A 45,344-nucleotide genomic window follows, 5' to 3' on the forward strand; every position below is an offset into this window, starting at 1 on the left:
ACGAGCGTCTCGGGCCGGATGATCGTGAGGACCTGCAAGATCGATGGAAACCAGCGATACAGCTGAATGAAGAACCAACGATCATCGTTGCTGAGCCGGACGCGACCATGCAGCTTACGCCTTAAGGCAATCAATTGATGTCGGAGCGCCGCGTTCTCCGCTTCAAGCCGCAACTTCGACTTGAATGGCGAAGCCAAGACCGCCAAAATAAAACAGAGTAGCCCGATCATTCTTCCAGCTTAGGCGATTCCGTCACCTCATCAACTCGGATAAGGTTTTCGGTACACACACCGGCATGCCGATGATTCAGCTAAATTGGCCATTTGCTGTGCATGGGGAATTTGCGCGACGCAGATCGGGTCGACACAGTCCTAGACTTCTTCGCTGGCGCGGCTGCGTGCGGCGAAGCTATGACCGCGCTCCCCTAACACGATCCACCCATCTCTTCTGCGTCGCGGACCGATCAGCGTCGCTTGCGTCCTTTGATGTTCAGATCGGAGGTCGGTGTGGAAAGTCGTGGCATCGACCATGTAATCGAAGGTGCAACTCGCTGCCGCGAGCGTCGCACGAACCGGGTAACCGCACCAGTTTCGCACCAGAAACGGCCTGAACGAACCGCATCGAGCGCGATCGAGCTCGAACGAAACTGCAGCAAAAGCAACGAACCCGATCGATAGTCTGCCGCTCATAACGGTCTGGTTGCAGGTTCGAGTCCTGCCGGGCCCACCAGTGATTTCAGCAGCTATCGGTTCGCAACAGACCTGAGTCGGATTCGCAAGATCTGACTCCGTGCCCCTCCCGAGCGTCGTCAGACCTCAAGGAAGAGGCGCCAATGCTGTAGGTGTGCTTGCACGTTAAGAACGAGTCGATTGCGTCTTAAGAGCGCGTCGAGTTGTGGTGCGGCGAACTCCAGATCTCATGGTAGCAATCTGAAATTTTGTGTTTTCCAAGCGTTCGCCTTTGGCAGATTGTTCTGGACCTTTTTCCACAGGAACAGCGAGATGTGCACTCCGCCACTGAAAAGGCGTGTCGCCGGCGAAGCGCTTGAACACCGTCGTGAAGTGGGCCTGGCTCTGAAAGCCGACCGCAAAAGCCACGTCCACGAGTGATATATCGCCCTGCTTGAGCAATACCTCGGCGCGTTCGATCCGACGCTTCAGCAAGTACTCGTGAGGGCGCATGCCTGTTGCGGCACGGAACTGTGCGGCGAAATGCATCCGGCTCAGACCGGCGACCGTCGCAAGATCCTGTAGCGAGATTTTCTCCTCCAAACACTCGTCAACGTACTCGACGACGCGCTTGAGGCGCCATTTCTGCAGCGACCTCACGCTGCGGCTCCTGCGGCCCTCGGTAGACAGCGTCCCCGTTCGCCGAAGATCGGCCCGACCGGTAAACTGCCGCGCCAGGATGGCGAGGCGCAGGGCGTCGGCGCAGAGGGCAGCGTGCGAAGCGCGCCCGGTTTCCGTTACCGCGAGCGCGTCAAACAGGCGTCGGATCACGGGGTCGTCGAGTCTTTCGACGACAGGCGCCGCCTCAGCATTCAGGCATTTACGTGCGCGGCGCTTGGCGGCAAGCCTCAGGCAGCGAGTGCCCTTCGCAGCCTGCTCCCCGTCCTGACCTCCGGTCTTAACGGCGAGGGCAAGGTCGAGATGCACAAGGGACAACACAATGCCGTTTTGCGCAAAGCGGTCCGTGAATTTCGAGCGCTGCAGCTTGCGAAGGATCCTGCCATTCTCGGATTCGATAAGCACGATTTCCAGGGTGTCGAGGCAGGGGGCGTCGAAGACCGCCCCCGTGTCGGGTGCGGACGTCAGAACTGTTGCTGTACGACTCGGCCGAATATCCACGCTCGAAGCTCCAGCGCACCTGGCGTTCAAAGACCCCAATGCCAGCACGAACCTTCATTCGCGGCATGCCATCCTGAAAAGCCAATGGAACGTTAGCGCGCTGCGAGCACCCGGTATTGGACAAGGTGATGGCGATTTGTCCAATCTGATCGCTCGGAAGCCCGACTCGCCGGCTCTACTCTCGGCAAGCGCCCATCGCAGCTTGCTGTCGTCATCACTCTGGAATCCGGCTGCGATCTTGACTCGATCGAGCACATGTCCCGGCTTTAGGAAAGGTCGGGACGGATCGCGCTCCATCGCCCTCCAGTAGCCGCGCCCGACAAAAGAGCGTTCAGGGCTTGCGAGATCGTATCAGCCCGCCTCTCGCCGGACGCGCCGTCGCAACGATCCTGGCTTCCGATGGCTCCGTTCTTATGCAGCCAGATCACAGGTCTCGGCTACAGCTCAAGCGTCGACCGAGAGCCGTCCCGTTCGGAAGAGGTTTCGCTCTGGCGATCATGGCCAAGCTCCAGAGGCGCACTGGCGCTGTCGAGAAACTCAACCGTGGTGAACCACAAATCGGAATCTCCGACGTTTTCGAGATCGTGGATCTTGTATTCGCCCTTTCCGTAGACGAAGTGACGCGTTTCGCCTGCAGAATAAATGGCTTCGACGATCGTCCCATCCTCGGCGTGCGATTGCGCCCGCCCCGGCGTCACGGCAGTCCAAAAGTAATCCAGCACGTGGCGATGGAATCCAATGCGCTCGCCTGGAGCAAGCCGGATTTCCCAGACGCGCACGCGGTCCGTTTCCGACAACAGCCGAGTGCCGACCCGTCCATTGAACTGATTGGCGTCGAACTCCTTGCGAATGGAGTCGGGCCAAGCGGCCCGGCCCTGTTCGGCCACATTAGCGTTCATTCGGGTTTCTCCTTGAGTTGGGTTCTCCGAGAAGCATCATTCGACCGCCAGGCCGGTCTGCGCGCGAACATGTTGCGCGCCGAACGATGCGCGGACCGAGGCAGCCGCCGCACTGCGATCCAGCACCGATACCGCCCAGGACACGGCGAAGGCCAGCGGAACCGAGACGAGGGCCGGATTGTCGTAAGGAAACGGCGCGGGCCCGAGCTTAAAGGTGGCGGTCCATACGCCCGGGCTGAGAGCGACCAGCCCGACGGATGCCAACAAGCCGGCGAGCGATCCGCTCACTGCTCCCCGCGTCGTGAGGTCGGGCCAGACGATCGAGAGCAGTATGACCGGGAAGTTCGCGCTCGCAGCGATCGCGAACACCAGTCCGACCATGAATGCGATGTTCTGGTTCTCGAACAGGACGCCCAGGCCCATCGAAAGCACGCTGATCGCGACCGCAGCGGCCTTCGAGACAAGGACCTCCTCCTGTTCGCTCGCACGACCTCTGCGGATCACGCGCGCGTAAAGATCGTGACTGGCCGCCGAAGCGCCCGCGAGCGTCAGCCCCGACACGACGGCGAGAATGGTCGCGAATGCCACCGCGGAGATGAACCCGAGCAGCAGCGACCCGCCGACGGCATCCGCCAGATGCAGGGCCACCATGTTGACGCCCCCGAGCAGCCCGCCCGACTCATCCCGAAACTGGGGATTCGCCGAAACGATCGCGATGGCGCCGAAGCCGAGCACGAACAGCAGACTGTAGAAGATGGAGATGAATCCCGTCGCAACCAGCACCGACGTGCGAGCCTCGCGGCCGTCGCTGACGGTGAAGAAGCGCATGAGGATGTGCGGCAGCCCGGCCGTGCCGAAGATCAGGGCCAATCCGAGAGAGATCGCCGACACCGGATCCTTGACGAGACCGCCGGGCGCCATGATCGCGTCGGCCTTCGGATGCAAGGCGACGGCTTCCCGGAAGAGAGCCTCCAGACTGAAGCCGAAATGTCCGAGAATCAGAACCGACATCAATACCGAGCCCGACATCAAAAGCACGGCCTTGATGATCTGCACCCATGTCGTCGCCAGCATGCCTCCGACAGTCACGTAGACCATCATCAGTACGCCCACGATGCCGACCGCGTAGATGTAAGGAAGTCCGAACAAGAGCTGGATGAGCTTTCCAGCCCCGACCAACTGCGCGATCAGATAGAAGACCACGATAACCAGGGTGTTGACGCCGGCAACCGCCCTCACCGGCACCTCAGACAGCCGATACGCCGCGACGTCGGCGAACGTATAGCGGCCGAGGTTGCGCAGCGGCTCAGCAATCAGGAACAGGATCATCGGGAAGCCGACGAGAAAGCCGATCGCGTAGATCATGCCGTCGTAGCCCGACGTGTAGACCAGCGCCGTGACACCCAGGAACGTCGCGGCCGAGGTGTAATCGCCGGCGATTGCGAGCCCGTTCTGGACGCCCTTGAGACCGGCGCCGGCGGCATAGAAATCCTTTGCCGTGTTCGTGCCCCGTCTCGCCGCCCATAATGTGATGGCGAGACTGACCGCGACGAAACCGAGGAACATGACAATCGCCGTCGCGTTCAGCGATTGCCGAGCGCCGACCGCGGAAGTCAGCGCGTCCGCCGCCGCAGGATCGGAAGCAAGTGCGACTGCGGTTGCGGTAAAGGCTGCGTAGCCCGAGCGCGCAATCATCGAAAATCCTCCAACAGGAGCTGACTGAGCCGATCGAAACGGGAATTCGCCCGCCGGACATAGAGGGCCGTGAGCAGGAATCCGAAGCCGATCAAACCGACGCCGATCAGCACGCCCCAGGTCATCACGGTGCCGTTCCACAGCGGATGCCCGAGTAAGCGGGGCCAGAATGCGACGGTCAGGATGTAGGCGAAGTACGCGACCGCCATGACGATCGACATACCGACGCCGAGGCGCGTGCGCTCGCTCGCGAGCTGTCTGAAAGCGGGATTGTTCTGAATGGCTTGCAGGTCCATTGGTTGGTCCCCTCCTCCTTTTTGAATTCGGTCACGCAGCGATTCCCGTCGTGACGGCGGTCTCCGCCATCACCGCCTCGGGGCTGCGGTGGCGTTCCGCCATCGCCCGTTCTTCGGCAGTGGCAATCTGCGCCTGCATGTAGGCGCCGAGATCGCGGGCGCGGCGCACGACCGCGGCTCCGAACGGAAGCCGGGTCGACTCGAATTTCGCGAGCGCGGCGGCCAGATCGCGCGGATGGGCCCGCAATACGTCGACCAGAGCGGCCGCATCTCCCGCAGCTTTCGTCACTCCCATTCCGACATGCGGTCTGGCTACGAAAGCGGCGTCGCCCAGGATCACCGTTCGGGGACCGAGGACCATTCGCGACGTCTCGAGATCCAGGATGGCCTGTATGAACGGCTGATGCGTGAGGCGGACGACCTCGGCGAACTGCGGCGCAAGCAGTCGCTCCGCGTCCCGACGCATCGCGGCGATCACGTCGGGGCGTATCCGGATCGGCGGAATCGACAGGTCGTGCCGGACGCCGTCGATATCAGTCAGGAGATCGGCCAACCCATGGCCGGAGTCGGCCGGACGGTACCAAACGAAATTGAAGCGCCGTTCGCCGACATCCATCTCTTCGTTGACGCCGGCAACGGGATAGCCGAGCATCTGCTCCCCGGGAGGAAGGCTGAAGGCAAACCAGTCGCACAACTCCGCACGGGTCCGCCGGGATAGCTTTCGTTCCTCGACGAGACCGCGCCACGCGACGTAGCCGGCGTATCTGGGACGGACATCCGCAGCCAGCTGCGCCCTGACGCACGAAAAAATGCCGTCCGCGCCGATCAGCAGATCTCCCGAAGCCTGGGAGCCGTCGGAGAAGCGCGCCACCACGCGGTCGTCGATCTCCGCGATGTCCACAAGGTTCTTGCCGTGATGGTAGTTCTCCGCCGGAAAGGCTGCCCTCAGAAGCCCATAGAGGTGCCCCCACGAGGTGAGGACCTGACGCAACTTGAGCTCGCCCTCGACGTGGCCGCGGCCATCGAGCACGCGCCGCCCCGGGACGGCGACCCCGACTGCGGCCGCTTCCGTGTCGATGCCAGCTCTCCCCAATACCTCGAACAACTCGCGATGAGTGACGATTCCCGCGCCTCGGCCTGCCAGTTCGGCGCCGATACGTTCGTACACGTCGACCTTCCAACCTTCCCTGCGCAGCAGCAATGCCGCGAACAGTCCGGCCATGGATCCGCCGATCACCAGTGCCTTCGGCCGCGTTTTGCCCGTCCAGCCATCGTTCGTCATGAGCAGCCTCCCTTGCGGTGCGGTCGGACGGGAGTTGTCGGGCCGCTATTTATCGTTTGATTAATTATCCAGGCGGCATTGACTTGAGTCAATGACTATTTATCGATCGATAAACAAAAAGTGACGAACCGGCTGGCGGGATCGGACAGGACGGGAAATCGGTGTATGAAGTTGCAGAACCGCACTCAAGCCCACGAATCAGGTGTGAAGAAGCCGAACAGAGCGCGTCCGAGAACGCCTATCCGAGAGCAGCAGAGGCTGGACCCGTCCGAGCGGGAGGCCATTATCACGCGAGAAGCGGTCTCGTTCTTCGCCGAGCACGGATTCGAAGGACAGACCCGCGAACTCGCGAGGCGCCTGCGTATCACCCAGCCCCTGCTCTATCGCTATTTTCCGAGCAAGGAAGCCCTCATCGAGCGGGTCTATCAGGAGGTTTTCGTCGAGCGCTGGAAGCCGTCGTGGGAGAAAATCATCACCGATCGTTCGGTCCCCCTTAAGACCAGGCTGATCCAGTTCTATCGCGAGTACGCCGAGGTCATTCTCACCTATGAGTGGATCCGCCTGTTCATGTTCGCGGGCCTGAAGGACCTAGGATTGAACGCCCGCTATCTCAGAATGCTGCGCGAACGCGCGTTCGAAAAGGTGATCGAGGAGATCAGGCTCGAATACGGACGGCCCTCCACCCGCGAACTCCCGGTTACCGTTCTCGAAATCGAGATGGTGTGGGGGCTTCATGCGGCGATCTTCTATCTCGGAGTACGCCAGTTCATCTATTCGATGCCGCTCGAAACGGACGTCAATTCGATCATTGATGCGAAGGTGGCGACGTTCCTCGGCGGCGTCCGCTCCGTTCTGCCGGCGAAGGAAAAGGGCTAGAGCATTTTCGGTTCTGATTGAATCAGAACCGAAGCTCTAGATTCTTGTTTTGACGCGTTTTCTTCACGCGAACCGGTGTCCACTTCGCTCGAAAACGCTCTAGCCGATCACGGCCCTATCGCTCTTTTTATGCGCGCCGACGTAATGGGAAGATCGTGGAACCGGACGCCTGTCGCATCCCTGATTGCGTTGGCAAGGGCTGCTCCCGTCGGCCCTTGCGCAGCCTCGGCGACGCCATAGAAGGCGTCGCCCGGCCGATCCACCAGATGGACTTCGACCGACTCGGGGACGCGATCGAACCGCATAATCGGATAGGCCGACCAGTCCACCGACGTGACGCGGGTGCGGTCGAACGTCACCCGCTCGAACAGCGTCCAGCTCATCGCCTGCAGGATGCCGCCCTCGATTTGATTGCGGACGCCATCCGGGTTCACGATCTGCCCCGTGTCCACCGCCGCCACGATGCGACGGACACGAATGACACCGTTTAGCCGGGAAAGCTCGATCTCGACGGCCACCGCGCACCAGGCCTCAAGATTCTTGTAGCGCGCAAAGCCGAACCCGAACCCGGTGCCTTCCGAGGACTTAGCCCGTGCGGTCCACCCAAAACGCGAGGCCGCTTTCTCGATGACATCGCGCGCGCGTGGATCTTCAATGTGCCGAAGCCGAAACGCCACGGGATCCTGACGTGAACGAACCGCCAATTCGTCGAGGACGCTTTCGATCGAGAGGACGTTTAGATAACCACCCAAGGAGCGCATCGAAGAGCCGCGCAAGGGCATGTCGGGCAGGAAGTGGCTGATCACCTTGCAGTTCGCGATCGCGTAGAGCGGGATTGCGTTCCTGTCACCGCCACCTTCGGGCTGCGCAAGGGCTACGGGTGGCGCGGGCGGGAAAGCGTCCGACTTCAGTCGGGCCGCGATCAGCGTGCCCGGCGGCCCGGGTCGCATCATGTGCGACTGGCTCCACACTTCGTGGTGCCAATCAGCAATTGCGCCGTCCGCGCCGACCGTCGCCTTCAGCTTGACCACCATGCGGGGCCCGAACGGATCCCACGCGTGCTCCTGTTCACGCATCAGTTGGACCCTGACCGGCCGACCGGGTGCTGCCAGAGCCAGCATCGCCGCGTCGGCCGCGACGTCGTCGGCACCGTTGTGGCCATAGCAGCCGGCGCCCTCCGCATGGATGCAGCGCACGTTCTCGGTAGGCATCCGCAGCATGCCGGCGATCGCGTTGCGAAGGAAAAACACGCCCTGGGTATGGGTCCAAATCGTGAGCTTTCCGTCCTCGAACTGCGCAAGCGCGCAGGACGGCCCGATCGATCCATGCGTAAGATAAGGTCTGCTGAAGGTCCCCTCGACCAGGATTCCCGGCCCGCCGGGATTTCCCGTGTCGTGAATCGTGGTGTCGCGCGAAGGCAATTTCATCAGCGCGGCCGGCAAATCCGCCTCGTCCGGCAGCTCCTGCCGTTCGATCCAATTCGTCGTGGCCGCGAGAGTTCGCATTCCCTGCACTGCGGTCCACTCGCGGTCCGCGATGACGCCGAGGAAATTGCCGTCCCGCACGACCTTGACGATGCCGCTCATTCGCTCGACCCGCGCGACATCGCAGTCCCGCAACGTGGCGCCGTAACTCGGCGGGCGAACAACGCGACCGTGCAGCATCCCTTCGGGACGCAGATCCTGGACGTAGGCTGCTCCACCCGTCACTTTGGCCGGAATATCGACCCTTGGCACGGGTCGGTCCATCACGGTGAAGTCTGCCGGCGAGGTCAAGCGCGAGGTCGGCTTAGCGTCGACCGACAGCAGTTGATCGCTCACCAATTCGCCGTAACCAACCCGCACGCCGTCAGCACCAAACACCTCGCCGTCGCGTACCTGCAGCGAGCTGGCGGCTACGCCGAGTCTGCGGGCCGCTTCGTCCCGGAGCAGTTCGCGCGCTTGCGCCGCCGCATTCCGTATCGCGGTGCCGGAGTCCTGCATCGAGTGGCTGGCGGCCGTGTAGCCTTCATCGGGTGTCCGAGCGGTGTCAGCCGTGACCAGCGAAAGCCGATCGAGCGGTAACTTGAGCTCCTCTGCCGCGACCTGAAGAAGCGCGGTCTTGATGCCCTGTCCGAGTTCGGCCTTTCCGGTGAGGATCGTCGCGGCGCCCGACGCGTTGATGCGAATCCAGGCGTCAATTCTCGGGTTCTCGTCGAGGCTTCCCGGCAGACCGTGCTTCGAGGGTCCTCCACCCGTACCGGTTTCGGTCTGTGCATACGCGCCGGAAATCCGGAAGGCGACGATGAGCGCACCGGCGCCGGCCAAGACGCTGCGCCGAGAGACAGCATGCGTCATCGTCCCGTCCTCGCGTCGGCCGTCTTCGGCCGCATCTCTTCTGCGGCGCGCCGGATCGCACCCAAGATTCGCATGTGCGTGCCGCATCGACAAAGATGAGGCTGCAGCTCGGCTCTGATCGTCGCATCGGTGGCGTGCGGATCGCGATTCAGCAACGCCTGAGCACGCATCATCATGCCGGGAATACAGTAGCCGCATTGCGCGGCCTGCTCGGCGATGAAGGCACGCTGCATCGGGCCAGGCGCGTCCCGGCTCCCGATTCCTTCCAGCGTGGTGACCGTCCGTCCCTCCAACACCATCACCGGCGTTACACAGGAGAAGACGGCCTTGCCATCGACGATGACCGTGCAGGCGCCGCATTGCCCGAGCCCGCAACCGTATTTCGCGCCGTTCAGACCGAGTTCGTCCCTGAGAACGTAGAGCAGCGGAGTGTCAGGGCTCGCCTCGATGGATCGGCGCTCGCCGTTGACGATCAAAGTTGTCATGTTGCTTTACCGAGCCTCCTTGAGTCCTCGTTCGGTCCGGCTCATGGGCCGCCTCTTGTTTCCGCGACCGCTTTCGCCAGCGCGTCCCACGGCCGCTTTCCGGCAAACCGGGTACGCAAATAGTTGGCAAGATCGGAGATCTGCCGGTCGTCAAGGACGTCGCCGAAGCCGGGCATGATAGGACGTGCAGAAGCGCCGGCAGCCGCGGGTATTCCCCGCAGCACCAGATTGAGCAGGTTGGTGGGCACCTCGTCCGTAACCGCAGTGGAGAGATCGAGTCTCGAGCCGCCTAGAGGCAAGGGGCGGTCGGCATCGTGGCACGACGCGCAGACGGCGGCATAGATCGCACCGCCCGGCTCCGATGGGATGGGGGGTGTTGCCGCCTGAGCCCCGGCGGCCTGCGGCAAGCGTCCCGGACCAGAAGGAGCCTTCTCCACATCATTCCGCCCCTCGCCTTTGCCGAGAGAGGCAAGATAATGGGCCATTGCCTCTACGTCTGCGGGGTCGACCTGGGAGAGGTTGTTGGCCACATTCGCCATCGGCCCCTGAGCGGTCCCATGCAGAGGGTGCCAGCCACGCGCGAGATAGTCCGCGAGGGCGGCTTCGTCCCACGCGACCGGCGATCGCGAGCTTCGACCGAGCGCATATGCGCGCCAACCTTCGGCTTCGCCTCCTGCGAAACCGGCCGATGTCTTTTCCGCGCCGAGGAGATTTCGAGGGGAATGACAGGCGCCGCAGTGGCCGAGTCCGTCGACCAGATACTTTCCCCTGTTCCACCTCTCATCCTTCGATGGGTCCGCGACGAAACGCGCCCGACGAAGGAAGAGAAGCTTCCAGCCGGCCAGCGTCAGACGAACGTTGAGAGGAAACGGAAGCTCGTTGGGCGGCGCCGATGATTTGACCGGATCGATCGACATGAAGAAGGCGTACAACGCCTTCGCGTCGTCGTCCGATACGCGCGTGAAATGGTCGTACGGAAAAGCCGGGTAGAGGTGGCGACCTTCACGATCCACGCCGGACCGCAAAGCACGAATGAAGGCCTGCTCCGACCAGCGCCCGATGCCCGTCTCCGGATCGGGTGTGATATTGGTGGAGTAGATCGTTCCGAAGGGCGTCGGCATCGCAAGCCCTCCGGCGTATGGGAGTCCGCCGGGTGCGGTATGACATGTGGCACAGTCTCCAAGGAGAGCAAGACTGGCTCCACGGCGCACCGCTGCACGATCCGGCGCGCCTAGCGACCGCGCGTCGACGGGCGGAATTGGCGATTCCAAAGCACAAAAAAGTGACGCCGCCCCGCCGATCACTCCAATGGCAAGCAGTGCAAGCAGAACGGACCTGAGATTCATCGCCCTCCCCTCCGAGATGCGATCGCGATATCAGGCCGGTACTCGCGCCATCTTTTCAGTTTCATGCGGGACTTGCACAATGTCCCGATCGCGGCTCGACGAGCCAATCCAAAGCGTGCGCACGGAATCCAATACGCTCGCGCGTCCGCAGCGTAAGGATCGAACGAACACTCTTCCGCCTGAAAAGCGAGCGCGCGGACAGGGCGGCTATCGCCAAGACCATTGCGGCCACGTACCGACTCAGCCATCGGCACATAGGAGCCATCCATCTTTGACGATCCCTTGTTATTTATCGGTTGATAATTAACTGCCGATCGTGATCGAGGTCAAGTGTCAGCCGCCCGGAACCGAGACTGCGTGCCGACGAAACGAGGATTTGCCGCCATGTCGACGTCAACGATTGCGACGGACCAACAGGTCCCCGAACTCACCCGCGCGCGCACGTTCGCCATGGCGGTTTGTGCCGGGATCGCGGTCGCAAACATCTACTACAACCAGCCTCTGCTCGGCCTGATCGAGGCGAACTACCCGAATTCCTCGACAATCGGTCTCATACCCACAGCCACACAATTCGGTTACGCGGTTGGTCTCCTCTTGCTGGTTCCCTTGGGTGACCTTGTCGAGAGACGGCGTCTCATCGCCGTACAATTCGTCGTCCTTGCGGCGGCTCTCGCATTCGCCGCCGTCGCGCCGTCCTCGCTCGCGTTGATCGCGGCGTCGCTCGTGCTGGGCGTGGCGGCCACCGTGGCCCAACAGATCGTTCCCTTCGCTGCGACGCTTGCTGATGACCGCACAAGGGGCGCCGCGGTCGGAACGGTGGTGAGCGGAATCCTCGGCGGCATTCTCCTCAGCCGCACGATAGCCGGGTTCGTCGGATCGCATTTTGGATGGCGCGAGATGTTCTGGCTCGGCGTCCCGTTGGCGCTCGGCGCCGCCGCACTGGTCCGTTTGATCCTGCCGCGTCACCATGCGACGCAAAGCATCGGATACCCTGCCGCGCTGCGTTCGCTCATTCACCTGCTCGTCGAGGAACCGGCGCTTCGACTGGCGGCGGCAACGCAAGCGATGCTCTTCGCCTCATTCATCGCCTTCTGGACCGTGCTGTCCCTGCACCTTCAGGAACCCGCCTTCGGACTCGGACCGGAAATCGCCGGCCTGTTCGGCGTCATCGGCGCGTCGGGTATCCTCGCTGCGCCTCTCGCAGGTCGGGTGGCCGACAAGCGGGGCCCTCATTTGGTCGTTGCGATCGCGGCGGCCGTATCACTTTCCTCCTGGGTTGTCTTCGCCGGCTGGGACGTCATCGCGGGATTGATCGTAGGGGTCATCTTGCTCGACGTGGGCGTGAACGCGGCGCTCGTTTCAAATCAGCACCTGATCTTCGCGCTCCGTCCGGAAGCACGGAGCAGGCTGAACACCGTGTTCATGACGGCAATGTTCATCGGCGGTTCGCTCGGATCACTCGGGGCAAGTTGGGCATACGCGCATCTGTCCTGGCTCGGCGTCTGCGGCTACGGGGCAGCGCTTGCGACAGCGGGGCTGCTCCTGCAGCTACCGACGCTTTCGTTCCGACCCGGCAAGGCATCGCGTCACTGACGTGACGGACCCATTCGAAGCTGCAAATCGGGAGTGGCGGATGAGTTGGCATGCCGATCATGACTTCACGGTTACGCTCAGCGGCGGGTCGATTGCCGGGCTTTGCAACGCCATTGCGCTTCGAAGGCTCGGCGCGACCATAAGGGTTCATGAACGCGTGCCCGGCCCGATGATGGCCCGAGGAGCCGGGATCGTTGTCCAACGCGAACTGACCCGATTTTTCGCGGAAAATGGCGTACGCCCACTCCCCTTCACGTCCTGCCGCGGGAGGCGATATCTCGATCACAACGGCGGAGACGGCGTCCTGCAGGAGATGCCGCAGGAATTCACCTCCTGGGAAGCCATCCACGCAGCGCTGCGGGCCGCCGTTCCGGATGAATGCTATCGCGCGGGCTCCGAGGTGATGACCGTGATCCAGACCGGCTCCAAGGTCTCGGCGACCCTCGGCGACGGCACCGTGGTCGAAAGCGATCTGTTCGTAGCCGCCGACGGTTCGGGCTCCGCAACGAGGCGAGCAATGCTTCCCGACGTCGAGGCGGGATATGCCGGCTACGTTGCCTGGAGGGGCACGCTGGATGAACGCGACGTGCCTCCCGATCTTCTGTCCTTCTTCGACGACCGCTTCACCTTCTCCGAGGCCCGCAGCGGCGGCCACATGCTAGCGTATTTCATCCCTGGAAGAGACGGCGCCGTCACGGCCGGATCGCGGCGCCTCAACTGGGTTTGGTATGTGCATGTCACCCTCGCCGACCTCGCGAACGTGCTGACCGACAGGAACGGCGTACGGCATCGATCCTCGCTTCCGCGAGGTACGACGCCGCAGAGCACCGTTGCCGCGCTGAAGGCGCGTGCCTTGCGCGAGCTTCATCCGAAGATGGCCGCACTAATCTCGGAAACGCGCGATCCTTTCCTCCAGACGATCCTCGACGTGACGGTGCCGAAGACTCTGTTCGGTCGAATCCTGCTGGCCGGCGATGCAGCGTTCGTCGTGCGGCCCCATACCGCAGGAGGGACCGCCAAGGCAGCCTACGAGGCCTCGGTTCTCGCACGCGCTCTGAAGTCGGCGCGCGCGAACGTCGACGTCGCGCTCCAATCCACCGAGCGGCTGCAGCTCGAATACGGGAGCGCTCTCTACCAATACGGTCTTGCGCTGGGAAATCGCTGGTCGCGCGAAAGAAGCACCGACTAGCCCGATCGACCAGGATCCGAAACTCGAAGGAATGTGAAATATGGCGGATCTCTTTCATCCGACGACCCTGGGCGATCTCGATCTCGCCAACAGGATAGTCATGGCCCCGATGACGCGCTCGCGCGCCGACGAGCGGGGCGTCATCAATCCCTCGGCGTCGAAATACTACGCCGCGCGCGCGAGCGCCGGCCTCATCATTACCGAAGGCGTCAACGTGGGACCGATGTCCCTCGCGTTCGACCGGACGCCCGGTCTGTGGACCGACGAACAGACCGAGGGATGGAAAGCGGTTGTCGGTCGTATCCACAAAGAAGGGGGGCGCGTTGTCGCGCAGCTCTGGCACGCCGGACGCGCGAGTGCGCGTGGCCTGCTGTCCGACAAGCAACCGCCGTCTCCGTCGGGCGTGAACGACGATCTGGATCGGCTGCAGGTGTGGGCGCTCCTCGCCAACGGCGCATATGTGCGGATCACCGCTACGCCGTCGCGCGCGATAACTCTCGGAGAGATTCAAGGCGTCGTGAACGAATTCAGGCTCGCAGCCGACAACGCTGTTCGCGCAGGATTCGACGGCGTCGAGATCCACGGCGCCAACGGCTATCTCATCCACCAGTTTTTGTCCCCCACCATCAATCTGCGGACCGACGACTACGGCGGGAGCGTCGAAGGACGATCCAGATTACTTCAGGAAATCGTGTCGGCGATTTCCGATGTCATGCCGCGTTCGCGGATAGGACTGCGGCTATCGCCCTTCGCCGATTACAACAGCACGCGGGACCCGAAACCGGAGGATACCTATGGGCCACTTGCGCGATGGCTGGGGACTGCCGGGCTTGCATACCTGCACCTTGCCGACACCAACGCCTGGACCGGAGCGCCCGACTACGAAAAGATGCTTCCGATATTCCGCGCGCACTATCGCGGCCCGCTCATCGTCAACGCGGGCATCACCCCCGAACGCGCCGCCCGGATCGTCAACTCCGGCGAGGCCGATGCAGTTGCTTTCGGTCGCCTCTTTCTCGCCAATCCGGACCTTCCGGCGCGGATTCGAGCCGGCGGCCCCTACAACTCACCGCAACCATTCGGGATATATGGCGGTTCGGATTCCGGATATCTCGACTATCCGAGCCTCAAGCCGGCTCCGAAAGAAGCCGCCACGGGAGACTAGTTGAGCCCAGAATCGCGCGCATCGACTTGGCGCCCGAAGCGTTCGACAAGGAAATCGATGAAGAGCCTGACCTTGACCGACAAGTGTCGCGTCGGCGGATAGATCGCATAGAGCGTAAGCGGCGGCGCCCAGAAGTCTTTCAGGATCACCTTCAACCAACCCTTCTTCAGCGCCTCACCGGCGATGAACTCGGGTATCAACGCCACGCCCCTACCCTTGACGGCGACGTCGCGCAGCACCTCGGCGTTGTTTACGCACAGGGACCAGGCGGGTTGGATCCAGTGCTCTCCGTCGGCACCAGTCAGCTTCCACTGATTGCCGGTGAGCAGGAAGCCGTACGTCAGGGAGACGTGATCGCGAAGGTCCCGCGGATGCGACGGCATGCCGTGCTTCTCGAGATAGTCCGGCGACGCGCAGACCACCCTCGGCACAGGCGTGACCTTCCGCGCGATCAGGCTGGAGGATTCGAGCTCGGCGATGCGAAGGGTCACATCGAAACCGTCCTGGACGGGATCGACCAGGTCGTCGCTCAGCACGAGCTGGAGCTGCATGTCCGGATATTTGAGCATGAAATCGGCGAGCGCTGGACCGAGCTTTATGGTGCCGAAGGACATCGGGGCATTGATGCGCAGAAGTCCCCGTGGAGCCGATTGCAAATGCGTGACGGCCTGGTCGGCGGCATCGATCTCGGAAAGGATGACGAGCGCGCGTTCGAAATAGAGCTGACCGTTCTCGTTCGGGCTCGCATGCCGCGTGGTGCGATTGAGGAGCTGTACGCCGAGGCCTTCCTCCAGATCGCCGACGTACTTGGAGATCGCCGATCTGGACAGGCGCAGCTGGCGGCCCGCCTCCGAGAAACTGCCGGTTTCCACCACCTTCACGAAGGCCTTTAGGCTGGCCACTTTGTCCATCGTTCAACCCTGATTGTCGCCAATTCGTAGACAGTAGCGTCATGAAAGCATGGATTGTTCTCAGATCAAAGCCATTCGATATCTCGGTCGAGAGCCCAGGCGGCTCTTTCGAACCGGAGGGCAGGATGTCAGGCATCCATCACATCACCGCCATCGCAGGCGATCCGCAGAAGAACTTTGGGTTCTACACCCGGGATCTCGGCCTGCGCTTGGTCAAGAAGACCGTCAATTTCGACGATCCGGCCACCTACCACTTCTACTACGGCGACGAGACTGGCCGGCCCGGCTCGATCCTCACCTTCTTCCCTTGGGAAGGAGCTCCCGCGGGCCGCCGAGGTGTCGGCGAAACCCATCAGACGACTTTCCGCGTGCCCCAGCGCTCGCTGAGCTATTGGACGGAGCGCTTCCTCGAGAAGGGCATCAAGTTCGAGGCGATCGAGAAGCGCTTCGGTGCGTCCATGCTCGCGTTCTCCGATCCGGACGGCATGGCGCTGGCACTCGTCGGCGTGAGCGGCGCCGAGGACGAAGCTGCATGGAGCAACGGCGAGGTGCCGGCGGAGCATGCGATCCGCGGCTTCCAGGGCGTCACGCTCCTGCTCGACGATCGGACCAAGACCGCAAAGATCCTGACCGACGTTTTCGGCTTCCGCGAGACCGCACGGGAGGGATGCGGGACGCGCTTCCAAGCGCCCGGCGACCTGCGTGGAAATGTAGTCGATATCTATGAAGCGAAGGGTTTTCTGCGCGGTAGCCAGGGCCGCGGCTCCGTGCACCACATCGCGTTCCGCGCGAAGGACGATGCCGAACAGGACGCCATGGCCCAGAAGCTCGTCAGCAATCATGGGCTTCATCCCACCGAGCAGAAAGACCGCATGTATTTCCGCTCGATCTACTTCCGGGAGCCGGGCGGCGTCCTGTTCGAGATCGCGACGGACAGTCCGGGATTCGCGGTCGACGAGCCCGTAGCGACGCTCGGCCGAGATCTGAAACTGCCGAGCGTCCTCGAACCGCACCGCCACGAGATCGAGGACGTCCTGCCCAAACTTCAACGAGCGGTGTCATGACTGCGAACTCTCCGCTCACCCGCCGTCGTCGCGCCGATCCGTCTCCGCGGCGTCACTTCGGCTCGGCGGCCGCCAGGAACACGGCTGGCAAAGCGACCAGCGGAGGCAGGACGAAACACCAGGTACCAAGCTTCGCGTAGAGGCATGCGCCGGCTGCGCACCCCAGCGCGAAGGCGGTTACGCTCGCCGCCATCTTGCCGAGACGCGGCTTGGCCACGGTCAACACCGAGGCCGGCGCGCCCCGTAGCACGTCGGCGACGTCGATCATGATCTGGGTGGTCGTGCCTGTCATTAAGGTGCTCGGAGGCTCCGTACCCATGTGGATGCGATGCGCCGCGTTCTGAATGGCCATCGCGGCGACCAGGATCATGCCCGTGCAGATCGCCTGCCAGCTATCGCCTTGGACGAACGGTCCGAAGCTGACCGCACAAGCGGCGCCCGCCGCCAGAAGCAGCATCTTGATGGTGAGCATCGAGCGAAAGATCGGCAAGCCGATCGCGGGCAGAAGGAAGCTGAAGACCCGAGTGCCGATAACGACCAGGCAGAAGACTGGCAGCGCCAGAAGCTTCGCAAGGCCGCCGGACGTCCCGAGCACCATGGCCGCTCCGAAGGTGACGAAGTTGCCAGTGACGTGCGCGGTGAACAATCCCTGCAGCGCGAGAAATCCAGCGGTATCGACGAAACCGGCATTCAGGCTCATCAAAAGCGGAAGCAGGAGTATATTTCGTGGCATCTTACCAACCGTACTGGAGTTGCACGCCGAGATAGTTGCTGGTGTGTCCACCGGCGCGGAGGATCGTGTCGCCGACGTCGAAATGCACCGCTTCGATGGCGCCTGTGAGGTGGTCGTTGAAGGCGTAGTCGACGCGGAGCTGACCATACGCTCCCGTCCAATTGCTTCCCTTGCCGGCGGTCCCCGCTATCGGCACATTGGGCTGGACGTAGATGGCGTCGGCCGTCGTCTCGCGCCACTGCAAGCCGATGGCGCCCATCACTTTGAGCCGGCTCGTCGGACTGACGGTGATGGAGGGTTTGAGGTGCACCAGGTTCACGTACCCCGTATAGCCGGCGAGCGTGAAGTAGTAGCCATTCGGAAAGAGCGGATTGAACGTACCCACCGTTCCGTCTCCGGGGCGATGGTCTCCGGAGGCGGCGTCGAACTGGATTCCGAGCCGAGGCTGCCATGGCGCGCTTGCGAACGTGTATCCCGTTCGTGCGCCCACGGCCCAGGCGCGAATGTCCGAGGTGCCCACCTGGCCTACCTGCCCCATCGCCTCGAGGTCCCAATCGATGTGCTGCGCGTTGCCCGCGAAGCGGACATCGAAGACGTGCCGGTGCTCCTCCCCGAAAGCATCCAGATATTTGGCGTTGCTCCGTTCGTAGAGCGAATAGTAGCCGGAGAGCTCCTTGTCGCCGAGAACCTTGCGTTCGACCCTCAGCGTGCTGAATCGGAAGCTGTCGTTCGACGTGTCGTCGAAGGGACGGACATCGAAGTATTGGATGGGACGGCTGACGAAGCCGATGAACCGCCAAGCCCCAGTCTCCCAATCGGCCCAGAGCGCGTCGAAGGACTGCCGGACGTTGGGCCCGTCCCGCGACGATACGAAACGCTGCAGGTCGAAGGCGAAGTCCTGCCGCCCGACGCGGGCCTTCAGGGTTCCGCCCGAGAACGTGTCGACATATTCCAGGAAGGCAAGGCGAAGGTCGAGTCTGTCCTGATCGACCGGCGAAATAATCAGCTTGTCGAAGGCGCGATCGTCCTCCAACTCAACGAACGCGCGCCAGTTTTCGTTGAAATGAACGTCGGCATGGACCTGCAGTCGTTGCAGGAGGTAGGCGTCCGACGGCGTGTTGCCGGTGCCGAAGCCTGCCGCGTTGTTGCTCTCGAAACGCTCGCGCAACGTGACACCCAACGAGATGTAACTCTTCGGATCGGTGGCCCAAAGCGGAATGTATTTGAGGTCGTCGAACGGTTCGGTGCGCAGTCTTGGATCGGCGAGAACCGACCAATCCTCTGCCCAGCGGTTCGCCTGGATCGCGGGCCGCTTCGGAAGCGTGGCGTCCCCGTCATCCGCACGCGCGCGGTCGACACCGGCGACGAAGGTCGCAAGCGCAAGGATGATCCAGAAGTTGCGCAGATCGGCCCAAGGCAACATCGGCGGACGTCAACTCACTTGCGATTCGCGCGCGATGCGCTCTTCGGCCCGAGCGAGTGCATTTCGGCGACGTAGCCGCCGGGAAACATGACGAACGCCGTGGAGCGGCCGTCCGACGTATAGGGTTCGACGAGTACCGTCGCGCCTGCGTCCTTTGCCTTGCCGAGCGTGGCAGCGAGGTCGGGCACTTCATAACCCGTCGTCTCCCGTCCGTAGGGATAGGGCACATGACCATCGGTGACCAGCACGACCATCTTCCCGAACGCGGACTCGATGCGGATGCGCCTGTAGGTCGCATCCGATCTTCCGATCTCGACGCCCGGCGCCTTCGCATCATCAGAGACGATCTTGCCGCGGGAGAACGCCAGGAAGCTCCGCGTGAAGGCGCTTGCCCTGTCGGGCGAGACGTACACGCGATTCTCCGGAATCCGCTCGAAGGCGGGGTAGTCGGGCTTCGTCGTGTGCCAGTAGAGCTGCAGGTTGACGCCGCCCGGCCACTGGATCACGGCATCGCGCCCGATGGGGTCCGGAAAGGTCGACACGATCACATCGGCGCCAGCGGCGCGCGCCGCCTTGATCGCCTCGTCCAGGTCGGTGACCAGATAGCCGTTGCGCTCGGCACCGAACGGATATGGGATCGGCGTCTTGAAGCCGAACAGCGAGACTGTGCCCACAGGCGTCTGCAGCAATTGCGACGTGGTGCTGCTCGGCGTGGGCGTGACCGTCGCCACCACCTGCTTGGTACTCTTGCCGCCAAAGGTCGCGAGGAAGCTCGTCACGAACTTGTCCACGTCCTCGGGCGCCACGTACACGTGGGTCGTGTCGTATTGGGGGGCGACGGCAATCGCCGCCTCTTTGGACTTCGTTGCATCCTTTGCGACGACCGGCGTCGTCGCCGCGACGGCAAGCGCCAGCAGAGCGAATATCCTTGTCGATTTCATTGAGAGACTCCTTAGGTAGCTTAAGATCGCGCAGCGCGGCTGGAGTAGAAGCGGGCCCGGTCGGAAGCCATCGATACGACGACGAGACCCGCGATCAACCCGAGATGTTCGAAGAAGGCGTTGGTGGCCATGAATCTCTCATGGCCCCCGTCGTCCAGAACGCGTTGGCGGTGAGCATCGCGACGAACGTCAGAACACCGAGCCCGCCTGTGCCGAGCCACACGAAACGATTCACGACGACGAGCAGAGAACCGCCGAGTTCGATCACGATGGCGGCCGCCGCCCACAGCAAGCCCGGATGCAGGCCGAAGTGTTCCTGCTCCGCCACCGCGCCCGCGAAGTCGAGCAGTTTGGTCATGCCGCCGAGCAGGTAGGCCGAGACCAGCGCCAGCCTGGCCGCATGCCACAGCAACGGCCAGCGCAGGATCGCGGAAACCCAGTTCGGCGAATCTCCGGACGCCATGTCAGACGGCCCAGCATGCGCACCCGAGGGCGCCCCAGAAGCTCCTCAAGTCGGAAACCGGAAGACGGCTCGACCAGGCTGCGGCGTGATCGTGTCCGTGCACGCCGCAGGAGTTGGCGCAGCCGCACATCTGCATGGCCTTCATGGCGAGGCTGCTTTCCTTCGCCTTTGTCTTGTCGTCCGCCCAGGCGGCATAGCCGCCGAAGCGTCGGACGGGCGACCAGTCCGGCATCGCGGGTGGCGGCGAGACGCTCTCAAGCTTGGAGAAGTCGCCCGCTCCGAACACGATCCTCCCGCCGACCATGGTCAGCAGCGACGTCGTATCCGCGATCTCGGCCTCGCTGCAGGAGAAATAGTCGCGGTCCGGCACGATCAGGTCGGCGAGTTGGCCCACCTGAATGCGGCCCTTGTTGCCCTCCTCGTTCGAGAACCACGTCACGTTTTCGGTCCACATCCGCAGCGCCGTCTCGCGATCGAGGCAATTGCGCTGCGGTGTGATCCGCAATCCGCCGACGGTGCGGCCAGTGACCAGCCAGGACAGCGAGACCCAGGGGTTATAGGAAGCCACGCGCGTCGCGTCGGTACCGGCCGAGACCTTGACGCCCTTGTCGATGATCTTCTTGACCGGCGGCGTGGCTTCGGCGGCTCCCGCCCCGTATCTTTCGACGAAGTATTCGCCCTGATAGGCCATCCGGTGCTGCACGGCGATGCCGCCTCCGAGCGCCGCGATGCGGTCGATCGACTGGTCCGAGATCGTCTCGGCATGATCGAAGAACCAGTGCAGCCCATCCAGAGGCAAGTCCTGGTTCACCCGCTCGAACACGTCCAGCGCCCGCGAGATCGTCTCGTCGTAGGTCGCATGGAGCCGCCACGGCCATTTGTTCTGCACCAGGACACGAACGACCTCCTCGAGCTCCCCCTCCATCTCCGGGGGCATGTCTGGACGCGCGACCCTGAAATCCTCGAAATCGGCCGCCGAGAACACCAGCATTTCGCCGGCGCCGTTGTGCCGGAAGTAGTCGTCGCCCTGCTTGTATTTCGAGGACTTCGTCCAGGTGAGGAAATCCTCCTTCTCGCCCTTCGGCTTCTGCGTGAAGAGATTGTAGGCGAGCCGGATCGTCAGGAAACCTTCCTGGCCCAGCTTCTGGATGACCGCGTAGTCCTCCGGATAGTTCTGGAATCCACCGCCGGCATCGATGGCCCCGGTGACACCCAGCCGGTTCAATTCCCGCATGAAGTGACGGGTCGAGTTGACCTGGTAGTCGAAGGGCAGCTTGGGGCCCTTGGCGAGCGTCGCGTAGAGGATGTTGGCGTTCGGCTTGGCCAGCAGCAGTCCCGTGGGATTGCCCTTCGCGTCGCGCGTAATCTCGCCGCCCGGCGGTTCAGGCGTATCTTTCGTATAACCGACGGCCCGCAGCGCGGCTCCGTTGAGGATGGCCCGGTCGTAGAGATGCAGCAGGAAGACCGGCGTGTCGGGGGCGACAGCATTGAGCTCGTCGATCGTCGGAAGCCGCTTCTCCGCGAACTGATGTTCGGTGAATCCCCCGACCACCCTCACCCATTGCGGCGGCGGCGTGACGGCGACCTGCCGCTTCAACATGCCCATCGCATCCGCGAGCGAACGCACGCCGTCCCATCGAAGCTCCATGTTGAAGTTCAGACCGCCGCGGATGATATGGAGGTGGTTGTCGATCAGACCAGGCAGCACGCGATGCCCCTTGAGATCGACCACCTTCGTGGCGGGACCTGCGAGCTTCATCACCTCATGATCGCGTCCGACGGCGACGAACCGGCCATCCGCGATGGCGACGGCTGAAGCCGTCGGATTCGAGCGGTCGAGCGTCGTGAACAGACCGCGATGCAGGATGACGTCCGGTGCCGTGCTCATGAATGTTTCTCCGGATCTTCTAGCGAAGCGGCGCTCTTCGATTGATCGCTTTGACGTCCGGGCAGCATCCCGAACATGTGCGGAGCGCACTTGGCCTGTTGCCACGCGGATGCGAGCCCGTGTCCGGACATCAGTTGCCGGGCGACGGGAACGATCTGTTCACCGGCCAGGATGCCGAGAAGACCGACCAGGGCCACCAGCGGCGGGGCCGGCGAACGCACGTTGAGGAGGCTGTAGACGACGCCGACCAAAAGGCCGGCGCCGAGTGACAGGAGATAGATCTTCATCGCACCACTCTCGATGGGACGGGGCCGACGTCAGGCTACCTTCGTGCCGCCCTCGGACGCGTGCTCTCCGAGCGCCCACTTTGAGAACCGTATCTGAATTCCGTACGGCGAATGTGCACGCTGGATGTCCATCATGCCTTCGTAAGTCTCGCTGCGCGCCCAGTCCTGCTGGAGTTCGTAGGCGTACTGCGAAGAGGTGGTGGGAACCGCGCCTGCTTGGATCGCACGTTCCATGGCTCGGTTGTGTGCTTCGAGCGAGAGATCGCCGCACGCGTCCGCGGGAATGTAGACCTCGTATCCTTCCTTCAGCATGTCCAGCGTCGGGAAGAGCACACACGCTTCAGTCCAAAGGCCCGCCAACACGAATTTCTTGCGACCGGTGGCGGCCACAGCCTTTCGGAAATTGGCATCGAGCCACGAATTCATGGACGTTCGATCGATGATGTCGTGGTCTGGGAACAGCGAGGTCACCTCCGGAATGAAGGGGCCGGAGAAGGAGTCTCTAGCGACGGTCGAAATAACGGTCGGAATCTTGAAGAGCTTGGCAGCCTTTGCAAGAATCTGGACGTTGTTGATCGTGACCAACCGGTCATGCGACTGAACGCCTTGAAACATTGCCGGCTGGTAGTCGATCAGTGCGATGGCGCTATTTTCCGGGGTGAGCATTTCGAGCTTCGACATCGAGAAGGTCTCCTTGTGATCGACGTGACCGATCAAACGAAAGCGGATGGGTGCAAGCGGCCGCATGTGAACCTTGAACGCCGCCCGGCGCTTGGACGATTTCGTCGCGGCTTGGACTCCGGCCCGATGATCTGCTCACGAGCGACAATCGCCGCACACGCGTCCAGCAGCCTCTCGTCCGAGATCGCCAGCATGTCCAAAGGACGCGCAGATAGTCCAAGCCAAAGGGTTCTCCATCCGCGACCTTTGCGTGCAGGAGGACCGAGGGCGATCTGAAGACGACGTAGCAGCCCTCATCGCCTCGTCACGGGAGTGATCGATGGCATTGCTGAAATTGCGAGGTGATACCCAGCTTTTACTGCAAGGACCGGGGTTGAAGACCTATTCGGACGCTCCTCACGCAACGACGACGAGGCAGCCGACCCGGTCAATGAGGACCTCCTCGCATTGCTGAAAGCTTAGTCGGAGAAACCAGATGCCGCCGAATCCACTTCATCTGCTCGAACCAAAGGACTGCGCCCTGCTCCTGGTCGACCAACAGGCCGGCCTGGCGTTCGGAGTTGGTTCGATCGACCGGCAGGTCCTCATGAACAATGTCATCGCGCTGGCAAAGACCGCGACAGTGTTCGGCCTGCCGGTCGTCGCTTCGACCTCCGCGACGAAGGTGTACAGCGGGCCGCTGATGCCGGCCATTAAGTCATCACTGCCCGGCATCGAGCCGATCGACCGGCGCAGCATGAACGTGTGGGAAGACGACAAGGCACGCGAAGCCGTGCTTGCCACCGGTCGAAACCGTTTGATCGTCTCGGGCCTGCTCACCGAGGCATGCGTGAGCTTCGCCGTGTTGTCGGCATTGTCGGCCGGCTTAGAGGTCTACGTCGTCGGCGACGCCTGCGGAGGGCTCACGACGGCGAGCCACGACCTGGCACTCGGCCGAATGGAGGCCGCCGGCGCCCGCCTCACGTCGTGGATCCAAGTACTTCTGGAGATGCAGCGTGACTGGACGCGGCACGAAACCTACGACGGCGCTCGCGCCATCGTCGAATCCCATGCGGGTGGATACGGGATCGGCCTGGCCTACGCCCGCGACATGATCCATCCCGCTTGAGACGCAAGCGCGCCAGGATTTAGTTAGCCCTCGGTCCGGGCCCGCCGCCAGGCTCCGGGGCTTGCGCCCACGCTGCGGGAGAACACCCTGGTGAAGTAGCTTTGGTCTCCGAAGCCGCAGATGAGCGCGATGTCGGCGAGCGGAAGCTTCGTGCTCAGCATGAGACGTTTGGCCTCATCGATCCGGAGTTGTAAGAGGAATTCGTGCGGAGCGACACCCGTGCTGCGCCGGAACGATCTTGCGAAGTGGCTGGGCGTCAATTTGCATTCCGCGGCGACGTCGGCGATCGTCAGGCTGGTAGCAAGTCGCGTCCGCATGATCTCCTTAGCGCGGCGCTCCTGCCACGGCGCAAGACCTCCGCCGACCGCACTATCCCGCGGGCGCATGCCACCATAGGTCTGCGCAAAATGAGCGAGCAGGCTCAAACCGATCTGATCCAGGAAGAGCTGATTGGTCTCCGAATCCTGCTCGACCGCGCTGAGTAGCACGCTGGACAAGGTCGAGAGGTAGGGATCGCGCTGATCTCTGCTCCATTTGAGCGTCGCGATCGGCTTGGCTCCATGCTCTTGGGCGAATTCGTCAAGGGCGCGCCGCGGAACGTAGTATTGGACGGCGTCGAACGGCCCCCTGAATTCGCATTGGGGATTGTCCATCAGATTGATGACGCTGACGGTGCCGGCGCCGAAGGCCCCTGAATACCTAGCCTTACCGGCGAGCCAGCAGGAATGCCTTTCGAGGTCGCCGAGCTGGTGCAGGATGCTGAAGGCTGGTTCGGAAGGGATGGCCGCCGTTCGTTCCCGAACGAAGTGGGAGCAGGTCAGTCGGGTCATCGCGAGCGTCAACTGTCCCTCGCGGTGGACGCGTAGCAGGCAGTCGCCTTCCATACCGAGGTGCTGACTCAGGCGACGACCATAGAAGCCGCCAGACCTGCTATCAGACTCTTCCTTCATTGGAACGTCCAAAGCCATCCGCCACCGAACACGCTATCGAGAAGGACGAACCACATTCCAGTGCGCGTCCGTCGAACAAAATTCTCATAGAGAGATAATCGCCTTCGTTCAAGTCGCCGAACGAGCAACCATCGAGAGCGACGTGCCGATCGGAAAAATGCGTCGAAACGGAAACGATGACCGACCATAGGTGAAGAAACCCGGACTTGATACCCGCCCGCATTCCACATTATTTGTGAAACAGCTTCATAGATGGTCGGGGCATGGACAATCGTGTTGGCGAAATGCAGGTCTTCCTCCGCGTGGTGGAAGCTGGAAACTATTCCGAGGCAGCCCGCCGCCTTCTGATGACGCCGTCCACGGTCAGCAAGCTCATCGGACGGATCGAGACGCGGCTGGGCGTCCGACTATTTGAGCGCTCCACGCGACGCTTGGCTTTGACCTCCGAAGGTCGGATGTACCATGAGAAGAGCCTCGCGCTCGTCGCCGAACTCGACAGCATTGAACGGAGCGTCTCTCGAGGCGCCGCGGCGGCCGGCGGAACGATCCGCGTCAACACCACAGTGTCGTTCGGCATCCTCGGCCTCGAACCTCTGCTCCCGGCCTTTTGGGAAGCTCACCCCGGCATCATGGTCGATATTTCGCTCTCCGACGAGATCGTCGACCTGTACCTCGATCGAGCGGACGTCGCCTTTCGCGTGGGCTCCCTGCAGGACTCCGCGATGGTCGCCAGGCGCATCGGGGTCGTGAAGAGAAGGATCGTCGCATCTCCGGGCTACGTCGAGCGCATGGGTGAACCCAAGAGTATCGCGGATCTTTCCCGTCACAGGTGCCTCGGATTCAACTTCCGGCGTTCCGCGCCGGTCTGGCCTCTGAAGGAAAGCGGTCGCATCGTCGATCGACGGGTCAGCGGTCCGCTCGTTGCGAACAACGCCCAAACCTTGCGGAGGATGGCGATCGCAGGAATCGGCCTCGCAAGGCTGGCCGACTATCACATTCGCGACGATATGGCCGCCGGTCGCCTGGTCGAAGTGCTCAAAGGTACGGTCGGTGACGACGAGCAGATCCACGCACTCTACCATGGCGGGCCGCGGCTGCCCTTTCGCGTGAAAGCATTCCTCGACTTCGTCTGCCCTCGCCTCACCGACTTCATGGAAGGTAAGTCGGCTCATGAAGGAGTCCCACACACCAGGACGAAACGGGCCGTCAAGCGATCTAATTGAGTGGAGGAAGGATCGCCTGCAATTCGAGGCGACGCTCTTCGAGGAAAGCGGGAAGTTGAAGCTTCTCGCCCAATCGCCCGGGCGCCTCGTCGACCGAGAATCCCGGACCGTCGGTCGCGATCTCGAACAGAACCCCGCAGGGCGCGCGAAAGCCCACCGCGTTCAGGTAGGTTCGCTCTATCGGATCACTCACCACGATGCCGTACGCTGAACGAAGCTTCTCGACCATCTCCGATCGGTCGTCGAAATCGCGAGAGCGGAAGGCGACATGCCGGATGGTGCCGCCGCCGAGGCGTCCCCGCGAGGACTTCCCGATCACGTGTAAGGTGATCGCACCGCCCGGACCATCATGCGCCACGAAGCGAATAGTCCCATCCCTTCGGGAAACCAGTTCGAACTCGAAGACCTGCTGCAGGATATCGATGGTTGCGTCCTCCTCGCGGACATTGAGCGTGATATCGTGGAGGCCGTGCAGCAGGCAGGCGGCCGGCGCATTGCGATCGGCCCTCTGCGACGGTTCTTCCAGCGTCTCGACCAGCGCGATCGCCGTACCGTCGGGATCCGCGAAACAGAGCATCCGCTCCCCAAAGGGCGACATTTGCGAACGGTGGGGCACATCGAAGGCATCCAGCCGATCAGCCCATTGGTCAAGGGAGTACGGAGCTGCGCGAAAAGCCGTCTGAACGACTTCGCCGACGCCGGCTAAGCCCGGCGTCACGCAATTCCAGGCAAGCGTGCTGATCACGGTGCCGGGAACCCCGAGGTCGTCGCCGTAGTAAACATGATAGCTGCCCGGGTCGTCGTAGCAGACGGTCTTCTTGACGCGTTTGAGCCCCAGCACACCGCAATAGAAGTCGGCGGCGCGCCGTACATCGCCGACGATCGCCGTAACGTGATGAATCCCTCGCGCGCTCACGTGGCTGATGTCCAATTCGCGGCCCCAAGGCCGTCCGTCCGATGCGTCATGCTCACCTGCCGGCCTTCGTTCTCGCTGCAGTTGCCGGTCGTCCGGGACACACAACTCCCGAACTTCACGAGGCGTCTTGGACTTTTTCCCGATAACCGAACCGTCCCAAGCCAATATGGGGCCATTTTTGCCACTACGACGACGCAATCGTACAAAACGCCGTGGAATCCTGCAATCACTCCCGACTGGCTTGACCAAGGATGGCGGTCCGAAACCTTGCTCCGGCACTTCGTCCCAACGGGTGCCATGATCCATCGACGATCGCCGTTCGATCGGTCGAGTAGATGCGATGCCTCCATCCAACGAGAAGCCCATCCAATCGGTCGCTGCGCGCAACGCTTCTCCGTGGATCGCGTTTCGGCACGCCACGTTTACCGTCGTGTGGACCGCGACCGTCGTCGCCAACGTCGGCACCTGGATGTACAACGCTGCATCCGGATGGCTTATGACAAGTCTCGATGCCGATCCGCTCACAGTTTCCCTGGTTCAGGTCGCGAGCAGCCTTCCGATGTTCCTGTTCGCGCTACCGGCCGGCGCGCTGGCGGATACCGTCGACAAGCGCCGTTTTCTGATCGGCTGCGAGATCGCCCTCACGACCGTCGCGGCAGTAAGCGCGGTGCTCGTCGGACTAAATCTAGTCACTCCGCCCATCCTGCTGCTGTTCACCTTCCTGCTCGGCGCCGGCGCTGCATTCACCGCGCCCGCGTGGCAGTCGGTCGTCCCTCAGCTTGTCCCGAACGAAGACCTGGCGGCGGCAGTCGCCAGCAACGGTGTGGGCGTCAACATCAGCAGAGCCATCGGGCCAGCGCTGGGCGGCGTGGTCATCGGCGGACTGGGCATCGCCGCACCATTCTGGATCAACGCGCTGAGCAATTTCGCCGTGATCGGCGCCCTGCTTTGGTGGCGGCCGGCGTCCCCGCAAGGGAGTGGGCTGCCGCCGGAGCGGCTCGCCGGCGCCATGGTGATCGGCTTCCGCCATGCGCGGTTCAATCCGAGCCTCCGCGCCACGCTCATCAGGGCGGTGGCGTTCTTCTTCTTCGCGAGCGCCTATTGGGCGTTGCTCCCGCTCGTCGCGCGCGATCAGATCGCGGGCGGTCCAGAACTCTACGGCATTCTGCTCGGAGCCATCGGGGTCGGCGCCGTCGTGGGTGCGTTCGCGCTGTCCTGGATGAAGACGACCCAGGGACCAGACCGGCTCGTTGCTGCGGGCACGCTCGGAACGGCGCTCAGTCTGATCCTGCTCGGCACCGCCCATCACGCGGCGATCGGTCTTTCGGCTTGCCTGCTCGCAGGCGTCTCGTGGATCGCCGTTCTCGCGACGGTCAACGTCTCGGTTCAGGTCTCGCTGCCCGATTGGGTCCGCGGGCGCGGCTTGGCCATGTTCGTCACGATGTTCTTCGGCGCGATGACCGCCGGCAGCGCCCTTTGGGGACAGTTCGCCTCGGGACTGGGCCTGCCGGCAGCGCATTTCATCGCCGCAGCGGGCGCCGTCGCCGGGATTGTGCTGACCTGGCGTTGGAAGCTTCAGGCCGGTGCCGGAATCGACCTTGCACCGTCGATGCATTGGCCGGCGCCGATATTGACCATCGATGCCGGTGCGGATCGCGGGCCCGTGCTCGTCACGGTAGAGTACCTCATCGCTCCGGAAAGGCGCGACGCCTTCCTTTCCGCCGTCATGGAATTGGGCCTACAGAGGCGGCGCGACGGCGCCTATGCCTGGGACATCTTCGAGGATGCCGCTGAGAACGGACGCTTCCTGGAAACGTTTATGGTCGCATCCTGGCTCGAGCATCTCCGACAACACCAGCGCGTGACGAACGCGGACCGGATCGTTCAGGACGCGATCCGCAAGTTCGGCGCGACGGCCGAACCCAAGGTTACCCACTTCATAGCGACCCGGCTTCAGTCCCCTTAATCAGGCGACGCACCAAGCTCGGCCTGTCGAGAGTAGCAACCTTCCTGGTCTCGGATCCCGGACGTATCGCTAGCGTCGACCTTCTCAGGATGAGTTCTGGACGAAGTATGACAGTCCGCTCTCGATCGCGCTCCGACCAGGGCTCAAGTTGCTGAAGTGGCGAGGCACCTAGTATCGAAACTCGGCATTCGAAGGAGCCCACAAATCACCTGGATTACTCAATGCACATAGCTCCAACGAGACAAGCGACAGAAGGGAGGAGCATCAGCTTTGGGGAAAAAGCTGCCGTCCCGTATGATGAGCGCGAATTTGAACCTCCTTGCTGGCCCGACAAGCCAGGCTCGAACAGATTGTCCGTTTTGCGCCCCGGGTCTGACGACACCACGGTGCCGCCCTGCCGTCCAAGCCAGTTGCCGGAAAGATCGGAATCGACGTAGCGGGTGACGTTGTCGAAGAGCTGGATGTAGCCGCTCACATCCTGCTGCGCCATGAGCCTGATGTCACCGCCGGATACCACGCCTGCGAGGCGCCGCCGCTCGCGGTTCCGACGAGGTTGTAAGGATTGGTGCCGTCAGCTGGGAGGATCGGCGCCGACTGCGTACCCGCGGTGTAGACGCCGTAAGGCGTGGCCTCGCTGAAGCTTCCACCGGCGAGCAGATCAAGACTGCCGGTGCCGGTGCGGAGCACGCTTCGCCTGAGCAAAAGTACAACCGACAGCGCGCGCCAACGAAGCAGCGAGCCAATTGGGTCACTCTACGCTCACGGTAGGCCCTTAGCTACAAGATACGAACGGTAACTATCGCCTTATGACAAGGTGGTGACAGCTCCTGTCCCGCCCCAGAAACCAATTGGCTGAATCTCCGCTTTCGGCCGATTGTGCCGAAGGGCTCTGCCGTTGAAGCGGAACGATATCGATGAAAGGAGCAGCACGCGCGCACCAACTTGCGCAACATCGTAGATGCAAGTCCATGCGAGAAACGAGGGCTTTAGCGTCGCAGGCGCATTTCCGCCCAAAATGCGGTCGCGCGAAAGACTACAGAGAACACCTAGCTCAGCAAGCTATTAGCGCCATCAAGTGATAGGCAGATTACAGCGTCCTCATTTATCCAGTGACCTTCGACTGCCTACAGTGTGGACTTCCGTGAGTTCCAGCGAAACAATCTCGCCTTAGTCAACTATTGCTGCGTACTCGAGCCCGACGACGTCGAGTTCTTTCGCAAGGAGATCGAAGGCTGGATGGCCTTCTAGCACCGACGACTGCGACTGATCTCTAGCTTCATCGCTTCACGCCTCAGCCCTTGCGGCTGTGCAACGTGACGAGAGTCCGTCGACCCGCGATCACAGCTAGTGTGTATCCGCTTTGTGCCATCTGCAGACGGCTCCCCGCTGGCAAGCGTTTTCTTGGTGCAACGCGCTTCGGTCGGTGCCGCCATGTACGCGGTCTATTGATGCGGTACACGTTGGCCGCTGGTCATAATGCCTTCCGCAGAGGTGGGTCCCGACCAAAAGTACGCGCTCGCGGGGCCGTGGCGCAAATGGGTTGGCGATATGATCGAGAAGACAGACGAGGGATCGCGGTCAAACCGGCGTCCGATCGAACACATCGGTTCGATCGAAGGCTGGCCCAAGGTCGTTCAAGGTGCTCCGGCACATCGAAGCGTTGGAGGCCGCTGGCATCGACGTCTGAGAGGTCGCGCCCAACCATTGGCGCCATGACTACAACCGTCTGAAGGTCGGTCATGAACCGCGCCCCTCTCCCCACATTGAAGAATGCAGGAACGAGGATCGCCGCGCCGACGGTCATTGTGCAAACTGGCGGCGCTTCTCCGCGGCAAGCCCGGCGATCTGGTCGGCCGTTAGCGTTCCGAGCCCGAGCACCTGGTTGGGACCAGTTGCGTCATAGCTGCGGATCTCGGTTCGCTTCTTACGGCGCTGCTCCTCTTCACGCCGCTCCATGTCGCCATCGGTCGTGCCACCATAACCCAGAAACTCGACGATAATCACCGACGGGCGGTCATTGCCGGCCTGCTGATTGGCATCCTTAGCGGCGTCGGCCGCTGCCTTGTCCTTGGTCTCGGCCGTCAGATTGACCACCGCTGGCTGCGCCTTCGGCACGCCCTTGCTTTCGCCACCCACCCTGATGTTGTCCGCGTTTAGCACCATGAGGGCAGCGACATTGAAGTTGCCGCTGACGCGGATACCCGCATCGCCGGCATCCACTGTGCCGACCGGCGCGATCAGATCGAGGTCCCCCGGCTCGACGCCGGCATAGCCGATCACGGTGCCGATGCCGGAGCCGGAAATATCGGCCTGTTCCTTGGTCAGCGTCACCGTATCCACGTCGGTCTCGGTCACCGGCGCCTTCGGCACGCGCGAGGTCTTTGCACCCTTGCCGGCATCGATATCGCCGAGCGTGGACCAGATCGTTACGTCGCCGCCGCTGAAGGTGAGAATACGCGAACGGTTCACCACCACGTCGTCGCGGGCGGCAATGTTGACCCGGCCGAAGCCGAGCGTGACCAGACCATCGCCCGGAAGAACCGTCTGGTTCAACGCGGCGACCTGAAGGTTGCCGCCGGGCACGAGGATGTTGATGTCGCCGCCATTCTCGGTGCGGATCAGCGAATTGGCCGACAGTACCGATCCCGTCCAGCTATCGCCCGGAAACAGCGTTGCGACCGCTTCGTAGCCGCGCCGGTGGCCGCCATTGAGCACGCGTCCATCGGCATCGCGCTCGTTCTGGTCACGTCCCGCCATCCGCAGTTCCTGCATATAGATCTGGCGCAGGAAACGCTGCTGGGTTAGCGCCGGCAGCGACTGGAAGCGCTCCCAGGCCTGCAGCGGCGACAGGGTTTCGCCCGTCATCTGCTTGATGAAGGACACCAGACCGATACGGGTCTGCTTGATCGCGCCATCCGCGAGATCCTTGGTCGCATCGGTGAGATAGAGTGGCAGCAACCGTCCATCGACGGTCGTCGTCAGATAGGTCTGCATCGAACCGACCATGGACGGATCGAGATAGGTCTTCGCAACCGCCGCATAATCCGGCTGCCGGCCGTTCAAGCCGGCGATCATGTCGATCGAGGCGCCGCCATCGGGCAGGCCTTTGACCTGACCATCCTTCACTAACCCGGCTGAATTGTAGCTCTGATTGCCCTGGCTGATGATGACCTGCGACGCAGCATGAATGTCGCGTCCCGCCGTCAGCAGCAGCGCTCCCGGCCCCTGAATGACTGTGCCGGGCATCCGTTCGGTGTTGAGATTGTTGTTGAGAATGTCGTTGCCGGCATTCAGCCACGTCACGTCGGAAACGTGAAGATTGCGCAGGTTCAGCGCGAGATCGCGAATATCGGTCTTGGCCGACATCAGCATCTGCTCGTTGGTGGTCACGTTGCCGCTGCGGATGCTGCCGTTCAGCGCGTAGATCCGGCTGGGCTCCCTGTCGCCGGCATTCATCAGAACGGACGGATTGGCAACCTCATGGAAGTAATCCATGCTCAGCGAATAATAGGCATATGGATCGATGAGGTTGGTCAGCAGCGCGATGAAAAACGTCTCCGTCTGACTTCCGGTTGGATAGAAGTTGATGCCGCTGCCAAACGGCCGAAGAGCCGTCGGCAGCATTTCGCGCGTCGCACGCGACATCACGAGATTGCCCGGCGTGACGTCTCTCGCAGCCAGCATCGTCAATCCGCCATTCGTGGCAGGAAGGATATTCAGGCGGCCCGGATTGGAAATCGAGCCGTTCAGCGCAACGATGTTGGTGAGCGCCGGATAGAGATTTGCATAGAGGTTCGCGAACTGGACCGCACCTCTATAGATCTCGAACCATAAGGTGTCGGTAATCACATCCTGCGAGAGATAATGAACCTGATTGACCAGCGTCACATCGCCGCCGATTGAGCTCAGATCGAGCCGCGTATTGTCGGTCTGGCCGAGCATCAAGGTCTGGCCATTGGACCATGGCTTGGACGGGTCAAAGGTCATCAGCGGATCGAGCACGGCCTGCAGCCGCAGATCTCCGGCAGTGCGGGCACTCAGCGTAGCGTCACCGAGCGCCAGCACCGGCGAGATGTCGTAAGACCTCATATCGCCGCCGCCGGGTCCCTCGAACGAGCGCCCTCGCAGCGTCCGCCCGATCGCGAACGAGCCCGCGTCGATCGCACCGGCGCCGCGGGCGACGTAGTAATTGCCCGCCTTGATATCACCGCCGGCAGAGACATTGAGCGCGCCGCCATTATCGATCTGCAAATAGCGCGAGTCGCCGGGGACCGTACCGCCGTGAACGCGGCCGGTGGTCGCGAGCACCACGGAGAGATTGTCGAGATCGCCGCCCGCCTGCAGGTTGACATTGCCGCCGCCGAGAGCGCCGATGCCCTGCGTGAAGCCGGCATAATTGATCCACCAAGTCGCCTGCTGGCCGGTGAAATTGAACTGGTTGTCGGTCAGACCGTCCTTCTTGAGCCAGTTCGTGTAGAGCATGTTCTCCGCATTATCGACCGGCAGCTGACTGGCGATATTGCCATTGGCGCCGATCGCCAGATGCCCGCCGAGGATGCCGTATTCGGCGCCCGCCGGTGCGGCAAAGTCGGCGTAAGACGTCACATCCTTGCGGCCGGCCGTGTAGATCACCGACTGATAATGCGCAAGCTGGATGTCGCGACCTGCCTGCGCGGCAATGTCGCCGGTGCCGGTGCGGATCTGATAGCCGTGGCTCGCATCGCCGACGACGATCGATCCCTTGCCGGCTGCGAATGTCGCGAGCGGCTTGACCGACAGGATGTCGGCCGCCCCGAGATCGGCGCCGGCCACCAGCCGGATATCCCACGAGTCCTGCGCCAGCAGCGTGCCGCCGCGCGCCACATCGCCGAAGCCGTCGCTGATATGACCATTGATGTTCAGATTTCCGGCAGCGCGCAATGTGAGCCCGCCCTCACGCGCGCTCAGCCCCGACAGATCCCAATCGACGCCCAGCGTAAGATCTGAGTCGCTGCGGATTTCAACCCCCGCAGCAACGGCGATACCGGGACCGATCTGCAGGCGGGACGTGATATCGCCGGCATGGGTCGCGAACTCATCGGCCGCTGCACTGGCCTGATCGCGCAAAGCAGCATCGATGGTGGAAACGACGGTCGCAGGACGCCATACGCCCTCCAGCACCGCGGAGCGGGCGCCGACGATGGTCGCGGCCAGACGATCGACCGCAACGTAATCGGGCCCGGCAACCTGTCCGGCGCGGAAACGCACCTTGCCGCCATTGCCGCCGGAGACATCGATGACGCCGCCGCGGATATCGAGACGTCCACCGGAGGCATCGAGCAACACCCGGCCGCTGCCGAGCTCGGTCGTCGACCGCGCGATCAGATTGGCCGTCTCGGTCATCGTCAGGCCGTTGCCCGCAGAGATCGCGATATTGCCGCCATAGGCCGCGCTCGCATCGATGGTGCCGGTGATCGTCACCTTGCCGGCATCCGTGCTGAGACTGAAGCTCTCCACCTTCGTCACACCATCGAGCACGATGTCACCGGTGCGGATGCGGAACGTGCGCGACCGCGTGAAGCCCGCATTCGCCAATTGTTGCGAGAAGCCAGCGAAATCAGGCAATGCACCGATATCGAGCGAGAACGAACCACCCTTGCCCGCGGCAGCATGCGCATCCACCAGGCCGTTCAATGCCACGGTGCCACCGCCTGCAGCAACGGCGGCAAGCTTGCCCGCATCGCCGCCGCCGGAGGCCGCTGCGAGATTCAATGCCGAACCAGCCTGGGTCACGACGCTGCCGCCGACGGATGTGAGTTCGATCGTGCCGGCACTGGCGTAAGCCGTCACATCGTTGAACGCCTTGCTGAAGCCGCCGACATCGATGATGGCGCCGCCAGATACATTGACGTCTCCGTCGGTCGCGGTCAGCGATACGTTGCCGCCAAGCGCATCGATGCGACCGCCGAAATCGACGCTGGCGCCGGTCAGGGCCCAGCGCGAGCCCAGGCTGTCGGCATCGCGCGGCCGCGTCCGATCCTGCGACGTGACCGCCAGATGCCAAGTCGTCATGATGGACTGGCTCGTACCGTTCCCACCGGTCAGCAATGGCGCCACCAGGCTGAGATTGCCGGACACATCCAGGCTGCCACCGCCTTGCCCGGCAATGGCATCGGCCGCCGTCAGCGTGACGGCATTGAAACCTCGCACCGACTTGGCGCCGGCCCCGAGCACGATGCGTCCGGCATTGAAGGCGAGCGTGCCCTGCGCGACGACCAGCGGATCGACAAAACTGCCGCCGCTGTTGCGCAGCGCGATCGTATCGCCCGCCACCGTGGTGCCGCCGGCGCTGTAGCCGACCAGCCCGGCCGCATCGAGCGTGACCGATCGCAGGCCGGCGGCGCCAAAATCGATTCCGGTATAGAAGTCGATGGTCGAGTAACTGCGCAGCGTCAGATTCTGCGCCTGATTGAAGCGAGCCATCCCGGCTGTATCGAAGACGAGGCCCTCGCTCCCGCCACCGAAGCCGATGCGGCTTCCGGACAGGGTGATATCGACAGCGGAGACCTGCGCCGAACCGGCCAGCGTGGTGTTGCGCGTGGCGTCGATCAGCAGCGCCCGACCGCCGTCGATGACCGCAGCGGCGCCGACCTCGACGGTACCGGACGCTGTGCCGTCGACATTGGTGCGGCGAACGCTGGCGGCGGCTCCGTTGGACAGGCGGATCAACGCCCCGAAGTCGCGCTCCGGCGATGCGACCTGGGGCATCAGAGTGATATCGCCGGAATCGCTGGTGGCGGCACCCGCGGCGCGCAGCACGCTGCCGGCCGCGATGGTGATGTTGTCGGACGCCGCCAGAATGATTTCCGGACCGGTCAAGGCACTGTCAGCACCGTTGCGCACCACGATATTGCCGGCCCGTACGGTGACCGAGACGCCGAGATTGGTCCCGGTGCGAACGCCGCCGAGCAACAGACTGGCCGCGCCGAAATTGCTGAGCCGGCTCGAATCGATGATCAGATAGCCGCCAAGCCCGCTGGTATCGGCTCCTGCGCCGACCACCGCGATATTGGTCGCCGCAATATCGACGGTGCCTGCGCGGCCGCCCGGCGCTGCTTGCGACAGCAGTTGTCCATCCAGCACCAGTTGGTCCCGCGCCTTGAACACGACGGCGCCGCCATCCAAAGGCAGTCGCGGCGTCACCACATCGAGGCCGAGCTTGCGGTATTGCGTCAGCTTGAACGTTTCCGAGGCGAAGAATTCGTTGGCGCTCGCTTCGTTATATTCGGAATAGGACCGGATCACGTTGCCGTTCATCACACGCCAGTTCGATGCACGCACATCTGCCGAGCTGTCGAGATTGCTGCCGAGGCGACCGGACATCAGCAACGATCCGTCCAGCAAACGCGTGACGCTGCGAACAGGATTGCCGGAACTGCCAGCCACCATCTGGACGGCGAACGCGCCGGGCAGGAGTGCATATTTCGCCGGCAACAGATTGTACCAACCGGCGGCGAGACCGCCGCCCCCGGCCAGCCAGACCCGGCTGCCAACCGCAACCCCACCATCCTTCGGCGCGGTCGCCGATGCCAGCGCCGGCAGGACCGCATAGACGCCGTTCATCGCGAGAATGTCGTGCGAGCCGCCACTGCCGACGACGAATTCCGATGCTCGCAGATCGCCGCCGCCGCGAATATCGACCTTGGCACCCGCAGCCATATTGACCGCCGGCGCATCGAGCAGCAGCTTCTTTTCCGGCAGTGCCGTAATCACGTTCGGCAGACCGTATTGCACCGGCAGCGCCCAGTCCTCGCCATTCAGCAGCAGACCATAGGGCACCGTCAGCCCATCGCCCGACACCGACACCGTGGCACCCTCCCCCAAGGTGATCGCGTGCGTGGCCTTCAGCGTCAAGCTGCCGAACGGCACGCGCACGGAGCCGTACACGTCGATATCCGTGGACGACAAAGTGAGATCGCCACCGGCCGAGAGCGGCGCGGATGGCGTGCCATTGGGTAGAACCAGAATACGGTCCGGCGCCTTGATCGCCGCCGTCGTCTGTGTCGACGGATAGATCTGCCCGGCCTGCAGAGTTAGCGTGCCATCGACATCGAGCAAGGCTGTCGCACCCAGCTCGAATGCGTGCAGACGAATTTCGTTGGCGACGAGTTTGGTATTGCCGAAGCCGCGGGTGACGCCTGACGTGATATCGATCAGGCCGGCATCGAGCAGCAGCGTTCCCGAGCCGCCGGTCGTATTGGCGTCGGCCACCCCGAGATCGAGTGCGAGATAGCCCGCGTGAATCGCCGCGCTTGCGGTTGGCGTCGTCGCCGACATATTGCCGGCGATCGAGACCGCCGCATTCTGCAGGTTGAGCACGACACCGTTGTCGAGTCGCAACTTGCCCGGAAGATTGACGGCGCCGAAGCCGCCGCCGCTGATGGCATCGGCGGACATGGTCGTGCCGGCATATGTGGTGTCGTTAATCAGGATCTTCGCACCCGGCGTGTAGGTGGTCGTCGTGCCGAGGCGCGTCGCGCGATAGAAATACTTGTTGATCAGGACGACCGCCTTCTGGTCGATGGTCGGATCCACGATCCAGGGCGCGACGGAACCGCCGCCTTGCGCGTCGGCCGCAAGACCATTCACGATGCGCGGCGTAAGTCCGATGACCGACGGCAATTGATTGATCGAATTTTTCATGGTGAGGGGAATTTTGTAGGCGGCTGTCCCGTATTCGTCATAGATATCGAGATCGAGAACGAGCGTGGAGATCGGCGATCCCGCCATCGTCCCGCCGATGAAATTGTAGGTCCCCGACGTGGCGTTCGCATAGTAAGTGCCGGTCGCCGCATCAAAGGAATACTGACCGCCGGTCCCGACCAGCTTGAAGTAGCCCATATAGGTGCCGGCCAGGGCATTCTGGACGGAGCCGGACGGGGCGCCCAGATCGAGAATGTTCAGCGTGCCGCCCGATGCTCCGGCTCCGCCGGCCCTGGCGATTATCTTCGCATCGATCGTCGATCCAGCGAGACCTCCGCTCGTCAATGTGATCCGGCCGCCATCGCTGGCCAGCGGCAGCGTCGCATCGCTGCCGCGCGGGCGCATCGGATCGTCGATCACACCGCTGGTGCCGGACACATCGATCACCGCCGAGGAATCGAGCATCAGTCCACCGCTCAGGCTGACAGTACCACCGTCGAGCACATTGCCGCTGCGCAGGCCCGTGAGCGGATCCGTGTAGATCGTCGGTGTGCCTCGCGCGAGAATCTGCGCGGTCGCCGCCAGCTTCACATTGCCACCGTCGAGGGACACCGTACCGCCGGGTGCGATGATCGTGCCGGCAACGACGACGCTCCCCGTCTTCGGCGTGCTGGCATTGTCTTGCGTCAGGGCGATGCTGCCCCGAACGTCCGTCATCAGCGTAGCGCCGGCTTCCACCGTCAGCGTCTTGAACGCCGTGATGCCCAGGCTGGCCGGCTTGCGGACCAGACGCTCCTGCAGATCCAGGACCCGGACGATCCCGATATCGGTCAGCTCGGTGCCGGTCGTAACGGAGATCGGATTGTCGAATGTCAGAAAGACATTCTGCGGCTGTTGATTGACCACGGCGCCGGCCGGAACCGTCGCATTGCCCATCGTGGAGATGGAGACGGCGCGGAAGCCGCGATCCGCGAACAGCGCGTCACGCAGATGGAACGTCGCTGCGTTTGCCGGCGCCGCTCCACCGACCTGCACATCGGCCAGGACACCGATATTGAGCGTGCCGCCCGAGCCAGCGGCGAACCCGCGCAAATCGACGCCGTCGAGGCTCGTGCCTGTGAGATTCGTAAGCCTGATCGCGCCGGCATCTCCCAGCTTCAGCTTCGTCTTTGCGCCAGCGGCGCTGAGTCGGACGCCGCCGGAGACGTCGATGATGGCACCGGATGCGATGGTGACCTCGCCCCTGACGCCCGACTCCACCGCATTGGAATCGACCGCCAATGAGACCGTGCCGCCATTGATCTGGGAAAACGCTGCCGGGCCGCCATCGGCTACGTCGTTGAGCCAGCGACCGCTGACGTCAAGAACCGCTTTTGCGCCCACATCAATCTTGTTGCCGACCTGGATATTGATGGTGCCGCCGGCGATGCGGATGCCGCCATTGACTTCTGCGGTAGTCGGCAGCGCGTTGCTCGGGCTTCCGTGCTGGATCACATTCAGCGTCGCGCCCGGCGTCAGATCGAGACTGGCGCCCTCCGCAAGCTTGAACGCCTTGTTGTAGAAGATGTCGATCTTGCCCACGCCCGATCGGTTGAGGATGCCGTCGGCGATATAGGCCGTCTTGGCGCGTTCCTTGGGATCGCGCGTGAGATCGTAGAAATCGCTCGGCAGCTCGCTATCGACCGTGAAGTTGCTGGCAAGCTTCACCGGATCGTGCGTGATCACGAATGTCGACCCCAGCCACGGTCCCTCCGGAACGCTGCCGCCGCCGAATTGCAGGCTCCCCGCGGTCGCGGGCTTGCCATTCGCGGCCTGACGCGTGCCGGTGATGACATGGCTATCCAGTTCGCCTTCCATGACGAGGCCTGCGCCATCATAGATCGCGATGCTGCCGGCATTGCGGCCTTCGATATAACCCTGTTCGAAACGCCGTTCGTTGTTGCGATCGAACACGGAGCGCCATGTCTCGGTCAGATTGGCGCGCTCATGACGCCGCATGAAGCTGCGGGGAAAGCCGACATATTGCTGATCCGGCATCGCATTGCCGATATCGTAGACGCGGCCGTCGGCGCCGAGCAGCTTGGTCGTGGTGATCCAGCCATCGGCATAGCGCACCGAACCGCCGGAGATGTCGAGCACGGCACCGGCACGCACGATCGTCTCGCCGCCCGCGCGCAGCACGATCTTGCCGCCTACGGTCGATAGTTCGGCCAGCGTCGTCGTGCCGGTCCCGATCCAGCCGCTGACGTCGCCGAGCGGCGTGCCTTCCCATCGTCCGGCCACATACGCGCCGCCCTTGTCCTTGAACCACTGCACACCCGCCATCGGGCCATCGGCGAATGTCCCGCTCACCCGCTTGTCGACATAAACAGTCGCACCACGCAGCCACGAATCGAGATACAGGACGCTGTCGCGCAATTCGTTGATGCGCATCTCCACCTTGACCGTATTGGTCTCCATCGCGAGCGCCACGTCGCGCAGGCCGCCGACGCTGACCAGCGCGTCGGAATCGACATAGATGCGGCTGCCATCGTCGGTCTTGTCCAGCGCGCCCGGGACCGAGCCGGGAACCGTCGGCGGGAGCTTGCTGGCGATCACGGAGATCGTACCGGACGGCACGACCACGGTGGCGCCGGACTGAATGTCGATGAGAGTGCCCCGCAGATTGATCGAGCCTGCGCGATAGCGCGTTTCGACATTGCCCTGTTCGATGCTGCTGGTGTCGGTCAGATCCGGCATCACCGTGGTGAGGCTGCCCGAGCCGAGACTCAGCTTTCCCGTCCCCCATGAAAACAGCCCACGACCGGAGTTGAAATCCGTATGCACGGCCATAATGCCCTGGCTCCAGGCGCTGATATTGATGGAGCCGTCCTGATTGTTGAGCGCGGTCGATGCGATCAGCGTGCCGCTCTGCTCGATCTCGCGGCCCTTGATCGTGATATTGCCGCGCGAGGCCTCCACTGCGCCGGTATTCGAAACGCGATAGCCTACACTGGCGGCACGCGCGTCCATCTCGCCCATCACCGCGACGTAAAGCGGGCTGATATCGGGATTTGTCACCGTCCTGCTCAGGTACAAATAGTGCAGCAGGGATTCCGTCGGCGACGAGACTGCGAAATCGAGGCCGCGCACATCGATGTTCTGGTTGTTCAACTTTGGATCGGCCAGCCAGACATTCTCGCCGGCGCCGAGCAACACCTGCCCGTTGGGCGTACGGATCGTTCCGGCATTGGTGACGCGCGGCGCGAACAGCATCGCCTTGCCGCCGCTATGACTTTCGATCACCGCGCCGGCCTCTACAACAACATCCCCGGGCGTGCGGCCATAGTGGACGATGTTCGACGCCACCGTGTTGGTCGAACTGTCGCCGAAGGTCGGAATGGCATAGTCGAAGCCATCCGCCCAGATCGAGAGGGTGCTGTTGATACCTGCGCGGAACTGCTCGTTGCTCAGGCCGAGCGACGATGCGACGAATGTGTGGGTATTGATCTGGCTTGTGCCGCCGAACACGATGCCGTTCCGGTTGATGACATAGACCTGTCCCTCGGACTTGATGGTGCCGAGAATGCGGCTCGGTGCCAGCGACGGATCGATGACGCGATTGAGCGCGATCCAGTTGGTCCTGTCGGCGCCGCCGGCCGTCTGGTTAAAGTACAAATCGGTCTCGCGACCGACGTTGAACTTGTCCCACGTCAGGATCGCCTTGGCCTCGGTCTGCTTGATTTCGACCTGGCTCCGCCCGCCGGCGGTCGTCTCGGTCGGCAACTTGGCGCCTTGCCACAAGGTCCGATCGACCTTCACACCAGGCGCAACGACGAGGCCTCCCGGAGCCAGTCCGTTCGGCACTGTCGATGCAGCCGACATCGCAGCGGCACGCGCGGCGTCCTGAATGCTGCGCATGTCCTGCATCGCCTTGGACGCGCGGATCATCGCTTGCGACGCCGCTTGCGCGGCTTGAGCTGCCCTTGCCTGCGCGGCCTCCGGACCACCATTGACGAGCCCCATGGCGACCGCGCTTGAACCGCCACCGCCAAGGCTGCGTGCATGCGCATTCCCGTGCGCCGTAGCCAGCAAGGCGATCAGGCTCGCGCCGGCCAGCAATGCGTTGGTCCGAAAACCTCGACGTGAGCGATTCAGACGGATGTACTGGACGGACATGCGAACGCCTTCTCGGTGACGACTTCAACAGGCAGAGATCGCAGTTTCTGCGATCCCTCTACGCCCGGGATGAACGACGCCCGCGACGACCGAACAACTTTTTTACTTTTGCGAGGATTCTTTTGACGGCGAAGTCGTCGCTCGCAGCCGACGACGGCTCATCATGTCAGGAGTACGATACCGCCGGGCAATTGGCGGGCTTTCGCTCCGAAAATATGCACGATCTGCACGATAATTTTGTCGGTCTCATCGACCTTGAGCCGCGCATTGAGCAGGCGTCGCCCGATCTCGCCGTTCATCAGAATGATACGTCCCGGCCGATAGCGATTGACCTCAGCGATCACGCGATCCACCGGCACCGCGTCGAATGTGAGCACGCCGCGTTGCCACGCGGTCACGCTGTCACGATCGACGGCATCCACGGCTCCCATGCCGCCACCGCCATAGCTGACCTGCTGACCGCCGCCCAGCGACATTGACTGACCATTGCGCTCAACGCTCAGCCGCCCTCTCAGGCAACTGATCGACGCCTGCACCCCGTCGCATCGCAGATTGAATTCGGCATCGGCGGCGGTCACGCGCCCGCCGGCGGCAATAACCGTGAATGGCGGCGCAGAGACGCCGGTCGAGATCGCCGCCTCGCCGGTCAGAAGCTCGATCTGCGTGGCGGCAGATGATTGTTGGCGCAAGGCGATGCTCGTGCGGGTGTTGAGATCGAGCGAGACATTCTCGACCAGCACAACCTGACGTCGCTCGCCGGCACCGGTCCGGACATCCGCCATCAGCTCCGTATATGATGGCCACAGGTCGAGCGGAGGACGCACCGCAACATAGGCAGCCGAGGCGGCCGCAGCCGCCATCAGGCCGCCGATCACCATACGTCGGCTCGGCACTGCGGGCTTGCGCGCCATCTGGATGATGGCGGCTGCGCCAGAGTCGTGGCGACTCTCGTTAGCGATAGGGCCGAGCGACTGCCAGACACGGCGAGCCTCGGCATAAGCATTTTTGTGCTCCGGGCTCTGCCGGTACCACATCTTCATCGCATCGACGTCGGCCGACATCATATCACCCGCCATGAACCGCGCGATCCACTCATAGGCTTCGCGCCTGATGGGATCGAGATCCGCTGGGTTCTCATCGACAATAGCGGGGATCATCGGCTTTGGCTCATTCTGCGTCGTCATGGCTGCTCTCGCGCGCCGCCGGCTCCGACGGTACTCCCAATGATGCTTCGCCGGCGTTCGGACCGAACCTCTGAATGACGTTGCGCCTGATCTTCGCTCCGCAGATCAGCAGTGCTGCCTTCAGCTCCTTCTCGACGAAACGCTGAGAAATCTGCAATTCATCGGCGATATCACGCAGTTTTCGCCCCTCGAGGCGCGAGGCAAACAGAATAAAGCGGCGCCGCGCGCTGAGCTCGTCGAATGCAATCTTGAGCGCTTCGAGTTCCTGCCGCCCCTCCAGGCCGCGCAGCGGATCGGGGGCTTCATCGACAAAGCCGAGCGCCTCGTCCAGATCGGACAGGCTGGTCAGCCGACGCTCGCGGCGAAACCGCATCCGTGCAATATTCGTGGCAATCGTGAGAAGATAGCGCCTCGGACTGTCTATGACGCTCAGCCGTATCGGACGCTCCAGGTGCAGATAGGTCTCCTGCAAGACCTCACGCGCGGCGTCTTCAGAGCCCAGCCGGTGCGTCAACTGCCGCCGCAGGTCGTCATACTCGCCAACCAGCATTTGCCGCAGCACGGCCACGTCCGCTGCACTACTCATGTACGGCCGATTGCGATTGCGGCAACGTTGGCGACTGACACGCCGCCGAGCGTTGCGTCTTCTTTGGCATCAACATCAGATTGATCGGCTGCGGCATCGCGGCTGGCGGCCGCTCGCCGGTCGCGACCCGCGCGAGCGTCGCCAGATAGACGCGGTCGCGCGCATCGGACCCCGTGCTCGACAACAAATCAGCATGCTGCACGCCGCCGGCCGGCGATATCCAAAGGCGCGCAAGTAGCTCATCGGGATCGCCGGCGACAATCGGCACATGGCACAGCGTCTGATCGAGACTGGCCTGAACCAGCGCAAGATAGGACGAAAATTGCGCGACTCCGAGCTTTGCAAGCTTCAGCTCGGCGGCGTCATGACCCTTCGTGGCGGGCGACAAGATGGTGATGGTTCCGTGTTCGAACGAGGCGCTCGATAGGCCGGTGCCTTGCAACATCACCCGCATCGCCGCTTCGGGCGCGAAGGTGCCATGCACGGGAAACGAACGTTTCCCCGAAATGATGCTGCTTTCGTAGAACAATTCGATCTGGGCGGTGGTGGAAAAAGCTCTCAATGCTGCGCCCAGGTGCTGTGACGGAATAACGAACATCATCTGCGACGAATGGTCATCCTGCTGTTGTCCTGCGACTTGCGTCGCTTCAGTCCGGCTCTGGGCCATCACCGGCGCGCTGGCAACGACGAGCACGAGATCGGGCAGGACCGCAAGGCCGATGCGAAACCAGGACCCGATCGACAAAAGCGATCCCGGCCTCAAACGTCCGGCCCTCCCATCGTTAAGATCGTTAGATGTGACACTGATCTATTCACGGTATGTGACAGAGACATGTCACCGTCTCTTAGCCGAGTCCGATAGCTTGCGACTCGCGCTGGTCTGGTACCGGGCCTCACTGACACCGAGAAGACTTGCGAACGCGGCTCCGTCGATCTGGCAGCGGTGTCGGTTCGAAATCGACAATAGGACGTTCAACGTCCGCTTCGCGCCGATCATAAAAATGGATCCTTGCAAGCTCTAGGGTCGCGCCTCGATCGCCTCCCGACGTCCTGTGTGTACCGAAAACTTAAGCTCGGGCGTAGTGGTGATGAAATCCGCCCAGGATGGCGCGTGAACTGATCGCACCGGTTCGCTGAACCGGGCGAGAAATCGGCGCGTCCTTGTTCAAGG

At 62.8% G+C, this 45,344-nt stretch carries 32 protein-coding genes, 1 tRNA gene and 1 pseudogene; 9 read left to right on the top strand and 25 right to left on the bottom strand.

Features of this window, described 5'->3' with window-relative positions:
* Positions 1-230: hypothetical protein (locus tag AC5ZGW_RS35445; RefSeq protein WP_496114034.1), on the bottom strand; the 230-nt coding region annotated here is incomplete at its 3' end.
* A 402-nt stretch (positions 231-632) separates the two neighbouring features.
* Here AC5ZGW_RS35445 and AC5ZGW_RS35450 point away from each other — a divergent pair.
* Positions 633-729, top strand: a tRNA-Met gene (locus tag AC5ZGW_RS35450).
* Between the two features lie 125 nt (positions 730-854).
* On the opposite strand, the gene AC5ZGW_RS35455 is transcribed toward AC5ZGW_RS35450, so the two are convergent.
* From AC5ZGW_RS35455 to AC5ZGW_RS35475, 5 genes are all read right to left on the bottom strand, one after another.
* Positions 855-1,847, bottom strand: coding sequence for a helix-turn-helix domain-containing protein (locus AC5ZGW_RS35455; RefSeq protein WP_245474857.1), 993 nt, complete (start codon positions 1,845-1,847; stop codon positions 855-857).
* A gap of 437 nt (positions 1,848-2,284) precedes the next feature.
* Complete coding sequence (locus AC5ZGW_RS35460) at positions 2,285-2,734, bottom strand: cupin domain-containing protein (protein ID WP_463327082.1); 450 nt, start codon at positions 2,732-2,734, stop codon at positions 2,285-2,287.
* Between the two features lie 48 nt (positions 2,735-2,782).
* Complete coding sequence (gene actP / locus AC5ZGW_RS35465) at positions 2,783-4,441, bottom strand: cation/acetate symporter ActP (RefSeq protein ID WP_130227660.1); 1,659 nt, start codon at positions 4,439-4,441, stop codon at positions 2,783-2,785.
* Entirely contained in the window at positions 4,438-4,737 is a 300-nt protein-coding gene (locus AC5ZGW_RS35470) for a DUF485 domain-containing protein (protein ID WP_130227659.1), read from the bottom strand. The genes actP and AC5ZGW_RS35470 overlap by 4 nt, the downstream gene beginning before the upstream one ends.
* Positions 4,738-4,768: 31 nt before the next feature.
* Positions 4,769-6,019 (bottom strand): FAD binding domain-containing protein, encoded by a 1,251-nt coding sequence (locus AC5ZGW_RS35475; RefSeq protein ID WP_130227658.1) that lies wholly within the window; start codon positions 6,017-6,019, stop codon positions 4,769-4,771.
* A gap of 165 nt (positions 6,020-6,184) precedes the next feature.
* Between AC5ZGW_RS35475 and AC5ZGW_RS35480 the strand changes: the two genes are divergently transcribed.
* A complete protein-coding gene (locus AC5ZGW_RS35480) occupies positions 6,185-6,895 on the top strand; it encodes a TetR/AcrR family transcriptional regulator (protein ID WP_245474856.1) in 711 nt (236 codons plus the stop codon).
* 107 nt (positions 6,896-7,002) lie between these two features.
* Here the strand turns inward: AC5ZGW_RS35480 and AC5ZGW_RS35485 are convergent, their stop codons facing one another.
* From AC5ZGW_RS35485 to AC5ZGW_RS35495, 3 genes are read right to left on the bottom strand one after another with little or no spacing between them, the layout of a single operon-like run.
* Positions 7,003-9,231 carry a xanthine dehydrogenase family protein molybdopterin-binding subunit gene (locus AC5ZGW_RS35485; RefSeq protein ID WP_130227657.1) on the bottom strand — a complete coding sequence of 743 codons (2,229 nt, stop codon included), beginning with the start codon at positions 9,229-9,231 and terminating at the stop codon, positions 7,003-7,005.
* A complete protein-coding gene (locus AC5ZGW_RS35490; RefSeq protein WP_130227656.1) occupies positions 9,228-9,716 on the bottom strand; it encodes a (2Fe-2S)-binding protein in 489 nt (162 codons plus the stop codon). The genes AC5ZGW_RS35485 and AC5ZGW_RS35490 overlap by 4 nt, the downstream gene beginning before the upstream one ends.
* 41 nt (positions 9,717-9,757) lie before the next feature.
* Positions 9,758-11,062: a c-type cytochrome gene (locus tag AC5ZGW_RS35495; RefSeq protein ID WP_130227655.1), complete on the bottom strand. Its 1,305-nt coding sequence runs from the start codon at positions 11,060-11,062 to the stop codon at positions 9,758-9,760.
* A 384-nt stretch (positions 11,063-11,446) separates the two neighbouring features.
* Between AC5ZGW_RS35495 and AC5ZGW_RS35500 the strand changes: the two genes are divergently transcribed.
* From AC5ZGW_RS35500 to AC5ZGW_RS35510, 3 genes are read left to right on the top strand one after another with little or no spacing between them, the layout of a single operon-like run.
* Positions 11,447-12,655, top strand: a complete 1,209-nt coding sequence (locus AC5ZGW_RS35500; RefSeq protein ID WP_130227654.1) for an MFS transporter — start codon at positions 11,447-11,449, stop codon at positions 12,653-12,655.
* A gap of 40 nt (positions 12,656-12,695) precedes the next feature.
* Positions 12,696-13,844, top strand: coding sequence for an FAD binding domain-containing protein (locus AC5ZGW_RS35505; RefSeq protein WP_130227653.1), 1,149 nt, complete (start codon positions 12,696-12,698; stop codon positions 13,842-13,844).
* A gap of 40 nt (positions 13,845-13,884) precedes the next feature.
* Entirely contained in the window at positions 13,885-15,009 is a 1,125-nt protein-coding gene (locus AC5ZGW_RS35510) for an alkene reductase (protein ID WP_130227652.1), read from the top strand.
* Here the strand turns inward: AC5ZGW_RS35510 and AC5ZGW_RS35515 are convergent.
* Positions 15,006-15,920, bottom strand: a complete 915-nt coding sequence (locus tag AC5ZGW_RS35515; RefSeq protein ID WP_165435349.1) for a LysR family transcriptional regulator — start codon at positions 15,918-15,920, stop codon at positions 15,006-15,008. The two genes, AC5ZGW_RS35510 and AC5ZGW_RS35515, sit on opposite strands and share 4 nt — an antisense overlap.
* A gap of 125 nt (positions 15,921-16,045) precedes the next feature.
* Between AC5ZGW_RS35515 and AC5ZGW_RS35520 the strand changes: the two genes are divergently transcribed.
* Positions 16,046-16,984, top strand: coding sequence for a ring-cleaving dioxygenase (locus AC5ZGW_RS35520; protein WP_130227651.1), 939 nt, complete (start codon positions 16,046-16,048; stop codon positions 16,982-16,984).
* A gap of 52 nt (positions 16,985-17,036) precedes the next feature.
* Here the strand turns inward: AC5ZGW_RS35520 and AC5ZGW_RS35525 are convergent, their stop codons facing one another.
* The 7 genes and pseudogenes from AC5ZGW_RS35525 to AC5ZGW_RS35555 all read right to left on the bottom strand — a co-directional run bounded on the left by AC5ZGW_RS35525 (position 17,037) and on the right by AC5ZGW_RS35555 (position 23,400).
* Positions 17,037-17,717: a YoaK family protein gene (locus AC5ZGW_RS35525; protein ID WP_130227650.1), complete on the bottom strand. Its 681-nt coding sequence runs from the start codon at positions 17,715-17,717 to the stop codon at positions 17,037-17,039.
* A gap of 1 nt (position 17,718) precedes the next feature.
* The gene (locus AC5ZGW_RS35530; protein WP_130227649.1) at positions 17,719-19,140 is read right to left on the bottom strand and encodes an alginate export family protein; all 1,422 of its coding nucleotides are present in this window, start codon (positions 19,138-19,140) and stop codon (positions 17,719-17,721) included.
* Between the two features lie 14 nt (positions 19,141-19,154).
* The gene (locus tag AC5ZGW_RS35535; protein ID WP_130227648.1) at positions 19,155-20,081 is read right to left on the bottom strand and encodes a VOC family protein; all 927 of its coding nucleotides are present in this window, start codon (positions 20,079-20,081) and stop codon (positions 19,155-19,157) included.
* 20 nt (positions 20,082-20,101) lie between these two features.
* Positions 20,102-20,544: pseudogene (locus AC5ZGW_RS35540) on the bottom strand (DoxX family protein).
* A 1-nt stretch (position 20,545) separates the two neighbouring features.
* The gene (locus AC5ZGW_RS35545; protein ID WP_130227647.1) at positions 20,546-22,432 is read right to left on the bottom strand and encodes an amidohydrolase; all 1,887 of its coding nucleotides are present in this window, start codon (positions 22,430-22,432) and stop codon (positions 20,546-20,548) included.
* Positions 22,429-22,719: a XapX domain-containing protein gene (locus AC5ZGW_RS35550; protein ID WP_130227646.1), complete on the bottom strand. Its 291-nt coding sequence runs from the start codon at positions 22,717-22,719 to the stop codon at positions 22,429-22,431. The genes AC5ZGW_RS35545 and AC5ZGW_RS35550 overlap by 4 nt, the downstream gene beginning before the upstream one ends.
* A gap of 30 nt (positions 22,720-22,749) precedes the next feature.
* Positions 22,750-23,400 carry a hydrolase gene (locus AC5ZGW_RS35555; protein ID WP_130227645.1) on the bottom strand — a complete coding sequence of 217 codons (651 nt, stop codon included), beginning with the start codon at positions 23,398-23,400 and terminating at the stop codon, positions 22,750-22,752.
* 475 nt (positions 23,401-23,875) lie between these two features.
* Between AC5ZGW_RS35555 and AC5ZGW_RS35560 the strand changes: the two genes are divergently transcribed.
* Positions 23,876-24,508: a hydrolase gene (locus tag AC5ZGW_RS35560; protein ID WP_130227644.1), complete on the top strand. Its 633-nt coding sequence runs from the start codon at positions 23,876-23,878 to the stop codon at positions 24,506-24,508.
* 23 nt (positions 24,509-24,531) lie between these two features.
* On the opposite strand, the gene AC5ZGW_RS35565 is transcribed toward AC5ZGW_RS35560, so the two are convergent.
* The gene (locus AC5ZGW_RS35565; RefSeq protein WP_130227643.1) at positions 24,532-25,458 is read right to left on the bottom strand and encodes a helix-turn-helix domain-containing protein; all 927 of its coding nucleotides are present in this window, start codon (positions 25,456-25,458) and stop codon (positions 24,532-24,534) included.
* 263 nt (positions 25,459-25,721) lie between these two features.
* On the opposite strand from AC5ZGW_RS35565, the gene AC5ZGW_RS35570 reads away from it, so the two are divergent.
* Positions 25,722-26,681: a LysR substrate-binding domain-containing protein gene (locus AC5ZGW_RS35570; protein WP_165435348.1), complete on the top strand. Its 960-nt coding sequence runs from the start codon at positions 25,722-25,724 to the stop codon at positions 26,679-26,681.
* Here AC5ZGW_RS35570 and AC5ZGW_RS35575 read toward each other — a convergent pair.
* Complete coding sequence (locus tag AC5ZGW_RS35575; RefSeq protein WP_245474855.1) at positions 26,674-28,074, bottom strand: ring-cleaving dioxygenase; 1,401 nt, start codon at positions 28,072-28,074, stop codon at positions 26,674-26,676. The genes AC5ZGW_RS35570 and AC5ZGW_RS35575 overlap by 8 nt on opposite strands.
* On the opposite strand from AC5ZGW_RS35575, the gene AC5ZGW_RS35580 reads away from it, so the two are divergent.
* Positions 27,998-29,563, top strand: a complete 1,566-nt coding sequence (locus tag AC5ZGW_RS35580) for an MFS transporter (protein ID WP_463327118.1) — start codon at positions 27,998-28,000, stop codon at positions 29,561-29,563. The genes AC5ZGW_RS35575 and AC5ZGW_RS35580 overlap by 77 nt on opposite strands.
* A gap of 214 nt (positions 29,564-29,777) precedes the next feature.
* Here the strand turns inward: AC5ZGW_RS35580 and AC5ZGW_RS35585 are convergent, their stop codons facing one another.
* From AC5ZGW_RS35585 to AC5ZGW_RS35610, 6 genes are all read right to left on the bottom strand, one after another.
* On the bottom strand, positions 29,778-30,053 hold the full coding sequence (locus AC5ZGW_RS35585; protein WP_130227641.1) for a hypothetical protein: 276 nt from the start codon (positions 30,051-30,053) through the stop codon (positions 29,778-29,780).
* Positions 30,035-30,250 (bottom strand): hypothetical protein, encoded by a 216-nt coding sequence (locus AC5ZGW_RS35590; RefSeq protein WP_130227640.1) that lies wholly within the window; start codon positions 30,248-30,250, stop codon positions 30,035-30,037. The genes AC5ZGW_RS35585 and AC5ZGW_RS35590 overlap by 19 nt, the downstream gene beginning before the upstream one ends.
* A 1,113-nt stretch (positions 30,251-31,363) precedes the next feature.
* Positions 31,364-42,403 (bottom strand): filamentous hemagglutinin family protein, encoded by an 11,040-nt coding sequence (locus tag AC5ZGW_RS35595; protein ID WP_496114035.1) that lies wholly within the window; start codon positions 42,401-42,403, stop codon positions 31,364-31,366.
* Between the two features lie 161 nt (positions 42,404-42,564).
* The gene (locus AC5ZGW_RS35600; protein ID WP_130230585.1) at positions 42,565-43,587 is read right to left on the bottom strand and encodes a FecR family protein; all 1,023 of its coding nucleotides are present in this window, start codon (positions 43,585-43,587) and stop codon (positions 42,565-42,567) included.
* Complete coding sequence (locus AC5ZGW_RS35605) at positions 43,571-44,155, bottom strand: RNA polymerase sigma factor (RefSeq protein WP_165435601.1); 585 nt, start codon at positions 44,153-44,155, stop codon at positions 43,571-43,573. Before AC5ZGW_RS35605 ends, AC5ZGW_RS35600 begins: the two co-directional genes overlap by 17 nt.
* 10 nt (positions 44,156-44,165) lie before the next feature.
* Positions 44,166-44,918: an STN domain-containing protein gene (locus AC5ZGW_RS35610; RefSeq protein ID WP_130230581.1), complete on the bottom strand. Its 753-nt coding sequence runs from the start codon at positions 44,916-44,918 to the stop codon at positions 44,166-44,168.
* Positions 44,919-45,344: the final 426 nt, after the last annotated feature.

This window comes from Bradyrhizobium sp. Crot121, from assembly GCF_059512385.1.

Bases quoted from the DNA above. Each gene is read 5' to 3' on its own strand.
- AC5ZGW_RS35495 (WP_130227655.1), bottom strand. From the start codon at position 11,062: ATGAATCTCAGGTCCGTTCTGCTTGCACTGCTTGCCATTGGAGTGATC.
- AC5ZGW_RS35485 (WP_130227657.1), bottom strand. From the start codon at position 9,231: ATGACGCATGCTGTCTCTCGGCGCAGCGTCTTGGCCGGCGCCGGTGCG.
- AC5ZGW_RS35500 (WP_130227654.1), top strand. From the start codon at position 11,447: ATGTCGACGTCAACGATTGCGACGGACCAACAGGTCCCCGAACTCACC.
- AC5ZGW_RS35600 (WP_130230585.1), bottom strand. From the start codon at position 43,587: ATGACGACGCAGAATGAGCCAAAGCCGATGATCCCCGCTATTGTCGAT.
- AC5ZGW_RS35545 (WP_130227647.1), bottom strand. From the start codon at position 22,432: ATGAGCACGGCACCGGACGTCATCCTGCATCGCGGTCTGTTCACGACG.
- AC5ZGW_RS35555 (WP_130227645.1), bottom strand. From the start codon at position 23,400: ATGTCGAAGCTCGAAATGCTCACCCCGGAAAATAGCGCCATCGCACTG.
- AC5ZGW_RS35565 (WP_130227643.1), bottom strand. From the start codon at position 25,458: ATGAAGGAAGAGTCTGATAGCAGGTCTGGCGGCTTCTATGGTCGTCGC.
- AC5ZGW_RS35525 (WP_130227650.1), bottom strand. From the start codon at position 17,717: ATGCCACGAAATATACTCCTGCTTCCGCTTTTGATGAGCCTGAATGCC.
- AC5ZGW_RS35490 (WP_130227656.1), bottom strand. From the start codon at position 9,716: ATGACAACTTTGATCGTCAACGGCGAGCGCCGATCCATCGAGGCGAGC.
- AC5ZGW_RS35560 (WP_130227644.1), top strand. From the start codon at position 23,876: ATGCCGCCGAATCCACTTCATCTGCTCGAACCAAAGGACTGCGCCCTG.
- AC5ZGW_RS35585 (WP_130227641.1), bottom strand. From the start codon at position 30,053: ATGGCGCAGCAGGATGTGAGCGGCTACATCCAGCTCTTCGACAACGTC.
- AC5ZGW_RS35475 (WP_130227658.1), bottom strand. From the start codon at position 6,019: ATGACGAACGATGGCTGGACGGGCAAAACGCGGCCGAAGGCACTGGTG.
- AC5ZGW_RS35530 (WP_130227649.1), bottom strand. From the start codon at position 19,140: ATGTTGCCTTGGGCCGATCTGCGCAACTTCTGGATCATCCTTGCGCTT.
- AC5ZGW_RS35510 (WP_130227652.1), top strand. From the start codon at position 13,885: ATGGCGGATCTCTTTCATCCGACGACCCTGGGCGATCTCGATCTCGCC.
- AC5ZGW_RS35595 (WP_496114035.1), bottom strand. From the start codon at position 42,403: ATGTCCGTCCAGTACATCCGTCTGAATCGCTCACGTCGAGGTTTTCGG.
- AC5ZGW_RS35505 (WP_130227653.1), top strand. From the start codon at position 12,696: ATGAGTTGGCATGCCGATCATGACTTCACGGTTACGCTCAGCGGCGGG.
- AC5ZGW_RS35520 (WP_130227651.1), top strand. From the start codon at position 16,046: ATGTCAGGCATCCATCACATCACCGCCATCGCAGGCGATCCGCAGAAG.
- AC5ZGW_RS35470 (WP_130227659.1), bottom strand. From the start codon at position 4,737: ATGGACCTGCAAGCCATTCAGAACAATCCCGCTTTCAGACAGCTCGCG.
- AC5ZGW_RS35515 (WP_165435349.1), bottom strand. From the start codon at position 15,920: ATGGACAAAGTGGCCAGCCTAAAGGCCTTCGTGAAGGTGGTGGAAACC.
- actP (WP_130227660.1), bottom strand. From the start codon at position 4,441: ATGATTGCGCGCTCGGGCTACGCAGCCTTTACCGCAACCGCAGTCGCA.
- AC5ZGW_RS35550 (WP_130227646.1), bottom strand. From the start codon at position 22,719: ATGAAGATCTATCTCCTGTCACTCGGCGCCGGCCTTTTGGTCGGCGTC.
- AC5ZGW_RS35535 (WP_130227648.1), bottom strand. From the start codon at position 20,081: ATGAAATCGACAAGGATATTCGCTCTGCTGGCGCTTGCCGTCGCGGCG.
- AC5ZGW_RS35570 (WP_165435348.1), top strand. From the start codon at position 25,722: ATGGACAATCGTGTTGGCGAAATGCAGGTCTTCCTCCGCGTGGTGGAA.
- AC5ZGW_RS35480 (WP_245474856.1), top strand. From the start codon at position 6,185: ATGAAGTTGCAGAACCGCACTCAAGCCCACGAATCAGGTGTGAAGAAG.